45 protein-coding genes, 3 tRNA genes and 1 rRNA gene are annotated in these 50993 nt (G+C 43.4%); 23 read left to right on the top strand and 26 right to left on the bottom strand.

Going from position 1 to position 50993, the window contains the following annotated elements; all coding sequences use genetic code 11:
- The 4 genes from J7K41_00245 to J7K41_00230 all read right to left on the bottom strand — a co-directional run.
- Positions 1-286 (bottom strand): hypothetical protein (locus tag J7K41_00245; protein ID MCD6549131.1); only part of this gene is annotated, 286 nt, incomplete at its 3' end.
- 1 nt (position 287) lies between these two features.
- Positions 288-1943 (bottom strand): AIPR family protein, encoded by a 1656-nt coding sequence (locus tag J7K41_00240; protein ID MCD6549130.1) that lies wholly within the window; start codon positions 1941-1943, stop codon positions 288-290.
- A 99-nt stretch (positions 1944-2042) separates the two neighbouring features.
- Positions 2043-2990 (bottom strand): DUF4268 domain-containing protein, encoded by a 948-nt coding sequence (locus tag J7K41_00235; protein ID MCD6549129.1) that lies wholly within the window; start codon positions 2988-2990, stop codon positions 2043-2045.
- A gap of 21 nt (positions 2991-3011) precedes the next feature.
- Positions 3012-3138: transfer RNA gene (locus J7K41_00230), tRNA-Thr, on the bottom strand.
- A gap of 542 nt (positions 3139-3680) precedes the next feature.
- On the opposite strand from J7K41_00230, the gene J7K41_00225 reads away from it, so the two are divergent.
- From J7K41_00225 to J7K41_00190, 8 genes are all read left to right on the top strand, one after another.
- Entirely contained in the window at positions 3681-4673 is a 993-nt protein-coding gene (locus J7K41_00225; GenBank protein ID MCD6549128.1) for a threonylcarbamoyl-AMP synthase, read from the top strand.
- Between the two features lie 85 nt (positions 4674-4758).
- The gene (locus J7K41_00220) at positions 4759-5313 is read left to right on the top strand and encodes a LemA family protein (GenBank protein MCD6549127.1); all 555 of its coding nucleotides are present in this window, start codon (positions 4759-4761) and stop codon (positions 5311-5313) included.
- A 50-nt stretch (positions 5314-5363) separates the two neighbouring features.
- Positions 5364-6233 (top strand): M48 family metallopeptidase, encoded by an 870-nt coding sequence (locus J7K41_00215; GenBank protein ID MCD6549126.1) that lies wholly within the window; start codon positions 5364-5366, stop codon positions 6231-6233.
- 11 nt (positions 6234-6244) lie between these two features.
- On the top strand, positions 6245-8056 hold the full coding sequence (locus tag J7K41_00210) for an arginine--tRNA ligase (protein MCD6549125.1): 1812 nt from the start codon (positions 6245-6247) through the stop codon (positions 8054-8056).
- Positions 8057-8101: 45 nt separating this feature from the next.
- Positions 8102-8192, top strand: a tRNA-Arg gene (locus tag J7K41_00205).
- 28 nt (positions 8193-8220) lie between these two features.
- The gene (locus J7K41_00200) at positions 8221-8484 is read left to right on the top strand and encodes a UPF0147 family protein (protein MCD6549124.1); all 264 of its coding nucleotides are present in this window, start codon (positions 8221-8223) and stop codon (positions 8482-8484) included.
- Between the two features lie 18 nt (positions 8485-8502).
- A complete protein-coding gene (locus J7K41_00195; protein MCD6549123.1) occupies positions 8503-10005 on the top strand; it encodes a DNA-directed DNA polymerase II small subunit in 1503 nt (500 codons plus the stop codon).
- A 10-nt stretch (positions 10006-10015) separates the two neighbouring features.
- The gene (locus tag J7K41_00190) at positions 10016-13471 is read left to right on the top strand and encodes a DNA polymerase II large subunit (protein MCD6549122.1); all 3456 of its coding nucleotides are present in this window, start codon (positions 10016-10018) and stop codon (positions 13469-13471) included.
- A gap of 9 nt (positions 13472-13480) precedes the next feature.
- Here the strand turns inward: J7K41_00190 and J7K41_00185 are convergent, their stop codons facing one another.
- Genes J7K41_00185 through J7K41_00175 form a run of 3 tightly spaced genes read right to left on the bottom strand, consistent with a single transcriptional unit; the run spans position 13481 to position 15045 of the window.
- Positions 13481-14263: a serine protein kinase RIO gene (locus J7K41_00185; protein MCD6549121.1), complete on the bottom strand. Its 783-nt coding sequence runs from the start codon at positions 14261-14263 to the stop codon at positions 13481-13483.
- A gap of 47 nt (positions 14264-14310) precedes the next feature.
- Positions 14311-14613, bottom strand: a complete 303-nt coding sequence (eif1A, locus tag J7K41_00180; protein MCD6549120.1) for a translation initiation factor eIF-1A — start codon at positions 14611-14613, stop codon at positions 14311-14313.
- A 15-nt stretch (positions 14614-14628) separates the two neighbouring features.
- On the bottom strand, positions 14629-15045 hold the full coding sequence (locus tag J7K41_00175) for a translation initiation factor IF-2 subunit beta (protein ID MCD6549119.1): 417 nt from the start codon (positions 15043-15045) through the stop codon (positions 14629-14631).
- 160 nt (positions 15046-15205) lie between these two features.
- On the opposite strand from J7K41_00175, the gene J7K41_00170 reads away from it, so the two are divergent.
- Positions 15206-15376 carry a preprotein translocase subunit Sec61beta gene (locus J7K41_00170; protein ID MCD6549118.1) on the top strand — a complete coding sequence of 57 codons (171 nt, stop codon included), beginning with the start codon at positions 15206-15208 and terminating at the stop codon, positions 15374-15376.
- Positions 15377-15440: 64 nt separating this feature from the next.
- On the opposite strand, the gene trxB is transcribed toward J7K41_00170, so the two are convergent.
- The 5 genes from trxB to J7K41_00145 form a co-directional block, all read right to left on the bottom strand.
- On the bottom strand, positions 15441-16400 hold the full coding sequence (gene trxB, locus J7K41_00165; GenBank protein ID MCD6549117.1) for a thioredoxin-disulfide reductase: 960 nt from the start codon (positions 16398-16400) through the stop codon (positions 15441-15443).
- 15 nt (positions 16401-16415) lie between these two features.
- Positions 16416-17882, bottom strand: coding sequence for a site-2 protease family protein (locus J7K41_00160; GenBank protein MCD6549116.1), 1467 nt, complete (start codon positions 17880-17882; stop codon positions 16416-16418).
- 63 nt (positions 17883-17945) lie between these two features.
- Positions 17946-18263 carry a 50S ribosomal protein P1 gene (gene rpl12p, locus J7K41_00155; protein MCD6549115.1) on the bottom strand — a complete coding sequence of 106 codons (318 nt, stop codon included), beginning with the start codon at positions 18261-18263 and terminating at the stop codon, positions 17946-17948.
- 32 nt (positions 18264-18295) lie between these two features.
- Entirely contained in the window at positions 18296-19132 is an 837-nt protein-coding gene (rplJ, locus tag J7K41_00150; protein MCD6549114.1) for a 50S ribosomal protein L10, read from the bottom strand.
- A 10-nt stretch (positions 19133-19142) separates the two neighbouring features.
- Positions 19143-19781, bottom strand: a complete 639-nt coding sequence (locus J7K41_00145) for a 50S ribosomal protein L1 (GenBank protein MCD6549113.1) — start codon at positions 19779-19781, stop codon at positions 19143-19145.
- A gap of 192 nt (positions 19782-19973) precedes the next feature.
- Between J7K41_00145 and J7K41_00140 the strand changes: the two genes are divergently transcribed.
- Positions 19974-20249: an NUDIX hydrolase gene (locus J7K41_00140; GenBank protein ID MCD6549112.1), complete on the top strand. Its 276-nt coding sequence runs from the start codon at positions 19974-19976 to the stop codon at positions 20247-20249.
- Between the two features lie 4 nt (positions 20250-20253).
- Here J7K41_00140 and J7K41_00135 read toward each other — a convergent pair whose 3' ends face one another.
- The 4 genes from J7K41_00135 to J7K41_00120 are packed head-to-tail and all read right to left on the bottom strand — an operon-like array spanning position 20254 to position 23376.
- Complete coding sequence (locus J7K41_00135) at positions 20254-21231, bottom strand: hypothetical protein (GenBank protein ID MCD6549111.1); 978 nt, start codon at positions 21229-21231, stop codon at positions 20254-20256.
- A gap of 57 nt (positions 21232-21288) precedes the next feature.
- Complete coding sequence (tgt, locus tag J7K41_00130) at positions 21289-22527, bottom strand: tRNA guanosine(34) transglycosylase Tgt (protein ID MCD6549110.1); 1239 nt, start codon at positions 22525-22527, stop codon at positions 21289-21291.
- 49 nt (positions 22528-22576) lie between these two features.
- A complete protein-coding gene (locus tag J7K41_00125) occupies positions 22577-22987 on the bottom strand; it encodes an ACT domain-containing protein (protein MCD6549109.1) in 411 nt (136 codons plus the stop codon).
- Complete coding sequence (locus J7K41_00120; protein MCD6549108.1) at positions 22984-23376, bottom strand: ACT domain-containing protein; 393 nt, start codon at positions 23374-23376, stop codon at positions 22984-22986. The genes J7K41_00125 and J7K41_00120 overlap by 4 nt, the downstream gene beginning before the upstream one ends.
- 53 nt (positions 23377-23429) lie before the next feature.
- Between J7K41_00120 and J7K41_00115 the strand changes: the two genes are divergently transcribed.
- Entirely contained in the window at positions 23430-23873 is a 444-nt protein-coding gene (locus tag J7K41_00115) for a hypothetical protein (protein MCD6549107.1), read from the top strand.
- A gap of 3 nt (positions 23874-23876) precedes the next feature.
- On the opposite strand, the gene J7K41_00110 is transcribed toward J7K41_00115, so the two are convergent.
- Positions 23877-24503, bottom strand: a complete 627-nt coding sequence (locus J7K41_00110) for a hypothetical protein (GenBank protein ID MCD6549106.1) — start codon at positions 24501-24503, stop codon at positions 23877-23879.
- 129 nt (positions 24504-24632) lie between these two features.
- Between J7K41_00110 and J7K41_00105 the strand changes: the two genes are divergently transcribed.
- The 6 genes from J7K41_00105 (at position 24633) to J7K41_00080 (ending at position 32893) form a co-directional block, all read left to right on the top strand.
- Positions 24633-26654: a hypothetical protein gene (locus J7K41_00105; GenBank protein ID MCD6549105.1), complete on the top strand. Its 2022-nt coding sequence runs from the start codon at positions 24633-24635 to the stop codon at positions 26652-26654.
- Positions 26655-26732: 78 nt separating this feature from the next.
- Positions 26733-27545 carry a hypothetical protein gene (locus J7K41_00100; protein MCD6549104.1) on the top strand — a complete coding sequence of 271 codons (813 nt, stop codon included), beginning with the start codon at positions 26733-26735 and terminating at the stop codon, positions 27543-27545.
- 9 nt (positions 27546-27554) lie between these two features.
- Entirely contained in the window at positions 27555-29129 is a 1575-nt protein-coding gene (locus tag J7K41_00095) for an ATP-binding protein (GenBank protein MCD6549103.1), read from the top strand.
- A gap of 9 nt (positions 29130-29138) precedes the next feature.
- Positions 29139-29582, top strand: coding sequence for a hypothetical protein (locus tag J7K41_00090; protein MCD6549102.1), 444 nt, complete (start codon positions 29139-29141; stop codon positions 29580-29582).
- Positions 29583-29593: 11 nt separating this feature from the next.
- Positions 29594-30358: a hypothetical protein gene (locus J7K41_00085; protein MCD6549101.1), complete on the top strand. Its 765-nt coding sequence runs from the start codon at positions 29594-29596 to the stop codon at positions 30356-30358.
- A 27-nt stretch (positions 30359-30385) separates the two neighbouring features.
- Complete coding sequence (locus J7K41_00080) at positions 30386-32893, top strand: hypothetical protein (protein MCD6549100.1); 2508 nt, start codon at positions 30386-30388, stop codon at positions 32891-32893.
- Positions 32894-32905: 12 nt separating this feature from the next.
- Here the strand turns inward: J7K41_00080 and J7K41_00075 are convergent, their stop codons facing one another.
- Both J7K41_00075 and J7K41_00070 read right to left on the bottom strand, forming a co-directional pair.
- Positions 32906-34051: a glycosyltransferase gene (locus tag J7K41_00075; protein ID MCD6549099.1), complete on the bottom strand. Its 1146-nt coding sequence runs from the start codon at positions 34049-34051 to the stop codon at positions 32906-32908.
- A 15-nt stretch (positions 34052-34066) separates the two neighbouring features.
- Positions 34067-35914: a DUF2070 family protein gene (locus tag J7K41_00070; protein ID MCD6549098.1), complete on the bottom strand. Its 1848-nt coding sequence runs from the start codon at positions 35912-35914 to the stop codon at positions 34067-34069.
- 207 nt (positions 35915-36121) lie between these two features.
- On the opposite strand from J7K41_00070, the gene J7K41_00065 reads away from it, so the two are divergent.
- Together J7K41_00065 and J7K41_00060 are read left to right on the top strand one after the other, a co-directional pair.
- The gene (locus J7K41_00065) at positions 36122-37078 is read left to right on the top strand and encodes a replication factor C small subunit (protein MCD6549097.1); all 957 of its coding nucleotides are present in this window, start codon (positions 36122-36124) and stop codon (positions 37076-37078) included.
- A 6-nt stretch (positions 37079-37084) separates the two neighbouring features.
- Positions 37085-37522, top strand: a complete 438-nt coding sequence (locus tag J7K41_00060) for an NUDIX domain-containing protein (protein MCD6549096.1) — start codon at positions 37085-37087, stop codon at positions 37520-37522.
- A gap of 2 nt (positions 37523-37524) precedes the next feature.
- Here J7K41_00060 and J7K41_00055 read toward each other — a convergent pair.
- The 5 genes from J7K41_00055 to J7K41_00035 all read right to left on the bottom strand — a co-directional run bounded on the left by J7K41_00055 (position 37525) and on the right by J7K41_00035 (position 39997).
- Positions 37525-37636 (bottom strand) — tRNA-Pro (locus J7K41_00055).
- Positions 37637-37715: 79 nt separating this feature from the next.
- Complete coding sequence (locus tag J7K41_00050; GenBank protein ID MCD6549095.1) at positions 37716-38378, bottom strand: metallophosphoesterase; 663 nt, start codon at positions 38376-38378, stop codon at positions 37716-37718.
- Positions 38375-39076 (bottom strand): NOP58 family protein, encoded by a 702-nt coding sequence (locus J7K41_00045; GenBank protein MCD6549094.1) that lies wholly within the window; start codon positions 39074-39076, stop codon positions 38375-38377. Before J7K41_00045 ends, J7K41_00050 begins: the two co-directional genes overlap by 4 nt.
- An 85-nt stretch (positions 39077-39161) precedes the next feature.
- Positions 39162-39278: ribosomal RNA gene (gene rrf, locus J7K41_00040) — 5S ribosomal RNA — on the bottom strand.
- A gap of 44 nt (positions 39279-39322) precedes the next feature.
- A complete protein-coding gene (locus J7K41_00035) occupies positions 39323-39997 on the bottom strand; it encodes a fibrillarin-like rRNA/tRNA 2'-O-methyltransferase (GenBank protein MCD6549093.1) in 675 nt (224 codons plus the stop codon).
- A 164-nt stretch (positions 39998-40161) separates the two neighbouring features.
- Between J7K41_00035 and J7K41_00030 the strand changes: the two genes are divergently transcribed.
- On the top strand, positions 40162-40347 hold the full coding sequence (locus J7K41_00030; protein MCD6549092.1) for a hypothetical protein: 186 nt from the start codon (positions 40162-40164) through the stop codon (positions 40345-40347).
- Between the two features lie 34 nt (positions 40348-40381).
- Here the strand turns inward: J7K41_00030 and J7K41_00025 are convergent, their stop codons facing one another.
- Complete coding sequence (locus J7K41_00025; protein MCD6549091.1) at positions 40382-43408, bottom strand: isoleucine--tRNA ligase; 3027 nt, start codon at positions 43406-43408, stop codon at positions 40382-40384.
- A gap of 202 nt (positions 43409-43610) precedes the next feature.
- Between J7K41_00025 and leuS the strand changes: the two genes are divergently transcribed.
- From leuS to J7K41_00010, 3 genes are all read left to right on the top strand, one after another.
- Positions 43611-46466: a leucine--tRNA ligase gene (gene leuS / locus J7K41_00020; protein ID MCD6549090.1), complete on the top strand. Its 2856-nt coding sequence runs from the start codon at positions 43611-43613 to the stop codon at positions 46464-46466.
- A 36-nt stretch (positions 46467-46502) separates the two neighbouring features.
- Entirely contained in the window at positions 46503-47906 is a 1404-nt protein-coding gene (gene cysS / locus J7K41_00015) for a cysteine--tRNA ligase (GenBank protein MCD6549089.1), read from the top strand.
- A 130-nt stretch (positions 47907-48036) separates the two neighbouring features.
- On the top strand, positions 48037-49446 hold the full coding sequence (locus tag J7K41_00010; GenBank protein MCD6549088.1) for a hypothetical protein: 1410 nt from the start codon (positions 48037-48039) through the stop codon (positions 49444-49446).
- A 4-nt stretch (positions 49447-49450) separates the two neighbouring features.
- Here the strand turns inward: J7K41_00010 and J7K41_00005 are convergent.
- Positions 49451-50993 (bottom strand): hypothetical protein (locus tag J7K41_00005; GenBank protein ID MCD6549087.1); only part of this gene is annotated, 1543 nt, incomplete at its 5' end.

Raw genomic sequence — 50993 nt, 5'->3', positions numbered from 1 at the left:
TTACCTTGGTAAGTGTGGCTTTATTGGTGAGAGAGCCAACAAAATAAGTGGCTTTGAAATTTTTTCCATACTCTGCCAAAGGACATTTTCCTGTTTTTATTCCATAAGCTACAAATATACACCTATCATAGATTGGACACTTAGGAGAGCATTTTTTTCTCTTAGCCAAACTCTTAGCAATCCTACCCTTTTTTCCACCTTTTGCTTCATAATAGGCGGCATTTTCCTTTGTGAATTGGGTTGAAGGATTAGGAAAAACAACGCTTTTGCGGATTTTGATTACCATTTTAATCCCCAAATTCCCCTTCTATGAGATCTCGTATTTTTTCTGTGAGGGATGGCTTTTTTAGTAACTGAGAAACTTCCTCGTCTTCTTGGAGACTCTTAAGTGCTCTATTCACAATGTTCATGCATTTAATTACCATCTCTTTGTTTACGTTTTCAATCACGATTCTTCCGTCTGAAGATCTATCTTCTGGGAAATACTCTGCTCTTTCTATATCATAGCCCATTTCCTTCAAATACAACCCCAAAGCATATAAAATATGGAATCGGCTTGCCCAAAAAGACTCTTTTATAGGTGTGGGTATGATCTCTGGCTTATTCTTCTGTAGATCTCTCAATATATTAAAAATTTTCTCAGCTATTTTATGAACAAACAAAACTTTACCAGGAGTCAAATTTTCGTTGAATATTTTGTAATAAAACCCTTCTCTATCAAATAGTAATGATTTTTTGTTTCTTACTTCAGCAGGTATTCCAAAAATAAACGCTCCACATTCCTGGGCAAATTTTTCATTGTCAATAAGTTTCTTCCTTGGAACACCCACGAACTGTTTTCTTTTCCGTTGGTAATAATACCCCAACTGTTTAAGACCTTTTTCCAATAATATTTGAACTTCATCATTAGAACGTAGATCTCTTTTCTTTATAGGATTTTGCGTATTAGTGGCTTCCGCAATTTTTGACCCAAGGATTTCATTTTTCGTTTCTAAAATTTTTGCCAACACATGGACACCGCTTAAGTCAATTCCTTCTTTGTAGGCTTCATATATACTTCTTGTAGTTTGAGTTCCGTTCACTATTTGAAAGCCTTCAATCTTTACTTTGGGGTTAGTTTTCGCAGGTTCCCGTTGATATGATTTACACACTATGGTTAAGCCGTTATACAAAAACCAAAACAATTCGTTAGTTTCTTCATCTTCAAGAGTTTTTAGGATTTCTTTGTTGACATTTGTAGAGCCAAGAAAATATCTTACATTTTTGGAAAAGATAGTTTCACCATATTTCTCATACACAATGGCCAATTCTTTCGCATCAACATTTCCAATTATGGCGGTTGTCCCACTTTTATGATATTCAAAGGGCTTCCCACACAATGTGAGTTCTACCGTTGGCGATGGTTCTTCTTGTGCTATTATTCTTTTTCTTAATTCTTGGACTCCTATATGCTTATATACGACATTTTGATTTTCTCGAAGAAGAATTTCTACCTTTTCCCTACCTTCTGGAGAAACATCATCACTTAAACTGGCTGTATATAAATAAAAATTTACAGGAAGCATTCCACTATTAATTAACTCATGATACGTCTCTATTTGTGATTTTATGATAGGATTTGATGTTTTCGGTGTTTCTTTCGCTGTTAAGATATCATAAAAATTAATTAAATTTTGAACATCAGATGCCTTTATCACTTTTTCAGAATACTTACATTGAACCAGATACACATCAAACTTACCATCTCTTTCCAGGAAATATATTATATCAACTCCGTAATCGCCTGGTCCCTCGGTTATGCTTTCTTCATATTTTGATTCGTCTCCAAATAACAAATCATAAACTAATCTCACAAAAGCCTGCGAAACCGTCATCCCTTCTTCTTTTTTTATCCTATTTACCATTGCCCTTATTGTTTGAACCGCTAAGTTGGATTTATTCATTATTACCACCTCTACCAAACTCCCTCCTATACTTATCGCTACCAAAACTGGTTTTGTCTTCCCACTTTCCTATACTTCACATCTGTCTACAGAATCTTCTCATTTTACTAACTTGTTTATTAACTTTTTCGCCCTATAAATGTTTTCCAATTTCTTTTCGACCCACTCAAAATAAGAGGGCCACATGTCTTCCTTCTTTATGTCAAATCCTTTTAAGAGATAGTTGACTGCACCTCCTTTTTCATACTCTTCCCATTCCACATCTTTTCCCAGTACTTGATGGATTTTATCCCTTTCATGATATACATTCTCAAATTTCTTCCTTCCCCGTATGTAAATTCCTAATTTTAAACATTTCTTGTTATTATTAACAACAATTCTTGCCCATGCATCTGAGACACCAATAGAAAAATAATGATATGATGGTGTTCTTGGAGAAGGATCGTTTATTTTACCAAAATACGCTTTTTTAGATAAAAATTTCACTAAATTTTTCAAAAACTCGTAACTTTTCAAAGATGTCTCTCCTAATTGTCTCACTTTAGATTTCTTTATTAATTTGCTCCAATTGTTAGGAGAGGCTACAACAGTAAACTTAGGAGCAACTTCGGAGTTCCCAATTTTCCACACTTCAACTTTGACCAGGAAAAAATTTACATCAACATCACTACTTTCGGCAATCCTGTTCAACCAATCAACAACACTCCTGTGTTCATCTCTAACTTTCTCAGTAATCCAAATTATAATGTTTGCATCTTGCCCAGCCGCATATGTAAGAAGTTGTCCTAAATGTTTATGATCTGTGAATCCATACTGATTTTCAATTATTATTTTCCTAGATCCTCCAGGAGTTTCTTCAACAGCAAGTAGATCAACTTTGAAATCTCCAACATTTGCTTCGGTTTCCAATACTTCTATATCCCCTAAACCTAATTCTTCTTTTAGTAAATAAATACCTTCTTGAGATAACCATAGTGTAAAATCCTCATCTTCTTTAGGCCAAACTTCTTTAATATTAACTTTTTTCAGTTTCCCTATTTTTACCATAAGTTCACCCAAAAACTCAAAAGCCCCAGGAGGGATTTGAACCCTCAACCTCTCGCTCTCCCGCAATTTCTTAGTGCAGGTTCTTTGCTGCCGAAGGCAGTAAAGAAAGTGCTACGAGGCGAGCGCTCTACCGTTGAGCTACTGGGGCTTTCAGAGTACTGTCAGAACAACGGTATTGATTTTTATTTATGGATTATTAAAACTTTTCGTCCATTATCTTTCATCTGTATTTATGAATAAATACCCAAACTCTTCTTAAAAAACCCGAATTTTGTTTGTGAGGATGGAGAGAGGAGGACAGAGTACCCGGAACATACCTAACCACATTATCAAAACACCTATCTCTTACCATACATATACTTATCCCTCCAGTGATCATACCGCACTTATTTATCTCACAAATATACCTATCCCAGAATAATTAATTAATATTCATACCTCTTGACCATCTGACTTTATGGATTATTCCGAAATTACTTCCTATCGTTGAAAAATGAGAAACATCTCAAAGAAACTGACGGTATGATTTTTTAAAAACCAGGTAGAAAACCTAAGTTTATCAATGATCAAGAGAAACTTAATTCAGGATAATGCATTTATTATCTTTCGCGAGGACGCTTCACTAATACCATTCAAGGTTTGCGGTTTGGGTTGCAAATTTTATAAAAGAACTTTTCAAAAGTATGACGTATGAAGACAAAGATTTTGCACATTAATCCATATGCGATAGACACCAACAAAATAAAGGTTGCGGCACGAACGATTCGTAACGGCGGATTGGTAGCGTTTCCTACCGAGACAGTTTACGGTTTGGGTGCAAACGCATACTCTGAGAAAGCGGTTCGTAAGATTTTTGTTGCCAAAGGCAGACCTCCTGACAATCCGTTGATCGTTCACATATCAAGTCTCGATATGCTCAACACGGTCATCGCCGAACTACCGCCAACAGCCAAACCTCTGTTGAACCTTTGGCCTGGTCCTATCACCCTAGTCCTACCCCGTTCGGAGAGGATACCTGACGTTGTCACTGCTGGTTTAGATACCGTTGGAGTACGGATGCCGGACCATCAGATAGCTCTGGCACTAATAAGAGAATCTGGTGTTCCGATAGCAGCACCTTCAGCCAATCTTTCCGGCCGGCCCAGTCCCACATCTGCAGAACATGTAATAGATGACCTGTACGGAAAGGTAGACATAATAATAGACGGCGGACAGGTGCGCATCGGGTTAGAATCTACGGTTTTAGATGTTACGCATGACCCACCGACCGTGTTACGTCCGGGCGCGATTACACCCGAAGACCTGGAGACGATTCTCGGCAGGGTCCGGGTTGCGGGCGAAAGTAACGGAACACCGAGATCACCGGGCATGAAATACCGTCATTATTCCCCCAAGGCGCCGTTACACGTGTTATTCCGTAAAGAGATGCATAAGTTTATCGAACAGCACAGAGATTTGAAGATCGGTATTATACTGTTAAAAGATGGGTTGGAACATGCACAGGCATTCGATGGCACAACGTTTGTTGCTAAGGACATCTACGATTACGCATTAAACATGTTCGGATGGTTCAGGGAATTCGATAAGATGGGTACGGATGTCATTCTCGCGGAACCAGTTGAAGAGAAAGGGCTGGGACTGGCGATAATGAACCGATTACGGAAAGCAGAATCAAACCACTAAAAAAGATCCTTCTCATACAAAAATTTATAAAGAATATATCAACAAACAAAACAAAATAAGAAGGAGGTGAACAAGATTGGGCGCATTGACATTAGTTGCTCTGATTATTTTGGGAGTGATAGGTCTAGTAATATTGGCAGTGATACTGATTTACAACAGATTGATCGTGCTTAGGAACAGGGTTAAAAACGCATGGTCTCAGATCGATGTACAACTACGGAAGAGATACGATTTGGTACCGAACCTTGTTGAAACTGTTAAGGGATATGCGAAACACGAACGTGCAGTATTCAAAGAGGTGACCGAGGCAAGGGCCGCCCTTATGAAAGCAAAGACTGTGGCTGACAAGGCTAAGGCAAACAACCAGTTGACTGCAGCTCTTAAGACGTTGTTTGCCGTAGCGGAGAACTATCCGAACCTCAAGGCCAACGAAAACTTCAAACTCTTACAAGAACAGTTACAAGGAATAGAAGACAAGATCGCGTATGCCAGACAATTCTACAACGACAGTGTGCTCGAGTACAACAACGCTCTTCAGGTCTTTCCAAACAACATCATCGCAAACATCTTCGGATTTAAACAGGAGGACTACTTCGAAACTGAAGGGGAAGCTAGGGAACCCGTCCGAGTAAAATTTTAATTCCCTTTTTTCTTTATTCTTTTAATATTTAGCAGTTTTCAGGTGGTCTGATGCACCGCAGTTTTTTTGACGAAATCCAGAGGAATAAAAGGGACTCGTATCTGTTGGTGTTAACAGTATTCCTGATTCTGATCGGGATAGGGTATATAGTATCTGCAATATACCAAAACGCCGCATACATAATAGTATTCTCCATGATAGCGATAATACAGATCCTGGTGAGTTGGTACTACAGCGATAAGATCGTACTTTCGATATCTGGAGCACGCGAAGCAGACCCTCGCGAGTATCCGTATCTGCATAATGTGGTGGAAGGGTTGGCGATAGCCGCAGGTATACCGAAACCCAAAGTTTACGTGATAGACGACCCGGCAGCTAACGCGTTTGCGACCGGAAGAGACCCGGAACATTCGGCGGTAGTTGTTACGAGCGGTCTGCTCAAGATTATGGACCGGGAGGAACTGGAAGGTGTCATAGGTCACGAGATCGGACACATCAAAAACCAAGACATAAAATTTATGACTTTGGTAGCAGTGTTAATTGGTGTAGTTAACATGATAGCACACCTCGCATTGAGGTCGCTTATTTTCGGACACGACCGGAAACGGGTCAACCCGATTCTTTTCATAATAGGACTGGTTTTCATAATCCTTTCGCCCATCTTTGCCAACCTCATAAAGTTGGCGGTGTCGCGGAGAAGGGAATTCCTGGCCGATGCAACCAGCGCCCAACTTACCAGATATCCTGAAGGTTTGGCAAGAGCCTTAGAAAAACTTAGAGATATGAACACGCATGTCAGAACCGCTAACGACGCTACCGCACACCTGTTCATTGCAGAACCTTTAAAAAAGAAGTTCTATGTACTTTTTTCAACGCATCCTCCGATAGAAGAGCGGATAAGGAGATTGAGAGAGATGTAAAGTGATGAGTTATGTATTACGGTTGTGAAGAAATCGAAGAGTTTGTAAACGACAAGATCCAGGACAACGGATTGCCCGGTAACGTCTACAGGTATCTGGAGATACCGGGTAACGAAAAGTATGGAGACCTAAGTATGACGTTGGGGTTTCAGATCGCCAAGTTCAGGAGCACGAATCCTCTTTCAACCGCCAAGGATCTCGCCGAAGAACTTATCGAATTGTGTGACGACAGGTTCGATATCAGAGTGATCGGACCTTACGTAAACATCGTATTTACAGATAAATATTTCACGACCATTCTTAATGAATGGGAACGGGTTGCGCAGATCAGAAGGGAAGAAAACAGGAACATAAAGGTTTTGATCGAATATCCATCCGTCAACCCTAACAAACCCTGGCATGTGGGACATCTGAGAAACGCGTTACTCGGAGACGTAATAGCTAATGTGTATGAGGGATTGGGATACATTGTTGAACGTGTAGATTACATAGACGATTTAGGTCTGCAGGTTGCCGAGAGCATCTATTCCTATCTCTACTTGAACAATCGTGTTGAAGGGAAATTCGACCATTGGTTAGGTAAGGAGTATGTGAAGATCCATAGGAAAATGGAAGAAGATAAAGAAACCGAAAGGAAGATAAGAGAGGTTCTGAGGAAGATGGAGGGCCGTGACCAGGAAATCTGGAAGGATGTCTGTAACGTAGTAGACAGATGCGTTACTGCCCAATATGAGACGGCCTTCAAATACAACATATTTCACGATTATCTGGTTTATGAGAGCGATATTCTCGCTGAACTGTTCGATGAAGGAATGGAATTACTTAAACATTCTGGTACTGTTAGGTACGAGGAATCCGGAGAATACAAAGGTTGCTATGTTGCACCCACACCAGTTGGCGATAAGATACTCATACGTTCGGACGGTACCGTAACATACACTGGGAAGGATGTAATATTTCACCTATGGAAGTACGGACTGCTGAAGAAGGGTTTGAAGTTCAGAGAGATGTTCGTACAACCCAACGGTGAGATGTTGTTCAGATCATCGGTTGACGGAGTAGAAAAGGAGTTCGGACACGCAGACAAGGTTATCAACGTGATAAGTTCTGAGCAGACTTATCCGCAAGAAGTGGTAAGATACGTGTTGGAAACCATGGGTCATAAAAAGGCCGCTGAAGAGTTCCATCATTTGGCGTACGAAATCGTCCGTCTCAAAGAAGGTAAACTCTCAGGAAGAGAAGGAAGTTGGCAGAGTTATACTGCAGACGACCTCTACGAAGAGGCGGTAAAACGTGCCTATGAAAAGGTCTCAAAAACCTACAGTGAAGACGAGAGACTGAGGATAAGCAAGGCAGTGGGTTTGAACGCAATAAGGTATTCGTTCTTACGGGTATCTCCGGAAAAGGTAATTGTGTTCGATTGGAACAGGGCATTGAACATGGAAGGGGACAGCGGACCTTACCTGACGTACGCTTATGTACGAACAGTTAACATACTGAAACGGTTGAACGAACAGGGAGATGAGAAATCCTACAAGATAGAAGATGAATACAGGTTCAACGAATACGAAAGACGTCTGTTAAAACATCTTGCACTCTTCAGATATCACTGTTGGAAAACCGCTTCAGAACTAAGACCGAACGTGTTGATAGATTACCTACTCGACCTTGTGAAAGAATTTAACCGGTTCTACGAGAACTGTCCCGTTATAGGGAGTTCTGCCCAAACAAAACATGTCCGAACACTCATTGTCAAACTGACGGAATCCGTCCTTCGTAAAGGATTAACATTGTTGGGCATGATACCTTTGGACCGCATGTAAGATTTTTAAAGATAAAATGTATTAATTCTTTTGCTAGATTCTGACGGGCCCGTAGCTCAGCTTGGATAGAGCGGCAATCTGTTAGACCGCAAGCCTTCTAAGCTGACGGTCGAGGGTTCGAATCCCTCCGGGCCCGTTTTCCGGTGTTTTGCGGGGTGATGATTATGACGAAAGAGGTTTCAGATCAGATTCAAGAAATAGCTCGGCTTCTCGATATGTTGATCAACACGCCCGGTGTTCCCAGGAACGTTAAAAGGACGTTGTCTGACGTACGGAACGAGTTGTTGGACGAGTCAGAGGAGTTGAACGTACGTATAGGCAACGCCATATACCAGTTGGAAGAATCCGCTGAGGACATAAACATACCGATGCACGCCAGAACACAGATCTGGTCTATATTAAGCGCTTTAGAAAAGATGATAGAATAGAAAGTTACATGTGATATGATGGACATAGAAGAGTTTAGAGATAAACTTTATGATTCGGTACGTCTTACTCCAGATGCTGAAGAGTATATTACCTCGCTTTACAAAGAAAAAAAGATAGAACTAGAAACCGCTTACGAAAGATTAGTAGCACTGAACAAACCGTTCCTCACAAGGGAAGAGGTGGAAAAGGTATTCCTTGAAATGACAAAACTACCGCCACCCGTGGAGGTCAGACGTGCACCGTTGTTCAAACCTTTAGCAAAAGAGTATGAGGCGAACGTTCGTGTTCGGCAGGATTACGACGTAAGCGGCAAATCACGTTCGACAGGTAAGATCGAAGATTTTGTCAAACTGTTCAACGACAGGTTTAATCAGATCAAAACAATACTGAGAACCCGTGTTCAAAACGGACAGATAGCGGTCATCAATGTATCCGATATCAGAACAATATCCTCTAACAAAAAAATCAGTCACCGTGATCAGAGGTTCGCATTGATAGCCATGATCTCGGATAAACGAAGGTCTGCACGCGGTAACCTTGTGTTCGAAGTAGAGGATGAAACCGGGAAAGGGTTGGTTGTATTCATGAGTGATGAGAAGGAGCAGACAAAGAAGGCCGAGGCAGCGATGCTGGATGACATAGTAATGTTTGAAGGGCGCGTGGGCAACAACCTGTTCTTAGCATCATCGATAGAATACCCAGAGGTACCGTTTTCCAAAGAGGTCAAACTTATCGAAGAAGATTTAGCAGTCCTCTATCTTTCCGACCTGCACATAGGAAGTAAACTGTTTCTGAAGGATTCCTTTTCGAAACTTATAGAATGGTTGAACGGTAGGGGGAATGATAGAGAACTCGCTGGTAAGATCAAATACATCGTTATAGCGGGTGACATCGTAGACGGAATCGGAATCTATCCCACCCAAGAAGAAGAACTGGCTATAAGAGACATCTTCAAACAGTACGACGCATTCAATCAACTCATCGAATCCCTGCCAGACTATATCACAGTGATCGTTAGTCCCGGCAACCACGATGCCGTAAGACGTGCAGAACCGCAACCGAAACTCCCCGACGACCTACTACCTCGAAGGGATAACCTGATAAAGGTAGGTAATCCTTCATGGGTATCGATCGAAGGCATATCGCACCTGATATACCACGGTACATCGTTGGATTCTATAATCAGTGAGATACCCGGGTTGGGATACGATAACCCTGCTCTCCCGATGATCGAACTTTTACGGAGACGTCATCTGTCACCGTTGTACGGTCGAAACCCCATCGTACCCGAACTCAGGGATTATCTGGTAATCAAAGATGTACCGGATGTCGTTGTGATGGGGCACATACATAAGAATGCATATACAAGATACAGAAATATAGTACTGTTCAACGCAGGGACTTTTCAGGATAGGACCGAGTTTCAAATCAAACAGGGGCACATGCCGACGCCAGGTATTGTACCGATATACGAATTGAGAACCGGAGAAGTTAAGCACAGGTCTTTTGTGAAAGGATAACGTGATTCCTATGGTGGAGGCAAGTCCGAAACTGCAAAGGTATTTCAAATCGTTGCTTACACAACTGGACAATGCCATAAAGGTTGCTGAAAAAGCCAGGGCACAGGGGTTTGACCCGAAACCGACTGTTGAGGTTAAGATGGCGGAAGACATGGCCGGACGCGTTGAAGGTTTGGTCGGACCGGAAGGTATCGCGGATAAAATAAGAGAATATGTAAAACAGGGGTTATCGCGAGAACGTGTAGCTTACGAGATCGTGAAAGAGTTGGCAAGCAAAGGTAAAGGGTTATCCACCGAAAAGATGGAAAAGGTAATAGACCAAGCGTTGAGAACAGGAGTAGCGGTGCTGACAGAGGGCGTACTGGTAGCGCCTACCGAGGGGATAGCAAAAGTGAAGATCAAACAGAATCCTGACGGGTCGCACTATCTTGCAGTGTACTATGCAGGTCCTATAAGAAGTGCTGGGGGAACTGCGGCTGCATTGTCAGTTGTTCTGGCCGATGTCATACGTAGGGAATTAAACATATCCAACTTTAGACCTACCGAAACAGTGATAGAGAGATACGTTGAAGAGATACAACTCTATGATGCGCGCTGCGCACGACTTCAATACAATCCAACAGAGGACGAAATCAGAACAATCGTCAAAAACTGTCCTATCTGTATTACTGGCGAACCAACACATCAAATAGAGGTATCGGTGTACAAGAATCTTGAGGGCATCGAAACAGACAGAGTTAGAGGAGGTATGGCACTCGTCATAGGTGAAGGTATAGCACAGAAAGCGGCAAAGGTGCTGAAACTCACAAGAAAGATCGGGCTTGATTGGGAATGGTTGGAATCGATAGTTAAAGTGCCCAGCAGTTCAGGTGATGAAAAGGTCACGCTTAAACCTAACAAAAAGTTCTTAAGCGAAGTGTTGGCCGGGCGACCGATAATCAGTTATCCGATGGCGAAAGGAGGGTTCAGACTCAGGTATGGACGGTCGAGAGTTACCGGAATCATGGCTAAAGGTATGCATCCGGCAACCATGGTTCTCCTGGACGGGTTCATAGCGATAGGTACTCAGATGAAGGTTGAACGTCCCGGAAAAGGATGCATAATAACACCGTGCACAAGCATCCACGGACCGATAGTAAAACTTAAAGACGGTTCTGTGATGAAGGTCGCATCTACCGAAATGGCGATAAAAGTAAAAGACGAAGTTAAAGAGATACTTTTTCTCGGAGACCTAGCCACTCCGATCGGCGATTTCATCAAATCAGGTCATCCGTTAGTGCCTGGTGCATGGTGTGAGGAATGGTGGGCTCAAGAGTGCAAAGAGAAGGGGGTCGACCCCTCCACCTTACCTGTAGATTTAAATGCCCAAAAAAACGCGGAACTCCACGTCAGAACTTCCCGCGAGAAAGGAATACCCTTACATCCCGAATATACGTTCCACTGGCACGACGTTACACCTGAGGATTTGATCGCGTTGGCAAAATGGTTGACGAAAAGGGATTACGATGGAGAGGGTAACCTCGTATTACCGTATACAGATGAAGACGAACATGCCAAACGGGTGTTGGAAGAATTATGCGTGCCTCACAGCGTGTTCACCAGAGAAAACGAACGGTTGACAGTAATTAACAGAAACTACGGATACGCATTGATCGCATCTTTAGGTATGGATATTACAAAAGACGGTTCACTCATAGACAAGATGAACGAGATCAAAGATTCTGTGGTGGGCGAAGATAACCCCGCACTTAAGATGGTGAATAAACTTTCAAACATGCCCATAAAAGCCAAAGCACCTGTCTATGTCGGAGCACGGATGGGCAGACCAGAGAAGGCTAAAGATAGGAAGATGAACCCGCCGGTTCACGTATTGTTCCCCTTGGGTCATACCTCGAGAACGCGTGACATCGTCAAAACATACCAGACTCTTAAGAGGCGAAGTTCTACCGAAGGGAGAGGTATCAAAGTTGAGATAGCGCGAAACAGATGTCCAAGATGCGGTAATGTAACACCTTACAACATCTGCGAAAAATGCGGTAGTAAAACCGTACCGGAATGGGTATGTCCGAGATGCGGACGACGGTCAAGAGGTATGCCTGAATCGGGTAAGATGGTTTGCAGTTGCGGTGCAGAGATGGTAAGGTACGATGAAAGAACCATTAATCTAGTGCAACTGTTCGATGCTGCAAAAACCAATCTGCAGGTGAAGGTCCCGGACAGTATCAAAGGGGTAAAGGGGATGATAAGCGGTTCAAAGATGCCGGAACGATTAGAAAAAGGAATACTCAGGGCTAAACACAACATTACGGTGTTCAGAGACGGTACGTCACGGTTTGACGCTACCGATGCACCGATTACGCACTTCAAACCAAAGGAGATAGGCGTTTCGATAGAAAAGTTGAAAGAGTTGGGATACGAAACCGATTACAAAGGGAATCCGATCACTAACGAAGACCAGATCATAGAATTGTATCCTCAGGATATAATCATACCCTATTCCGCAGCAGATTTCCTTGTACGGGTAGCGAACTTCATCGATGATATGCTTGTCTATCTTTACGGTATCGAACCGTTCTACAACATAAAGAAGACCGAAGACCTTCTCGGGCACCTTGTAATAACACAATCTCCGCATACGTCTGCAGGGATATTATCGAGAATCGTAGGTTTTACAAAAGCTTACGTGTGTTATGCACATCCGTATCTGATCTGCGGACGCAGAAGAAACTGCGACGGGGACGAAGATTCGATAGCGTTACTGTTGGACTCCCTGATAAACTTCTCGCACGAATACCTGCCAAAGACCCGGGGCGGTACCATGGACACACCTATCCTTCTGACAACCGTGTTAGACCCGGCAGAAGTAGATGATGAAGTTCACGTAATGGATGTCGTAGATCAACTCCCCCTCGAGTTCTATAGAGGTGCTGAAGAGTTCAAAACCGTTGATATAAAACTCGTTAAAGACCTCCTCGGTAAACCGTGCCAATACGAAGGTCTCGGGTTCGTATTCGATACTGACGACATCAATGAAGGTGTGTTAAGAACCACATACGTAGCACAAAAATCTATGAAAGATAAGATAAACGCACAGTTCAGATTGCAAGAAAAGGTCAGGGCTGTAGATATCAGAGACGCCGCCGAAAGATTAGTGATCAGTCATTTCCTACCGGACCTGTACGGTAACATGCGCGCCTTCTCACGACAATCTGTCCGTTGCGTAGATTGTAATACTAAGTACAGGAGACCGCCGTTATCTGGGAGATGTTACAAATGCGGAGGTAAACTTACGTTAACAGTTCATCAGGGAGGGATAGAGAAATATCTTGACCTATCTTTTGAAATAGTGGATAGATACAAACTACCTGAATATCTGAGACAGAGGCTCCTGCTTCTTAGAAGAGACCTTAAATCCATGTTCGATGACGAACTCAAAGCACAGCTCGACCTGACACAGTTCATGTAACCGGTGTTTTTATCCCTGATTTACTATGTTATGGAATATCTCGTCAGGGTCTTTCTCCAGACCATAGATCTGCAGGAATTTGTTATAATAACTAACAACGTTGTTTATATCCCTGCGTAAGAAACGCAATGCGTTGGGATGGTCCACGGAGACCGCTTGCGAAAAATCTATGATGTATAACCCGTTCTCAGTAGCCAGGATGTTGTACGGGCTCAGGTCTGCATGAACCAACCCAGCCCGATACATCTTACGGACGTCGTCGAGCAGTTCTTCAACCTCCTCCTCGAGAGCTTTAGGGTCATCGGGAGACAAAGGTCCATTAACCTGAAGTGTTGGGTAGGGTTGCCCTTTCAACCCGAGGAATTCCATGACTACGATGTTACGACGGTATCCGATCGGGTAAGGACATCTCACACCTGCCTCATACGCAGTCTTAAGGTTCACGTACTCCTTACGGGTCCATGCCACAATGATATCAAACCGTTTCATCCGTACGTTACGGAATCTGGGGTCACCTCTCAGATACTCGTACATGTTGAGAAAGGATGTGGTTTCTATCCTGTATATCTTTACCGCAACATGTGTACCATCCTTTTTGGTCCCTCTGAAAACAACCGCTTCTTTACCCATCGAAACAGGAAAATCCAATGTTTCAAAATATCCTTTTTCTGTCAGTTTAGCTATGGCTATTAAAGTCCCTCGGTCAAAGACCCTGGATTCGATCTTGTCTTCGACATCGAGCTGTTTGATTTCACGTTTAGGTGCCTTTCTTTTCGAAACGCGGCGTGCCAAATTGACACCTTCTCAAAACAGTTTTAAAAGAATAACAAGGTCATCCTTCAAGATTCCAACTTCTTAAGATAACCTCTCTTACGGAGCCAGTCTGCCTGAATCTTTGTATACCTCCACACTATGTCGCACCTTCTCTCACCTTCAATCTCCCATGGTTTAACCAGCACTATGTCTCCTGCGCGTACCCAAATAAACCGTTTCATACTTCCCGGAATCCTGCCTATCCTCTCTCTGTCATCTTCGCACATGATAAGTGCGCGTCCTCCACCGAGCATATTGATCACTATACCGAAAAGTTCACCTTCCCTAGGTTTACGTACCCTGATCACAGGTTCTTCTTTTTTCGCCATACCAAACATCCCTCACTATTTTCGTATCGGTGTACGCGCACCGCAGGCTTCGCAGACAAGCATATGCACTCCTTTTTCAACCTCTACGATATGCGTATCCGGTTTTCCGCAAACACTACATATAACGTACATCTTCACAAAAAGTTCTATCTTATTTCTCAACAGACGGTCAGGTATGTTACCCTGAATGATCAGCATCCCACCCTCAACGTTAACCGGGACCGCCAGTTCTCTCGATAAAAATTTCATTACCATCTCTGCAGGTCTACGGACCGCTGTAAGAAAAGTGTTGAAGTTACGGATGATCGTTTTGCTCCCTTGATGCATGATCTCTATCTCTGGCAATCTGAACCTCTCATCACTAACCGCTTTCTCGGGCAGTTCTGAATAAACGTTGTTCAAAAGCTGGAGATATTCCTTACTGACGTTCATCGTCTTAATTGTGAAGATGATTATTTATAAATCTGTCGTTTCGAGAAGATGCCCAAAAAACAACCTGTTGCACCGGTTCGATGACCGGTCTCAAATTCTCATCGCATCTACAAAGCCGATCAGCAAAAGGTTTATAAACTTGAGAACCGAAGAATTACCCATGGCAATACGCAGGGTAGGATATCAGACACCTTCGGGCATGGCGGGCATATTCAGTCCCGGCAGAACCAACATCGGAGGTATAAGGATTTCTCCAAAGGCGGTTGTGTACGGCACTATCGCTTTGATAATAGTTATAATGATACTCAAACATACGATGCCTGCCGTTTAGCCCGTCGTTTAAAATGGCGAGTTTAAAATGGCGAATTTAAACCAACTATTTTACGTTATCTGTTTCATTTTTTCTTTGTACCGAGTTCTTTCACGTATTTATAAGCAGATATTGCGGCAATTGCTCCTTCTGCAGCTGCTACGATGATCTGGGCAAGAGTACCTGTTACATCCCCTGCCGCGTACAACCCGTCAACAGTTGTAGCCATCGTTTTTCTGTCTACCTTCACATAGTTACGCTCATCAACCTCTGCACCAAGGTCGGTAGCAATCTTATGGGAAGGCACTTCACCGATGTTTATAAACAGACCGTCAAGCTCAAGATAACTTTCCTCACCCGTCTTCGTATCCTTCAGTTTAACTTTTCTCATTACTTCATCGCCGATGATTTCAGTGACCACTTTATTAAGTTTAAATTCAACGTTGGGCATTCGTTTAACCCTTTCCACGAGCACATCTTCGGCCCTAAATCCCTCGCGTCTATGTATTAGATACACTTTACTGGCAATGCCGGACAGTAACTCTGCAGCACGGAACGCCGAGTCACCTCCGCCAACCACACCGACAGTTTTACCACGGTACAGAGGTGCATCGCACGTTGTACAATAGGATACTCCGCGACCGGTGAACTCGTCTTCGCCTGGCACGTTCAACGCCTTGTGCCTGCTTCCGGTAGCAAGAATGATCGTTTTAGATTTAAATACGCGATCGTCATGGGTCCGAACGATAAAGATGTCACCCTGTTTCTCTGCACGAAGAACACGCGATATGACATAAGGTACGTTCACACTGTTCAAATGTTCAACAAACCTGTTTACAAGTTCGGGTCCAGAGATGCTCGGAAATCCGAGATAGTTCTCAATTGTCGATGTAATGTTAACGGTGCCACCCATCATCTGAGATTCTATTATCAACGTCTTCAGATTACGTCGGACTGCATATATTCCCGCATTAATACCTGCCGGACCGCCTCCGATAATGATTACATCGTAAACTTTCTCTTTATCCGATTCTACTTCTACCATGGACTCACCTCTTCTTCATTTAAACAACCAAGGTAAGAAATTTAACAGAAAACACGCCAACACCAAATAGCTAATCATCTTGACAACCGATTTATTTTTGATGTTCAGTTCCAATATTCGGTATCCGTCAAACCCGGGTAAAGGTAGAAGATTTACTATGCCTACCATGAAGTTTAAAACTACTGAAAGTCCTAACACACGATAGATAAACTCCAACCATCCGTAGTCCTTAGTATACCTTGCCAATACACCTGTGCTGCTAACGATGTTCAGGTTTAACCCCAATCTTCCGGAGTCGTCGGAAGTAATACTGTAGACTCCTTTATCAGTAATAAGTTTAACGGTTTCGTTAGGGGGAACCAATCCCGAAAACGTTCCGTGCTCAATGTAATAATTGTAGAGATCGATTTTTTGCGACCCGTACTCCAGAGACATTATCCGTGTACCCGGAGGTATTCCTTGCCCGCTGATCACGAATACACCCTCTTCCCGATAAGGTTGCGTCAAAAATAAGAAAATGATCAACATAATGAACGAAATAAGCATCGTGAACAGGTTGGCTGTTGAACCGGCAATCATCACGCGTATCTGGTCTAACACAGGTTTCTTGAACAACATCTTTTCATCAGGATCAACAAACGCTCCCACAGGAATGAACCCGAACAGAGCTATGCCTGCAGAATCGATGCGTACCTTAGCAATACGGGAAAGGATACCGTGAGCGGATTCATGCACTATCAAAAGTATTACAAGCGCAATTAACCCTTCCCACAGAGGAAGATTTATCCCTGGTAGAAGGAGTGTACCGCTCGGTTCTATGGGTGTAGCACCGAAGATCAGCACATTAACAACGTTGGAGACGACCAAACCAGAATATACTATCAACCCAAGGAATAGAAGACCCGTATACCCGCCAGATATCAAGGCCGCCATACTGAGCATCCTGTACCAGGGAGTACGTAATCCTGCCATCGTTTGAGTTGCCTTACCAATGTTTATTCCGGTAACGATAGATACCGCCAACCCGTAGACAACAGGTGCGATCATAACCGCAGTCAATAAAAGCAATCCTAACCCTACAAAAACAGCAGTATAAAACCGTCTGTAAAGATGTTTATTTTTCTTTAACATTAACCGTTTATGCAACAGATAAGCACCCGAAAGACCGAAACCCCAAACCAGACCGATGTCGGCAAACATCGTCCAAACGTCCCTGTTCGAATTGGCAAGTTTATCTATCAGATCCAACCCTTTCCTGGTTTTTAGCAGTATCAATCCGTAACCACCGGACAGGTCGTACAACCTTTGCAATGTGTACCCTGTTAAACCCAGCACCACCACAGCGAAAAGGAATTTCAGTACTGCGTGTTCGATAGGGGCAAGATAGATGTAGACAAATAACAGGAAGGAAAGAATAACCAAACCTCCAGCAACCAAATGTTTATTCAATCTTATCATTTCAAGCCCTACCTGTTTCTGCAAACTGTTCCACACTAAAACAAACCATAAAAGAAAAAGAAAGATATGCTGTGTAAAGAGGCGGTTTTAACCGAACAATCCTGCCAAACCTGCAGCAGCCTCTTCCTCTGACTTTTCTTCCTTCTTTTCCTCCTCTTTCTTCTCCTCTTTAGGAGCCTCCTGTCCGCCTGCTGACGCTGCTACCGGAGCCGCTGCCACAGTAGGCATCTTGAGCGCTTCATCCCAATTCACGTCTTTCACTGCCTCTACTAACACCTTGACACGTGCAGTATCCGGTTCGATACCGGCAGCTTTAACTACTGCGGTCAAGTTCTCCTCGTTTATCTCTTTATCAGCCCCTTTCAAGAGAAGGACTGCATGCAGATACGGGTCTACATTCACCATTTTATCAACCTCCTTAAACATTATTAGCATGACTATTTAGTGATACGTTCTAACGACTGAGATTGCGCGTATGCTTCACTGATTAAACGTTCGATACTCAATGTAGAATAAACGTTTGCATTGTAGGCTAATGAAACCGCATCGGTGAAAGATTTGCTGATAAGATAATCTATGTTCGCAGGAGTAGGAATGTTAGCATTGATAGACAAGGCAAACGATTCATCGACCATTCTCTGGAACTCTTTCACTAGGTCTTCTGGTTCCACATCCAACACTTCTGGAAGATAAACAACTCCATCTTCCTGAGCAACGATCAATTCTGCACCTATCTCGAACGGGTATATCTTAAGTTTTTGTAAAGCACTCGCTACAGGACCAGTAATCCGTTCACCTGCTTTAGCAACCACAGAATCCTTGGCCACGACTATCTTACCCCCTCTGACCTGTGCATTGATCTTTGCCATCTTCAGCTCTGTAAGCGCAGGTCCGGGAGGAAGGTCTGTCTCACCGGCAGGCACAACGATGTCAAAAGGAGCGATCTGACCGGGTTTGGCTGCCGCCACACCTTTATTCCTCTTTAAAAACATAAATAACTGGTACGGCGTCATCTCGGAAGTCCAGAACAGACAAACCGGTTCGTCCAGATGTTCGAGTAATGCAGACCCGCGAGCGGCCTTTTCAAGGGCGCGTTGGATCACCGCTTTCTTCGCAACTCTGAACCCAACCTTACCACGAAGTTTGTTTCGGACATCTTGGAGGATGCGATCAGGAAGTTTTTTCAACCTGATCAAACCTACAACCTTTGCATCCTTAATCATTGAATATAACTGTTCAACCTCTCGGGCCTTCTTCTGTACAGCAGGTCTCATCATAAACACCTCATTCAACCTTTACAGCTTTGCCCATGGTAAGTTTTACGTATAAGGACTTTATATACTGATCACCTACTTTAGCACGGATTTTCTCGTACACTGCCTCCGCATTATCTGCAAGGTCGTTCGGTGACATGTCCTCGGTGCCTATCGCGCATTGGACAACAGGCAGATATTTACCTTTCGTCATGATCCTAACAGAACTGTTCACCTGTTTAGCAGTAGCCTCCAAACTTCCGACTATCGGACGCGGTAGTTTACCGCGAGGACCTAACACCTGACCCAAAGATTTACCGACCTGAACCATCAGTTTTGGTTCTGCAATGAATTCGTATTCCTTAGCCAAAGATTTAAGCCTTTTTTTATCTTTACTGAGTTCTTCAATATCCTGGGGTTCGAACACCGTGAACCCCGCCTTCTTAGCGTCAAACGCTGTCTGACCCTCTGCAAAGACGGCTATCTTTCTTTTTTTAGGCGGTTCGTGAGGCAGGACTATAGAAAGGTTTAATCGGTTCTCCGGTTTCTTAAAATCGATACCTCGGAAGTTTATGATAAACTCAACACTCTGTTTGAATTTGCGCTTACCCTTGTCTTCCAGCGCCTTCTCGATAGCTTTCCGTATACTTTCCTTAGTAAACACCGCCATTATCCATCCCTCCTGCTTTTTTGAGCAGTCCTCCCCGAAACCGGTCGGGACGGCGGTCGGGATAACCAGCTCAAGATGTTTGATGTACAGAAATGTTTATAAAACAATCGGAAAAACTCACAGATCACAAATTTAATCAAAAAAAAGGGTCGGTGACCCCTAACTCCAACCGTTACCTTTCAACCAGAAGCGATAAGAGAAACAAAAGAAGAGATCGGTTGTGATGTTAAACTGATCAAGTATCTCGGGTATAAAGATTTTCGCATAGAAGGTAAGGATTTCAGGAGTCATATGTTCTTAGCAAAGCTTGAAAGCGGACAAATGCCAAAGATAAAGGAACCAGAACGGTTTAGAGACATGTTTTGGTTACCGATAAAAAATTACAGGGAATATTCTGTAGCACCGAATGTTCGACAGTTCTGTGAAGATTACATAAAAAGAGGTCTGGATGTTCTTCACGATGTTTGAATCTTTATGATTTTACATGCTTCAGAGCGGAGCGTATTAAATGAACCATGTCCGACAACCTGGCAGTGTATTCGCGATACAGGTTCATCCTGGGAGAAGCAGAGCCGTGAAAATCACTACCCATAACGATTAACCTCTTCCTCTTCTTTGCGATACTTGCATAGTATATTACATCTTTAACCGAATAATCGGGATGCGCGATTTCAATGCCGTCAACACCCATATCGAACAATATGTTGGCAACACGTTTTGCATCGTACCCCGCAAAATTGTAAACACCGGGATGAGCAAACATTACCTTACCGCCGGAGAGATGGATAACATGAACAAAATCCTCAACCGGCCAAACCGCCCCGTAGAATTGATCCTCAAACCTACTCAGTATGCTGTTATGTACTCTTTCGATTGAAAACCGCTGAACCGATTCGGGTAAACCCTTCACGATGAACTCGGCGATCTTCCATATCCCCTGTGGTAGAGTCAATCTATTCAAACTCTTGAAATCCATTTCATCGATGTATATCTTGTACCTCAAATGGTCTATCACCTCATGGTAGAACTCGTTCCGTTTATGATCATAGAATTTTATGTAACCCTGGATATCCTTCTTCTGTATTCCGAGTCCTGTGAGATGGATGTAATACCTCCTTTTTCTATCAGCGAACCGTGCAACCACTTCGATACCGTTGATGATGTTTACATCATCGTAGTATGCGGCACATTCATGGTCGGTAACTGCAATGTAATCGAGATGGTTTCTCGGATAGTTGAGTATCTTAGGAATGTCCTTAGGTCTTAACAATCCGTCCGACACGGTCGTATGCACATGCGCATCAAACCTCAACAACTTCGGGTCCCTGATGTCTTCGACAAGAGGCACGCTGATTCTCCTGTAAGACCTCTGATACGGTCTCTTATTTCTCACTTTACCGTTTTGAACGGATTTTTGGAACTGATTTCTCTTCTGTCTGACCGTTTTCATCAGAAAACACCTGATTGTGGGTATATATGAAATCCTATGTTTAAAACCGTTTCCGTATCACCGCCCCTTTATCCATTTATCGTATAATCTTTCAAACCGTCCGTCGATTATCGATTTACGGATCGTCTCCATAAGACGAATGAAAAATGTGAGGTTATGGATTGTTGTAAGTCTCATACCTGCCAGAGGTTCAAATTTGAAAAGATGGTGAATGTACGCACGGGTGTAACGTCTGCATACAGGACAACTACAGGACGGGTCTAAAGGTCTCGGGTCATCGGAAAACTGTGCGTTAGTGATTCTCAACCTAAATTTGTTCTCGGGATTGCCGCCCGTCTCTGGCGAAACATAGAAATACCCTGCCCGAGCTATCCTTTGCGGACCTACGCAATCAAACAGATCAATACCGCGCTTAACCGATTCAAATATATCCACCACGGTACCGATGCCCAACAGATGTCGAGGCTTATCCTCTGGAAGGATGGGAACTATCCAATCCAACACGTCGTACATCTGCCCTTTACCGAAGGCGCCACCGATCCCGATACCGTCAAAAGACCGCCCGTCGATCTCGAGAGTAGAAATGAACCTGGCACTTTCTTCACGGAGGTCGCGGTAGAGCCCGCCCTGAACGATACCGAATATTGCAGGTCTATGTGTTCCCCTATGAATGCGTAATGAATGTCTCAAAGAGCGAACAGCCCATTCATGGGTACGTTTCATGCTTTCCTGCGTATAACCGTAATCTGCTGACGGATAAGTGCATTCGTCAAGTACGAACATCATATCAGAACCGAGAGCGGTTTGAATATCTAACGAACGTTCAGGGGTGAACTCATGCACCGTTCCGTCGTAAACGGATTTGAAGACCACTCCGGCATCAGTTATCTTTACTCTACATTTTCTCCCGTGCTTATTAAGATAACCTTCCATGGCAGATATCTGTTCAGGGTCGTCATACTCAAACTTACTTCTTCCTAAAACAGACCCGATACCCAGAGAAAATGCCTGAAACCCTCCGGAATCGGTCATTATCGGCCGGTCCCATGAGATAAATTTATGTAAACCACCGAATTTTCTGATCCTCTCAAATCCCGGCCTAAGACTCAGATGATAAGTATTTGCCATAAGGATCTGAGCACCCATCCCTGTCAAGTCGTCCATATCCAAAAGTTTTATTGCTCCGCGTGTGGCTACAGGGGCAAAAGCGGGTGTCTCTACAGTACCGTGCATAAAATGCAGTTGTCCGGCGCGGGCGTTTCCATCTTTTCGGAGTACTTCGAAAAAGGGTTTCATAAGGATTGCACTTCCGACACGGTCGATTCAGAACATGAAAAAGGACGCACTACAATTTGTTATCCAACAGATAATCCGCCAGTAACCGTCTTGCTTCAGAAGTACGGTCAACCTTCAAGGCATAGATGGCTTTATCATCGTATTTTGTAACCAGATGGATAGATTCGATGTTAATGTCATTGTTGAACAATGTTTGAGAGACCTCTGCCAACACACCGGGCTCGTCCCTAAGTTCGAGCATGAGAACGTCCGCAGTGATTACGTGATACCCAGCCTCTTTCAATATTCCCAAAGTTTTCTTATATTCTGACGCACGAACCGTAATGATTATTATTCCCTGACCGCCAACAACAGAAGCACTGACACTTTCTATATTGATACCTTCGTTTCCCAACCGTTTGGATATATCGGCAATGACGCCTTTCCTATCCTCAGGTATAAGGATTATCACATGCTTCATACGACCCACTCTTTCAGCAGTTTACGTGCTTTTTTCATCTTGTCAACTTCCAAACTCAATACCGCCTCGCCTTCACCCTTTTCAATAACATTTATCCTGGCTATCTTGACCTTGTTATCCGCTAACAGTTTTGCTATCTCTGCCAGAGCGCCCGGTTCATCCTTAAGTTTTATCAACAGACATTCGGAACGGATGAAATTGTAACCGTTGGCTTCCAACAACTTTCTTGCCTTAGCTTCGTTGGAAACCAACATATCTATAATGACCTTCTGACCCACCTTAACAACATTTATATCCTCTATGTTGATCTTGGCACTCCCCAAGATATAAGAGAGGTCCGCGATCAAACCCATCCTATCTCTCGCAGTCACTATCAAACGTTTTTTCATAATCGAGAGTTGTACAGAAAATTATTTAATACTTATTATACTTTCTTCATAACATGAAAAGGATATTGGCAATGCTTTTGATATCTACCTTAGTTATTTTGAGCGTATACGGGATAGATGTGGATGTAAAATTGACTGCTTCGCCTCCGAACACGATTGTCTACACCGTTCATTCAGAAGATGAGAAACTCAAAAACGTTGAAGTATACTTTTTCTACAACGGCACACAGTACGATTATCGTAAGGTCCTTATGGGTAAGGAATGGTCCTACCAACAAACTATAGATAAACCGGGAAATTACAGTATAAAGGTTGTTTACGGAACGGAGTTGAAAACGAAATACATAGTAGTAGATCGATTAATACAGAAACAGGAAGAATCCGAAAGAAAGTACAATCTTATCGACCCGAAAATAGCGTACTCTATAGGCGGACTCATTATGCTTATATTCATCTACTCAGCATATAAGGTGCTCCGTGTTAAGAAAAGGAAATAGAATCTACTTTAGACGGATCAGAAATGTGTCTCTAAACACTTTCTTACCGTCTCTCACAGAGTATAACTTTCGGGTGCGTAGCGGTTTAAATCCCATTTTAGAGAGAACGTCTACAACTACGCGTTTATCACCAACGTAGAGATCAACCCCTGTCTTCTGAACAACTTCTTTAACAATGAATGTTCTACGTTTTAACAATTTTGTCAGGGTCGATTTAACATTTCCAACCTCTGATTCGGGTCCGCGAATCTGTATAATCGCTTCGTAATAGCCGCCATGTATCCTAGAACACACGTCGCACAACGCCTTTTTGAACACGATCTTCACAGGAAAATCCAGTTCTATGTAGGAGGAACCCTCTCGAATCACGTAGCGAACGGTTTGACGGTCTATGTCGAGGCTTAAACGTTCAAAGTTGCCCTTGGTTTGCTTGGCTATGTAATCTTCGATGGCTTCGATAGAATAATCAATCCATTTCTTTTTCAATCGTATACGTCCGCAATCCGGACAAACGTATATCACTAACTTTGTCGGAGGTTTCAGGTTGGGTTTATAACAGTCCACGCAAAACGGGCCTATGAACGGTTTCTCTTTATCCGTGGCACCGCACTTCGGACATACCTTTACCATAGGACCTATCTATAACTACGGATGTTAAAAAAGGTTGGGTTCGAACACGGCCGGCCGGTGATGAAAGCACACATTGATTTAAATTTTTATTTGCATTTTTTATTTGTAAACTCTGAGATAGGTGTTCTTATGAAGTATCGTGAGCTTTATCATTCGGATATAAAGAAGTATTTTGACCTTGATGACGGTACTGTTCGATCAATACTGGATGATACGGAAAAAAGGTTTAATGAGGTTGGTGGGTTAACATCCTCACAACTGACCACTGCAAAGATGTTGTACGGGTTAACCATCGGTCTTTTAATCAAATCAGGTATTGATGTAGATATAAACCAAAGGGATAGGATAAGGGACGTTGTGTTAGATTATATTAAATCGGAAGGGTATAAGGATTCCTTCATAACCGATCAACTTGTCACCTTCTTCACAACTACCAATATCGAAAGACCTGGTTTCGGTCGTGTGATGGCAATCGTTGACAACTACCAGTTAACAAAGACGGATTGTTTCGAAGAGTTTATGAATAATCTGATCTCTAAACGTCCGGTATTATCCGAGATAATACCTAAGAAGGCGTATGAAGAACCGACACCGGAGAACATCGCGTTAGCCATCACTGATGTGTTAGGTGTTGATATCTATGAAGAATGTACCGACAAAGACAAAGCGGACAAACTGTTAAAACGACTGTCTGATCTGATGAAGTATGCCAGTATTTTGGAAGGATTGTCAGGTAGCCCTGTCGATAACCCGATGAAGAAGTTTACCGAAGACCTTCTCGACTTTAAGGAAAGGTTATCCAGTAAGAAACCTGTCCCTGCCGAAATATGGTACATTGAGCAGAAGGCTATCCGAGAGTTTGGAATCAGACAGCTCGGTGCATATGATACAAAGGATTCCAACAGATTAGTACAGTTTCTAACTTATGAGATAGATAAGTATTACGGTGAAATAATGACGTTACTGGAAGAGGACCTCGGACCCGACTTCAAAAGGATGATGGACAAATTATCCTTTGATAAACGGATTGAAATGGTGGGTAATTACCTGGAAATTCGCGATCATGTATTCGAAAACCGTGCGGTGAAGAAGGAGGATATGGAACGCATAAAACCTTTAGCATTTCTCCTATCCTATGTGAAAACTGTTCTGCCCGGCTCGATCATCGATGAAGGTCTGATAGAAGAGGTTATTGAATACGGTATCTCGAAGGACCATTTGGGTGGACCGAACCCTGAAGATTTGACAAACGTTCTGATAGCCATAGATAGCATAAGCGATACCTTCCCATCTTATTCGTTAAGCAAGAGAGACGGTTATGACCTGGGCTATAACAGAACCCTACAGAACGTCAACCGCACGGTCATACTCTTCATAATGAAAACAGGGTTAAACCCTGAGACGAGAGAACGCGCGATCAGGTATGCGAAGGTGTGGGCGAACATACAAGAGAAGTTCTTAAACAGGTACACGCCCGCTATGAACATAACTGCAAGGATGAACACTCTCGTAAAAGCGAACCGTGCTTTCTGGGCTTATGTGATATCCGACCTGGCCGACTGGAAAGAACCGTATAACTACGGCTGGAAATACGGTGTACATCATGTAGATTGCTATGACTTCGCTTCGGTGGTGACCAGGTTATCTGATTCTATCGTTTACGATTTTTATCAAGGTAAACAACCCGAACAGTTGAAATATGTGAGCGACCCGAACGAGTTGTTTAGATATATGACAGATGTACAAAGCCCGACACATGAAAGCGGCAGGTACATCAACGCACGGGAGATTCGGGAAGTACGGCTGAATCCAGAGGACGATAGCAAAGTATCCTACGAAGAAGTTGGGAGTTATATCTTCTGGCGAAAATCACCTCACTCAGAGAGCAACCATCATGGTATACTCACCATAGATGAAGACGGAAACGTATGTTTAGTGGATTTCGGATATATCGGTGATATAAGAAGAGACCCTTTGTACGTCAGGAAAAGAACAGTCAAAGACCAAAGGACTGGACGGGAACAGATCATATATTATTTAGCAGTGGCAGACCGACCCGGTGCCAAGGAAAGGATGATCAATGGTCCGGACCCTGAGGTCTACATAAGGGAGAACCGGGTGTCAGATAACCTATGGACACAAAAACAATAAACCCGTGCAGTCAAGAAGAAGTTTTAAAAACTTCACTCTCATTGTTAAAACGTTAATAAATAAGAACGGTGGTCATGGATGCCTATAGATCTAAGTCCAAGCAAGTTTGCGTATGTGTGCATCGGCATAGCGTTATTGGCCGCGTTGGGTACGTTCATAAAAGGTGGCGCTATCGCTGTCTTGGGTTTGATAGTAGGGGTAGGTGGTGCGATAATCGCCTACATCCTGTACAAATACGGATACTTTATAGTCCCGATGATAACAAAGATGACACGCACAGTAATCCTAACAGATACTGGGTACGAAATACCTCCCTCCCAGGATGTGATAGTTAGGAAGATCAACAATGTATATTATGCATCGATGTTTCTCGCGGTACGGATATATGAATCCGCATCCGAAAAGACGTTGGAAGAAAACATCGTTTATTCAGAATATTTTGAGAGAGCTATATCTTCGGTTAAATACGTTACAAAGTTTGCTATGCTGGTCTATGTGAAAGATATAAGCGATTACAGGATGAAGATCGAAACCAAACGTGCTGAAGCGCAACTCAAACTCCAACGCGAACGTGAGAAACCGGAACCGGATATCCTAAAACTTGACAGGTACGAGAGGGAGGTTGCTATGTGGGATGCAGAGATAGATAAACTCTCAAAGGGGTATAAACCGATGTCGATGGTGGGATACGTAATGACAACCGCTATTGGTGTAACAAAAGAAGCGGCCATCGCGGCTGCACGTGCGCAGGCCAAAGAGCTGAGGGCTACTATATCCAATGCGTTGAATTGCGAGGTGGAAATTCTGTCAGGAGAAGAGATGTTGAGATGTTTCGAATGGGAGTATACGATACCTCCATCAATAGAACTCCTCAAACAACAGGTTGAATGAGGTGGAGAGATGGGAAGGTTAAGGATATGTGAAGTGTCCAATGTCACATTGGCTAAACGGAACATCTTTGTCTACCCTCCCGAACCTCCACCCGAATTCCTTATGGATGACCCAGCCAATTCGATATTTATAGGATTCAGCAAGATATTCAACATTCCTTTCAATTGGACTTATGAAAAACTGACCAATCCGCATATCGCGGTCTGCGGTATTACGGGTGCTGGTAAAAGTTATTTTATAAAGACGTTCTTAACCAGGGCTGCTTTTATCTGGAACACTAACGCGCTTATTATAGATTGGGCAGGTGAATACAGGGACTGGGTTAAACAAGCAGGAGGCAAGGTAGTGGCGCTGGGTAAGGGAGCATCGATAAATCTGTTGGACCTTGGCGGGATGAAACCGTTGGACAGGATCAAACAAGTCATGCGAACACTTGCGATACTGACGGACATAGAGAATTATCCCGAACAGAAGAGGCTTACTGAGATGGCGATCGAAAAGGCGTATAAGGAAGCAAACTTTAAACTGGACAAACGTAACCAGGTGGACTCGTTGGGCAGACCGTTGGAACCGCCCACATTAAAAGATGTGCAACGTATTCTGGAGAGACAGTTAAAAAGCGGAACCTACGAATTCCCTGCAGAGTTGGAAAACGCAATATACAGAATCAAAAGGTTCACGCGTCCGGGTGAAGATTTTTTTGCCGCACCGAGCACGATAAACCTGGATGAAATAACATCGTCAGGGTTGGTAGACATAGACCTATCCGGGTTACCTGATGAAGTGTTCCGTGCGCTTGCCGCACTGTCCATCCTTCAATTCATAAAGGAAAAGATGCGTGCAACCGGATGGGCGGCTAAGAAAGGGCTCAGACTTCTGATCGTTCTTGACGAGGCATGGAAAGTGGCTAAGGACGATAACAGCGATGCAGTTATGATCGTGAGGGAAGGGAGGAAGTACAACTTCGGTTTGATCGTAGCGAGTCAGCACCCGGTCGATATTAACGAAGCAATATTCAGTAACGTCGGTTCAACGTTCATATTCAGAGTCAAATTCGAAAAGTATCTGGACTATCTGCAAAACTCTTTGAACTTCAGCGATTACATCCGGAATGAGATAATGAAGTTCGGTGTTGGACAGTGCGCGATTAACCTCGTACCTGCAAAGGCTACTACGTTCTCCAACACGTTCCTGTTAGATAGGGTAATCGGTGAGGAACCGTTGTATGAATATTTCCTGGATATGGAAAGTATATATTCTGAAGAGGAGTTGAGAGGGGGTAAGATGGCAAGGACCGCTTATTTCAATAAGGAAGATTTTCGTAAGAAGATGAGAAGTTACGGGTTGGATGATATGCATATAGAAGAGATATGTAAACTGTTCGAACAGAAGAACAGGCATATGGATATCGTATCGTTCGTACTGTTGCTTGAAAAGTACGGTGTTGTAAGAAGAAACATCACATCCTTCTTGAAAGACCTGGGACTCGATGACAGCACGATAGTTACTGTGTTCTCCAAAGCGGACGTGAAGAAGATGGGTATCCGCGACAAGGATATCGTCCAGGTAATTCTTGAGGAATAAGGTGATCGCATGGGTAAAAAGATATGTATAATCTGTGAAAAAGAAAGGGAAGGTGTCCCGATAAAGGAGGATCTGGTGATAAGAACTATCAGGAGGATAAAAGAAAAGTTGGGAATAGCTAAAGGGTATAAGCTTGTTGTATGTAGGGAATGTTGGGAGGAGTATGTTAAGAGGAGAAAAAGTTACGAAAGAAACATGATAACATGGGGATTGTTGGGGTTGGCAGCCGTCATTTTTATGGGAATCTTGTTCGCGATTACGGGCGCTGTGAATATCGTAAGGATGATGACCACACTGATAATGCTGATAGCAATCTTTGCACTTATGATAGGGATCGTGTTTATCACACGGTACATACCTAAGACTACTATGACGCTCGACGAATGGCTGAAGAGTCGTAGAAAACGGACCGGTGTCAAGAAAACGAGAAAAAGAAAGGTCAAAAAGAAATGAATAGATAGGTGATGGGTTTGAAGATAAGGATCAAAAAACAAGGAAAGACGGGCAAGAAACCGCAAATAGTTAACGAACCACGGGTCGACGGGTTCGAACTGGAAGGACACCTAAAAACATCTATCGAAAACCTGAAGAATAAGTTATCAACGGTTTCGCATCTGGATGTAATTCCGTACAGGGAAGGTGTTGCAGTCATCAACATCGAAACACGGGATATCAAAAAGAGACCGTACCTGTTCAGTATAATCTATTTCTTAAGAGACCGAGTCCGCGTAATATACAGTATCGTTCCCGGGATGAGTCCTAAGAGACGTAGACTTAGCATCGCCTCATATTTTCTGAACCTGTTGACCCTTGTCGGGGACGATTACGAAGTTCCGTTAAAACAACTGTACATGTTCCTGGAGGATATGATCAAAAGCATGACCGAATACGTGTCATCGGATTATGATAAACTCTTTGCACAACACGATATGTTAAAGGAAGAGTTGGAACAACTCAAAAAGGAGATCGCACGATTAAAAGAATCGAATGAAATGCTATCCCGCGAGAATTACAACCTCAAACGTAAGCTTGAGGATGTTACGGCCGCACTCAATGCATTGAAGAAGATATCCGACAAAACGTTGGCGGTTAAGATACAGGAATGGATCGCGGAACACGACGGTTCTATCGATGTAACGGAGTTTGCAAAGGTTTACGGTGTTTCCGAAGCGCGTGTCGAACAGGTGCTGAACTATCTTGTTACCAACGGTTATCTGGAACTCAAATAATCCTGAAAACACGTACTGGGTAATAAAATGGCTAAAGAAACCAAACCGAAGAAGAGAACTACAAGAAGGATATCTTTAGACAGTAGAATAAAAAAGAAAAAATTTTCGTTTTCCATTCGGAAGAAGTTCAAAAACGAATACAAATACAACATCAAAAGAAAGTACACTGTTGAGAGTGAGTCACCGAAAAAGATCATACCACGAATTCGTGTACCTTTAAAATTGGTAGCGATCCTGCTCGTTCTAGGTCTGTTAGGGGTATGGATAGGGATAGGATTACTCAGTATAAGCGGCGGCTCCGCCGCCGCTCCTAAGATTGCACCAAAATTCCAGTACACTGTATACTCTGGAGAGATACTTGCATACGATAGACTTAAAGAAGGGTCTGCGATACGGAGCGATGTTGTACACACATATTTATCTTACAACACAAACGGGACAGAAACAGGTTTCTTCATCTACCCGTACGATACCGTGGATAGTAATGAAGTGTATATCCTGAACTCTCAGGTTTATTCTCCTCAATCGACAAATCTCAGATCATTCAAGGATGAGTTGAAACGGATGTTAAGAGATGTTGGGTACCGTGTAACAGAGGTAAGCCTGAACAATGTTGATATCATCCCAGACGATTCGATACTGATAATACCTAGCGGTAGGATACCTGTAGAAATGTTGGACGGTGAAACCAATCTGATAGACATCATGAACAGGTCTATCGTAGTGATATACATCGGGTATCCTTTCTCCGAGGCGATAGATGCCAGTGGTAACATCGTTGTACCGAAAAATCTCCTCGGCTTCAGGTATACATTGAGCGAATCGCTACCGAGAGATAAACGTCTCACTGTTGATAAACCGATGCATATGCATGAACCAGTATACCGAATGGAATACAAGAACACTGATACGAATGTGGCTTACGGTTTCATATCAGTAATACGTATAGGCAACGGTTATCTGACAGTTTTTCCAGAGTATTTGGATTCGGGATGGGATAACGGCTCTGTGGCCGCGCAGGACGTTGCACGGTTCATCTATGAGAGCGGATGGCATGCACCGTTATCGCAGAAATCCTACACTTATACTAATCAGTCTGGGGCAGTGGACCTCTTTTCAGCACCGATTCCTACTACAGAACAGGTATACTTGAAACTTATCGGTCAATCTGTAAGCGAGTCTAAAGGTGTTAAATCGATAGTTAAAGTACTGAAGATTACAAAGGATGCTAAAGGCAGGATAGTGTTCCCGGAAACAGTTTATCCTTCCTACATAACCGGACTGCCGATCTTCGTAAGGATCTATTATCAGGAGAACGAATCTGTGGAGATATTCCCGTACATACAGATTATTTCCGCGGGACGGGTGTTGTTCGAATCACCGATACCAAAAGCCTATTCTTCATCTTTAACACCTCAAATCATAACCGTCAACACTGACCTCCCACCCGGAGAATACGAACTGGTTGTAAGGGATGAGAATAGGATTTATGCAAAAGGTATGCTGAAGATTGTTGATGTAGATGTTAAACCGATGACGCTTCAATGGGTTAAAGGAAGGTTAACGTTCGACATTCGCGACGAATATGGAGAACGCGTTAAAGTTAATGAAGTCGAGATTTACGTGGACGGTGAAAAAGTTGGCGAGTACAGAAATGTGCAGTACATCGAACTGAAAGACCTGTACCTTAGCGGAGGTGAGCACACCTTTGATTTCGTGTTCAACAAAAAATACCATATCAAGAAAACAATAACTTACAGAGAAACTAATCCGTTAGACCCTATACTGAGCAACCCGTTCTATACGTTCTTGGCAATCGTAACGATCATTTCGTTGGTGTTCGCGTTCGTAATCATAAAACCTAGAGAGGAAATCATATACGGTTTAGATATACCTGATTTTCCAGTAGTCAAATCTACGACGGTATCTGTCAAAATAGATGATGTGTTAAAAATATTTGACGAAGTGAACAAAGACTATTCATGGAAACATATGCCACTTAAACTTGAGGAGATCAAAAAGGGATTCCTGAAACTTTCGTACGACGGTAAACCCATCCATATCAGCGATTACAACCTGGAGATACTTCTGGACGAACTCGTCGCAAAGGGATTGGTATACGAGAGGTATTACTATTATCTTCCGACAAAATGGATCGAGGAATCCGGAAAATCCGGTTTATATCTAGTGTTATTCAGAATGCTTAGAGATATCTTCGTGGACAACGTCGTAAAATTTACACCGCTTAAGGAATCAAAACTCTGTGATACAGAGATCACAGTTTCCGGTAGAAAGATGTATGTCCATATCTTTGACGGTGATTATAATATAATCAAACGCGCATTAAAAACAGTGGATAAAGGAAAGACGCTCATCGTATTCGATTCCGAATCGACGATGAACAAGTTTATCGAGAGGATAACCGTGCCGGATACGTTGGCCGTTCTCTTCAAACTGGAGGTCGAACGCGGGACCATAGTACTCCTACCGATAACAAAGATGGGTGCGTTCATAGAATCGATAAAAGGTTCGTAGTGCGACCTATCGTTATCGTTTTGTGGATCTCTTTTTCTTCTCAATGAGTTGTCGGTATATGTAAAGAAAACTTTCAGTCATGCGTTCTCTGGAGTAAGCAAGCGCGGTGTAACGGATTTGTTCACTGGTGTGACGACGTTTCAACTCCGCAGCAGATACGATCGCTTTACGAACGGAAAGGGGGTCCTCATCGAATAGGTAACCGGTAAGCCCTGGTCGAACTATCTCCTCTATCGCTATACCTTTCAACCCGGCGATAGGTGTACCGCAAGCCAATGCCTCCAGAGCTACCAAACCTTGTGTATCGAACCTCGATGCAAACACGAAGACATCGGCCGATGAATAGTATGCAGGGAGTTCGTTGTTCGGGACGAATCCCAAAAACTTAACCCTGTCACTCACACGGTATTTCTCAGTCAGTTTTCGATAATAAGATTCGGCCGGTCCGTGACCTATGATTACCAGAGAGTATTCGGAGGGAATGAGAGGTAAAGATCTGATAATGATGTCGAGATTCTTCTCTTTAACAATGCGACCGACATGAAGAATGACCTTACTCTCATCATCCAAACCGAATATTCTCTTGTCGACAGTAGTAGGTCTGAAACGTGAGATGTCTATCCCGTTCGGTATCACGACCGATTCGATCCCGTGTGCTTTGAGTAATCTCTGGATGTATTTGCTGGGACATGTAACAAGGTCGTACTGTGAATACATGCGTTCAAGATATGCCCATATCGCTCTACGGAGGAACTGTTCTATGCACGGATCTCCGGTAACGTAATGTACAGCATCAGTAACCTTTGTATGATAGGTGGCTACTGTGGGAATATCGTACAACTTCCCTGCTAACAAGGCAGCCAAACTGGTTGTAGCAACTCCGTGAGAATGGATGACATCTATATTTAACTGTTTGACCATAGCCAAAGAGGAAAACGGCCAGAGAGCCAATTTGTACGAAGGATACGGCGGGAACTTGACCCCTTTGAAATAATAAACATGGTCATCGGTATTCTTTCTGATATCTTCACCGGTACCCGGGGCAAAGATGAACACTTCGTGGCCCAACCGTTCGATGGACGCGCGGAGCGCGTCCATCATCATAACCACGCCATCAACGTTCGGATGGTACGTATCTGTAAAGAATGCTATACGCATTTTCCAGTCACCCGATCATCTGAATGACGAAAACGCCCAGAATATCAACATAACTGTCCACAGGAGTATAAAAGGTAACGCTACCTTGGCCACTGCTACTATGGCATTTACAGTTGACACGATTTCTATGGCGTGTTTGGTTCCCAAGACCTTGACATCTACCCTCGCCTTGTCCATACCTACACTGGCCGGAAGCATGTCGCGCAAAGCATCGTTCAAAGACGTTTCGATAGCAGGGTATAAAATGTCTAATTGGGATTCTGTTATCGGGTTAACCACACCCCGGACAGCATTGACTTCATGGGTATCTGTAGAGATCAGTTCGACTAAATCGAACCCGAACCTCTCCTTCACTCTTTCTATCACGGTCCTTCTGAAACCGGGAGTGATCCCGTTTGCATCGATGACTATAAAAGCGACCTTTTTAAGTTTTCGTTTACTGCGTTTCGCTCCTTTCTTCCGACCTGCGCCGTCCATAAGTTCGAAAACCAGCGTTTTGATACCTGCACTACCTATGTTATGCCCCTTCACATTCGTATGCCCGAACCCCACCTTAAACCTGGTTTTGATCACCCGGTTCTCCTCTATTAAAGAAGCGTATCTTTCAAGAGCCGACCTACAATCCCAATAGTACCGATGACCGACGGTGTAGGAAAGGACTTTACCCGTATCGCAATTATGTTCATCAAACACTATGGCTTGATCTCTGAACCGTTCCATGAGATTCATCAACGATTCGCCAAACCCGAAATCCGCATCTTCCGTTGTGTCGGGTGCACGTGTTATACCGAATATTGCACTCCTACCGTCATCGATCACATGGAGCGTCGCACTACCGGACTTAACAACTTCGACGGACAGTCCCTCACTATCAGGTTCCATCTTGGATAACAGAGATTTTGTTGTTTCAGTAATAACTTTTAATTCATCCCGCGATACAGGGTTGAAATCGTGCGTGGTTGTGCTGTGCAACACGACAGTTCGGCCAAAACCTTCTTTTGTAAGCAGTTCTGCCAGTTCCGCAGAATACCTGCTACCGCCCAGAGATCCGAACGGTCCGAAATGGATATAAGGAACAACGATATTTATCGGTTCTCCGGAACTTCTGAAGAACCGTACCGCACCTACCCATGTTTTTACAGATTCACCTATCCTATCAAACAGTTCTTCCAGTCTGTCGGATTCGCCCATCCAATGCTCCATAAACAGGTTGAACGCTTCGGTGCTTTTTATTCCGAACATCTGTTTCATGGGGGCGTTGATGAACTGTAAGAACAGGTAACTGCTTACAAAGAATATACAAGATGCAAGGTAAAGTTTGAAGACCTGTGTAAAAAGAATGTCTGAAGAGGTGCCCATAAGGTCGATGTAATTGTTCCCTATCAAAAAGAGACTGAAGTAAGTCATCTGGATAAGAGAGAATACTAAGGCGGTATACGACCTACCGAAAACACTTAACAATGAGATAAACCACAATGCAAACACTGTTCCGTAAAGGAGGTACACAACAAGGTCTGCATACGGAAATGATAGTTCCATCAACGTAAAATAAACGATATAGCCCAGACCGTATATCAGCATTGTAACAAATGAGAGGAATAGTATCCTCCTGAACTTGAAATTCCTGTTGATCGCGTAACAGGTTACTGATGACAACATTGCCGGTATCCCTAACAAGAATATCCCGGTGGCGCTCCCTAACAACAGGCAGGAGAACAGGGATCTCTGAGAATGAATGAACGCTATGAATATGCCAAGGACCGTGCTGATGAGAAACAGCATAAGAAGGGTCTTTTTACTGCTGGGAACGGATATGAGAAACCTGGTAAGATTAACCGCCCGTGTTGTCGAATCTCCTCCCATAAGTGCAACCCCCTTCCGCATCCGGGAACAAGATGAACAATTCACTATTTAAGTATCATACTTTTAAAATACATCTGTTACGATTACGTTTATTATCCGTAGTTTGTCGTGTCCTGTCAAACGGTTGAATATCTTTATAAAGATTATGCGCAAAGGATTAATTGTCTCTTTCGTTCGAAGGTGATGATTATGGGCAGTAATGAAGATTTGCTTCTTCCATGGGTCGAAAAGTACAGACCGAAGACGCTGGATGAAATTATAGGGCAAGATGAGATTGTAGCCAGTCTTAAGGCGTTCGTTAAGAAGAAGAACATGCCGCACCTACTGTTTGCAGGTCCGCCCGGCGTTGGAAAGACAACCGCTACATTGGCACTCGCAAGGGAACTCTTCGGCGAGGATTTTAAGAGCAGTCTCCTTGAATTGAATGCAAGCGATGAGAGAGGGATAGATATTGTGAGAGGAAAGATTAAGGATTTTGCAAGGACTGTTGCATTGTCAGAAGTGCCGTTCAAAATAGTGTTCCTGGACGAAGCCGATTCATTAACCGCTGACGCGCAGCATGCATTAAGGCGTACGATGGAGTTGTATTCGAACATAACGCGGTTTATACTCTCATGCAACTACTCGTCAAAGATAATACAACCTATACAGAGCAGATGTGCCGTCTTCAGGTTTTCGTACCTGAGCGAAGACGATATCAAAAAGATGCTTAACAGAATAATAAAAAGCGAAAAATTAAAGGTGGACAAAAAGGCATTGGAAGCCATTATATACATCTCCGAAGGGGATATGAGAAAGGCGATTAATGCTTTGCAAGGAGCGGCAATGTTATCTTCTCACATCACCGCAGAAGCAATATTCAAACTCAGCAGCAGAGCGCATCCCACAGAGGTACGGAACCTCCTGGAAGAGGCCGTTAACGGAAGCTTTACCAAAGCAAAGGAGTACTTGAACAAACTCATGAGGGATTACTCTATGAGCGGAGAAGATATACTTCTACAGATGTACAGAGAGATAGAGAACGTGAATCTACCAGAAAAGACAAAGGTCGAACTCGTTGATAAGATAGGTGAATACGATTTCAGATTGGTCGAAGGCGCCAACGAAAGGATACAGTTGGAGGCGTTACTTGCCCAATTACGGTTGATAGGTATGAAGAAGTGATTCATCATGGTCAAAGAGAGGTCTGTGGGAGCGGTTATCTACCGGTTGGAAGCGTCACAACCTTATTACCTGCTCTTACATTACGGTGCCGGACATTGGGACTTTCCAAAAGGTCATCCGGAGAAGGGCGAGTCGGACATGGAGGCACTGAGAAGAGAGATCTGGGAAGAAACAGGTATCACAGACGTTGTTTTTGATCTGGAATTCCGAGAAAAGATCCACTATTTCTTCAGAAAGGAAGGTAAAACAGTGTACAAGGAAGTGGTCTTCTTCTTAGGTCAAACTAAAACCAAAGAGGTAAAGCTTTCGTTTGAACATATCGGATACGCATGGCTCACCTACGAAAAGGCGTTGAAACAGTTGACGTTTGATAGTTCAAAACAGGTCCTTGAGAAGGCACACGAACACCTGAAGAGAAATCCGCCTCTCACAGAATTCATGTGAGATGGGGGAGCCGAGATTTGAATTCCCGTCCGACAAACCGTGGACACGTAGGTTGCCGGATCTCGGATCACCAGCTCCCAAAGCTGGCAGCCTGCCAGGTTAGCCTACTCCCCCACCAACTGAAGTAATCCATAAAAATGTATTTAAATACTTCTGTTTCTACCGGGTCTGCGCAAAAGGTGAGTAAAGAAGGTCACTTTAGAGAAACAAATTTCACATCTTGGACATGATATCTTCCGTTGTTGTCGGATATGACTATCTCAGTAATGTTAAAGGCATTACCCGGAATCACATTGACAACGGTCGTACCGTTGACGGTCTTCCAACCGTACTGTTCGTGCACGTGACCGGACAGACTTAACAAAGGATGGTATTCTTTGATAATCTTCAGCAAAGATTTACTGCCAACATGCTTGCCCGAATAGGTAAGGTCAAAGAGACCGTAAGGCGGACCGTGTGTCAGTATTATCGTCCTCTCATCTATCCCTATATTTTTCAACGTTTCGTATATTTCGGACTCGGTAAGTTCATTGAACATAGTATAAGGCGTCTTCAATGTCCCGTCTAAACCGGTTATTCTCAACCCTCTGTACTCCGCCAACCGTTTATCTACCGATATACCTCTATCCTTAAGTATGTCTCTAACAGGTTTCGGGTCAACGTTTCCGACTATTCCGAAAACAGAGGTTCTTTCTACAAGAAGATCTATCAATTCCCGGACAAACGATAAACCGCCGCCGTTTACCAGGTCCCCCAGTAGAAAAACAGCGTCGACAGTATTGGTTGAAAGATAGTTTTGTAAAAGGTTCAAAAACAGTTCTTCACCGTGGACATCTCCGAACGCTACGAATTTCATCTTCTCACGTTCTTAAGGATACGGTCAATCTGTCTATCCATCTTCTCCTTGAGTTTGTCGGCTATGAAGTTTTTGGTTAAGGCATCCGCCTTTGCAGCAATAGCTAACTTCGTCGCGATAGCACGCGCAATCTTGCCTCTAAGACGTTTAGGTGCCCGGTTAACTGCAGGATACTGAAACAATAATCCGTGCTTAGGCGGTTTCGTGCCCTTCCGCAGGTGCTTGAAAAAAGCCTTCTCAGCACCCAAAACCTGGACAGTACTTGCAGGGGCATCTGCCAAACGCTCAAGGCTACCGGCAGCGCTCAGAAGTTTTGCAGTAAGTTCCTCACCGATAAGATAAGACATGTTGGGACACAGTTTACGGGTGCGTTTTCTGATGTCTTCGACGAGTTGTTTACGATGTTCGTACAGAGAAGATACAAGGTCAAGTATAGACTTAACAGGTAGCGGTTTATCTGTTTCTTTGGAAACTTTGTTAACCAGTTGTTCCATACTTTTGTACCGTATCTCGGGATAATAGATTTTAGTCCAATCTTCTAGACGTTCGTACAAAAGGTTTAACACTTTATCGATAGTTTCGACCGTAGACACCTCTTCGATGATTATGTTATCTTCTCTTCTCAAAGATTGCGTAACCCTGGTCTTTATCTTCTTCAAAAGAACATCTCTTTTTTTAGAGGATTTAGTAGAGTTCATGGTAATGGTTAAAGATAGAAAACTATTTAAAATCAATCGTAAAACGAGCAGCACAAAAAAAAGTCGGATTAAAAAGCGGTAAAGGTGTCAGCAGCAGGGCGCCTTCCCGCGGAGGGACCGCAGTACAAGCAACCCCGTGCGCAGGCTTAACTTCCGTGTTCGGGATGGGTACGGGTGTTTCCCTGCGCCTATGGCCGCTGACGTATATTTCATGATATGAAGGATTTAAAAAACTTTCTACACTCTCTAGAGTTTCTGACCGACCAAAAAGATATGATCCTTTTCAAACCTGTGTATATCTATCTGTTCTATAAGTTGGAAGTTCTTTGAAAACTCGTTGATCACCTCTTCAAAAACAACTTTCACAGGTTTGGACACGTCTATGCTCTGTGATTTGACCGCCAACATCACGTATCCGTTTCTTTTTAGAAACCTTTCAGAGTTACGCACAAGGATATCTATCTGATCAGGTTGGGCAACATCTTCATAGATGACGTCTACATTCACCAACTCTTCAGGGTCGACGTACTCAAAATATTCGTCCGGGTTTCGCGCATCTGCGAATATCGGCACCATATTATCTCTCCACCTGCACACTTCAACGAGTTTCTGCATGGATTCTGGTGAGAACTCAACGCAATAAACAGTACCCTCCCTGCCTACGATATCGGACACGTGAGAACATGTTGTCCCGGTAGCAGCACCGAGATAAAGCACGGTAGCACCCGGTTCTATTACCATATGAGTAAGACCTGAGAGTATGGCTGCAGCCAGTTTGCTACGATACGGATTCCACAACCTATATTCGCAACCGTTGAGTTTAACGATGCGTTCTCCGTAAACCGGATGGTCTGTAATAAGATTTTTTGTTGCGAGTTTACCTTTGACCTTGAACACATTGGGAAATATCTCCTCTATCATCGCATTCAAAAAGGTCAGCAAACAAATAAAAATTTTCTTGTAATAAACCCGAAATGCCGTATCCGCCGCATTCTCAAAAATCTCAAAGGGAATCCAAAACATTTATTAATATGTTTGCGTATCAAAATTTTAACACTCATTAAAAACTTTGTCAGGTGATAGCCATGGGTATACTGACCTGTGAACGGTGCGGAGAACAGGTTTACAAAGTGGAAAGATGCGATTACTGCGGTAGATTGATCTGTCACTCATGCGTAAAATCGAGCAGAAAAACTAAAGACGGACGAAGAGTGATATGTAAAGATTGCTGGACAGACACACAGAAAAGAAAGGCATATAAGAGAGATTGAAAAGAAAAACTAAAGACTTTTGTTGATTCAAGTCTCACTTTTTTCTTTTGATAGATACACTCAGTTGTTCTCCTTCGATTTTCCAGGATTTCTCCTGAGTTTTATCAGTCATTGTTATCGATGATGCGTTAACCGCCCTCTTGAATTCATCAGTATGCTTTTCGATGATGTTAGCCAATTTGTCCGATGCATTGATAACCACATCGATAGTGTCCGATTCGACCAACCTGTTTTCTTTTCTCATCATCTGTATCCTTCGTATTACCTCACGCAGCATACCCTCTTCGAACAACTCTTCAGATAACGTTGATTTGAGATAAACCTTTCCGTAATCGCACAACCCTACCTCGTATCCGGGATAACTCTCTTCGACAACCACCAACTCGGGTTTGAGTTCGTAACCGGTCCCCTTGAATAGTTTACCTAATCCCACGGTCTTCTGAAGTTCGATCGGATCCACGTTATACACTTCTTTGAATATATCGTCTGCAAGATCCTTGTACAACTCTTTTATTTTCTCCTCGTCCAAGGTTACCTTGACCTGCGAATCAACTTTCGATTCGATCCGAACATCCTTAATGTTAGCCATATCTCTGATCACATCTGAAAACTTCATGACCGCTTCTTCGGAGAAACTGTCAAAAGGCACAAAGATTATTTCTTCGACAGGCCATCTGAGTTTGATACCTGCCTTCTGTCTCAAGGTGTTGACCGTACTCACTACCTGATCCGCAACATCGAACATCCGTTCAACGCTTGGGTCTATCTTCAGTGTATCGTACTCCGGCCAATCGTACATAAATATAGATTCTTCACCGTTCAACCTCTTTTTATAGACTGTTTGGTAGATGTGTTCGCTCAAGAAAGGAGCAACTATACCGAAGGCTTTCAAGAAATCGAAGTATACGTCGAAGAGCACCGATAATGCAACCTCTTTCTTCTTATCCGCCTTTATCCTCGATTTGACAAGTTTTATGTACCTTCTGCTGAGCATTTCCTCTGCAAACTCTTTCAACACTCTCGTAGCAATGTGGAAGTTGTACTGGTCCATCGCTTCGGTAGCCTTCTTCAGTGTTGAATTGAACTTGGATATTATCCATCTGTCTTCGATCAACAGGTCTTCATCGGAATAGTCTATCCGTTCATCCACAAACCTGTCGATAAACGTACCTATATTAGCCAGTATATTAAGGGACGCTTTCGCCTCCTTGAGTTCGTTCCAACTGAATTTTACATCTTCCCAAGGAACGTTTTTCATAACCCACAACCTAAAGGCGTCTGCACCGTACTGTTCGATTATCTTCTCAACCGGTACAAAGTTGCCGAGGCTCTTACTCATCGTGTTACCATCTTCAGCAAGGAACATACCGTGCTGCATAACTGTCTTGTACGGAGCCCTGTCGTAATGGATCGTACCGAAAGCCAACAGAGAATAGAACCATCCACGCACCTGATCACGTCCCTCAACTATAAAATCTGCGACTTCATACCTCTTTCTTTCATCATCGGTCAAAGAAGCCCAAACCGCATTCCCGGAATCGACCCAAACATCCAACACATCCGGAACCCTACGCATCTCACCTCCGCATGAATCGCACTTCAATGTCACCTCATCGATGTACGGTCTATGGTAGTCATCAAGTTTTTTCGGAAGTTCTTTAAAGGAACCTACAACCTTTACAGCACCACAACGTTCACATCTCCATATCGGTAAGGGTATCCCCCAGTACCTCTGTCGCGAAATGCACCAATTAGAGGTCTCGCCTACAAAATCACTCATTCGTTTACGTAGGTAATCTGGCACCCATACAGTATTTGCTATGTTTTCCAACATCTTATCTTTGATATCTCCTACTTTTATGAACCACTGTTTCATGTTTATGTATATGAGAGGTGTCTTACAACGCCAACAACGCATATACCTATGCTTAATCGTCTCAGCAAAGAGAAGAGCGCCTTTCTTCTCAAGGTCCTCTATCACGATATCGTTGGTTTTCAAAACCTCCAAACCGGCGTATTTGCCCGCGGTTTCGTCAAACGTGCCCTCTTTAGTAACCGGAGAATAAATCTCGAGGTCGTACCGTTTTCCTATCTCATAATCCTCTGGACCGTGACCTGGCGCACAATGAACCAGACCTGAACCCTCCTCCATTGTAACGTATTCATCACTGAGAACTACGTGTCTATCGTAGGTTTTTCCTATAAACTCCTGAAGAGGATGCTCGTATCTCAACCCGTCGAGTCGTTTACCGCTCATCTCATCGATGATCACACCACTTTTTCCAGTCTTCTCCAACACGTAATCCAATCGGTCTTTCGCAACGATCCATACCTCATCGTCGACCTTAACTCTAACGTACGTAGCAGACGGATGAACCATCACGGCAAGGTTGGATATCAACGTCCATGGTGTAGTGGTCCATATGACCAAGTATTCGTTCGGTTTGTCCTTAAGTTTGAATTTGACAAAGATGCTCGGGTCCTCTTTTTCAAAATATTCGAGTTCATAGTTAGCCAAAGTTGTTTGACAACGGGGACAATAGGGAACTACGTAATTCCCCTCATACAGCAATCCCTTATCATCGGCCCGTTTTATATTCTGCCAAACCTGTTCCATATAGGAGTTTCTATAAGTTGCATAATGGTTTTCGAAATCCAGCCAAACACCGAACCGTTCAAACTTTTCACTCATACTTTTGATGTACCTGGTAGCGAACCGTTTACATTTATCGATGAACGTTTTAACACCTATTTTCTCTTCGATGTCACCTTTAGATGTTACTCCCTCCTCTTTTTCGACTTTAACTTCGATAGGTAAGCCGTGAGTATCAAAACCTGCTCTGTCATGTACGTAGTAGCCTTTCATCCTGATATACCTTAAATACATATCCTTGATAACATGATTCCACACTGTTCCGGGATGCGGGTCACCTGTTGCATAAGGAGGTCCCTCACAGAAGTAGAACGGTTTATCCTTGTGTTTCTCATTCAACTTCTCACGTATCCTTTTTTCACGCCAGAATTTCAATATATTTTCCTCGATCTCTTTGTGATTCAACACATCGAACACCTCCGCTGTTATAAGAATATGCGTTCTTTAATTACCAATGTTAAATTTTTATACATGACGGTAGTTTAGAAGGTCTGTAAAAACAAGTCAGAGTAATAAATATAAAGATTCGCGCACTATATCGTTTGATCTCTTAGAAGGAGTGGTTGTCGGCTTAAAGAGAACATCTTCGGAAATACAGGGGTGTATCCGAATGAGTATCGATTGGAACGAATTAGAGAGGAGATGGCAAACAGAATGGGACAAGGCTAAGGTTGCTGAAGCGGTAAGGGAAGAAGGAAAAAAGAAATTCTACATGGTTTTTGCGTATCCGTACCCGACTGGGTTCCTGCACACAGGACACATGAGAGGGTATACATATGCGGACATGATAACACGGTTCAAACGTCTTGCAGGATACAATGCAATGTTACCCATAGGGATACATGCCACCGGTAACGGAGTAATCGCAAAGGCGCAACTTATTGCAAGAGGTGATGAAAAGTATATCAACTATCTGAGAGAGAACAACGTGCCTGAAGAGGATATTAAAAAACTCACGGACCCCGAGACTTTCGTAAGATATTTCGGTAAGCTGTACGTAAGAGATATGAAAAGGTTTGGTATCCTGATCAATGAGAGAACGTATGTTACAACAATCGATAGGATATACAACAAATTCATAGAATGGCAGTTTCACAAACTGATGGACCTGGGACTGCTGATACAGAAAGAATACTATGCAACCTATTGTGAGAACTGCGGACCGGTTTCCGTAGACCCTGCTGAGACGGATGTCAGCAAAGGAGGAAATGCTGAAAAAATCGAATACACGCTACTAAAGTTCAGGACGGATATCGATAACTACGGGACTGTGTACTTGATCGCCGCTACACTAAGACCTGAGACGGTATTCGGCCAAACCAATCTATGGGTCGACCCTGATGAAGAGTATGTTGTGATGGATGTTGAAGGGGAAACATGGGTCGGTAGCAAACCGTTTGCTGAAAAGATAAAATACCAGAAAGACCGCGTTGAAATAAAAGGTACTGTAAAAGGAAGCGATTTGATAGGCAAATACGTCATGGCCCCCGGTATAATGAGAGAGATAATCGTACTCCCCTCAAAATTCTGCGACCCGAACGTAGGTTCTGGTATCGTGACCTCTGTACCTTCCGACGCGCCGCACGATTGGATGGGTCTGTACGACTTGCAAAACCATCCGGAAGAATGTAAAAAGTACGGACTGAACCGCGAAGAGGTACAGAAGATACAACCTATACCGATAATAGAAACACCCGGCTGGGGCGAATTTCCTGCAAAAGAGATATGTGAAAGAATGGGAATAAGAAGTTCCACAGACCCCAAACTTGAAGATGCTAAAAAAGAGATATACAAATCGGGTTATTACAAAGGTGTGATGAGAGAAACCGCGGGTAAATACGCTGGTATGCCTGTGGAAAAGGCAAAAGAACTCGTTAAACAAGAACTTATCAAAGAAGGGTTGGCAGATATCTTCTACGACCTTTCAGAAGAAGTGATATGTAGATGTGGCGGGCGCGTATTCATAAAAAAGGTGGATCACCAGTGGTTCATCGATTATAGCAAAGACTGGCTGAATGAAAGGGCGATCGAATGGGGTAAACAGATGAATGTTAAACCTCAAGAGTACTACGAATTCTTACCCGATGCATTACGTTGGTTTAAAGAAAGACCTTGTGCACGAATGGGAAGATGGCTAGGTACAAAGTTCCCGTTTGATGAAAGGTATACTATTGAAGCGATTTCGGATTCTACACTCTACCCAATATTCTATCTGGTATCCATGTACAAAGATAGGTTCACCCCTGAACAGTTAACACTCAAATTCTTTGATTATGTGTTCTTAGGTAAAGGTGATGCGAAATCCGTTGCTGAAGAGAACGGGATGGACGTATCGTTGGTAGAGGAAATAAAGAAAAACGTATGGTACTGGTATCCGTTGGACATAAACCTCGGAGGTAAAGAACATACCACGGTACATTTCCCTCCGTTCGTTAAGAACCATGTAGCAATCCTACCGAAAGAGTTATGGCCGAGAGGAATCTTTGTAAACTATTGGATAATCTCGCATACGAAAGAGAAATTATCGAAGAGTAAGGGCGGGGCGCAACCGGTTCCGGGCATGGCTGAGAGATACGGGGTAGACCCGATGCGGCTGTTCTATGCGAACATAGCAAAACCGTACGTAGATGTAGAGTTTGATGAGAAGCAGGTCTTCGAATACCGGGAAAGATTAGAATGGATGTACAACGAAGTGAAACGGTTGTGGGAACTGAGCGAACAACTTACCGATGCACGAACGCACATAGATGACTGGCTGGAACATAGAATAAAAGCATATCTATGGCAGATAGAGAAAGATATCGACAGTTTTGAACTTAAACATGCAACCGATATCGTATACTACCGAATACTGTCAGATATACAATGGTATCTGAAAAGAAAGGGTAGGAACAGAGAGGTGCTTAGAAATACCATAAAAACATTAGTTCAACTGATGTCGCCTTTCACACCGCACCTTGCGGAGGAGATATGGCACACCGTAATAGGTGAATCTACGTTGGTCTGTCAGACAAAACTTCCTCCTATAGAAAAGACAGAATTCATAGAAAAGGATTCTGAATGGTACATAAAGAAGGTCACGGAAGATGTAAACCATATACTCAAGGTGATAAAGAAGGAACCAAAGAAGATCACGTTCTTTGTTTCGGCACCTTGGAAGAGAGAGATGGTCAGAAAAGCGTTAACAGTCGAATACAACATGAAATCGATAATGGATGCATTGATGACCGATAGACGGTTCGAAGAACATAAGAGAGAGATCGCTACCTTGATCAAGAAAGTCTTCAAGATGTTACCTGAGTATAGGGACATGCCCGAACTGAACGAAGAAGAAATCCTGACAAACGCATCAGAATACTTTAAAGAGAGGTTTGATGCAGAAATCGTTGTAATGAAAGAGGGAGACGCTTCGGACCCGAAGGCAAAGAATGCGTTACCGCTCAAACCCGCCATAAAGATAGAATAGTTTTTACAGAAAACCGTTTTCGGGAAGGTGTTCAGGATGTTGAGGTTGTACAACACGATGTCGAGACGTGTGGAAGAGTTCAGACCTATTAAAGAAGGAGAGGTACGGATGTACACATGCGGACCGACCGTCTACAACTATCCGCACATCGGCAACTACCGAACGTACGTGTTCGAAGATCTGTTGAGGAGATATCTGGAATACAAGGGATACAAAGTAATCCATGTGATGAACATCACCGATGTTGATGATAAAACCATTAGGGATTCGCAGAAGGAAGGGATACCTCTAAAGATGTTCACCTCCAGGTACGAAACAGCGTTCTATGAAGATCTACATACTCTAAACATCGAGTTTGCCCATTACTACCCTCATGCTACAGAACATATACCCGAGATGGTCGCACTTATCAAAAAACTCATAGAAAAGGGTTATGCATACAAAGGAGAGGACGGGAGTTATTATTACTCTGTCAAAAAGTTCAAAGAGTACGGAAAACTTTCCCACATGGATGTATCACAACTCAAACCCGGTGCAAGGGTTAGTCATGACGAGTACGAGAAACAGGAACTGGCAGATTTTGCGTTATGGAAAGCATGGGATGAGAAAGACGGACCCGTGTATTGGGATACCGAACTCGGTAGGGGAAGGCCGGGTTGGCATATAGAATGCTCGGCTATGAGCATGAAGTATTTGGGTCCGCATTTCGATATCCATTGCGGAGGTGTGGATAACATATTCCCGCATCACGAGAATGAGATCGCGCAAAGCGAAGCGGCGACAGGCGAAACCTTTGTTAACTATTGGATCCATTCAGCACATCTGATAGTGGAAGGTAAGAAGATGAGCAAGTCGCTGGGCAACTTCTATACCCTCAGGGATCTGCTGAAGATGGGTTACCATCCGCGTGCGATCAGATACCTCCTCCTATCCACACATTACAGAGAACAACTGAACTTCACTTTCGATGCTCTCAGAGCAGCTACCGAAACCATCGAGAATATTGACATGTTTATACAACGTCTTCTCATACGTGCAAAGGAAACCGAGGACGGAAAGACGGGAATAATAGAGGATGCGATCGAAAAGGCAAGGAAAGGGTTTGAAGATGGGATGGATAACGACCTTCAGATTTCGTTGGCATTACCGCATCTGTTCAAATTCATTAACACGGTAAATGCGAAGTTCAATCAACTTAAAAAGGACGACATAGAAGATATACTCGGGTTTTTGAAAGAGATAGACAGAGTGTTGGGTGTAATGAAATTCGAGCTTCCGCGTATACCGAAAGATATTGAGGAACTTGTAGAGGAGAGACGTAGAGCACGTGAAAACAAAGATTGGGAAACAGCCGATAAGATAAGGGAAGAAATACGCAGCAAAGGGTTTGAAGTTCACGATGTAAAAGATAAAACGTACATCTTAAAACGGATCCTTTAAACATCTGTTTTAAAGCGGTTTAGACAAAGAAACAGAAATACGAGTCGGTCTGGTTCGATGCAAAGGTTTAAAAAGAGAAATAACAATATACCATAAAATAACACTCAAACTCATAGGGGGTGGGACACATATGGAAGACCCTGTTGATATGGATGAGAAGATGGATGAAAAAGAAGATGAGAGAATGGATGAAAAGGTAGAGGATGACAAAAACGAGGAAACGATCGAAATAGATGAAGGAAAGGTATTATTGATCGCTGCAGCTTTGGGAATCGTTGTACTTGTCGGTTTAGCATTTCTGTTCAATGTGCCGCAAACTATATACACCGCCATAGCTAACATGTTCACTACCGATCACCAGGATACCGAAGAAACCAATGTCTCTGCAACAACTACATCTGAACAGATAACACAACTCTCTAATGCTACTGAAAGTTCGAATGCTTCCGATGAGGAAGTAGAATTTCAACCCGAGCCAGATACCTCCGAAGAGCAGGACGAATCGGAGAATGCAACGGAGGATCAAACCAACCCTGTTGAGAAGAGTTGCGCGGTTGAAGACATGGAGATAGTGATAAACGATGGTGATGATGTCACATATGACAGAGATGTAGAACTAACCATCCGTGCCAAAAATGCGGTGGCGTGCAGGGTTAGAAACGAAGACGACGAATGGAAAGATAACGAGTCGGGTTGGTTCGAGTTCGAAGGGCCGGAGATGGAAATGGATTGGGAACTGAGTAGCGGACACGGCACAAAGGAAGTATATCTCCAGTGCAAGGATGAAAAAGGATTGATATCCGAGGAGGTATACGATAGGATAAGGTACAAAACAAGAAGCCATAGCGGAGGAGGTCACGGTCCGAGACCGTCGATAGAATACCTGTGGGTCAACGATTACAATGTTTCGGAACTGTACACGAACTATCCGAGGGTTGTGCTGTACTACAAAGTTTATAACGCATCCCGTTGCTACGCAAGCGAAGGCGGATCGAACTGGGTTGAAGTACATTGCTCAAACGGATTCCCGGACGCGGCATACTTCGATATCACCCCAACCGAAGGCATCAAAACGTTGTATCTCAAAGCCGAAAACCGTTACGGAATTGCGGACATGAAAACAGTAAGGGTAATATACGATATCACTCCGCCAACAGTAAACAATCTTAAAGCGAGAGAATCCTACGATCCGTTGGGAAGACCCGTTGTACATTTGAATTGGGATTGTGACGAACAGGGGGTAACATACAAGGTTTACAGGTACGAACACGGAAGCCTCGGCAGATTACGTCCCGGTGATAGACCGCATGTCCAGTTCGAACTCATAGGCACTACTGATCAACCCAGATGGAAGGACAGAAACGTAACCGAAGGAAAGAAGTATTCATACTATATCGTTGCGGAGGACAGAGCAGGCAACGTCGGTCCGGAATCAGAAATCGTTGAGATTACTGTGGAATCCTGGAGGAACCCGAGCCCGGGTAGGGATAGGACAGAAGATGCCACACCTGTCGCACCGGATGACATGGCATGCGTATGAACCCTCATTTGAAATAATCGGGCGGAAACAGGTATATCTTCAACCTCCCTTTTCTTTTTGCAATGTTAAACCGCATCTGAAGAGGTCTCCAGATGTCCGGCGAACCTATACCTGCATAAAAATCTATGTCAAATATTTCTCTGCCGGTCACGTATAACCTGTTACTCAATGAAGATTTTATAGCGGTACCTGTGTCAACACATCTATAGAATCCGTCTATCTTCGGATCACCTGCATCAACATAGATATAGTATCCTAAAAACCTGGGGTCTACGGCAACCGTATCAAACGCACGCACTTCGTACCCAGTAGCACTGCGCAGTACGGGGTACCATTTGAACCTCAGAGTATCGATATCGAATCCCACCACAGGATACTTCGGATTGGGCGGATTTTGGACAACTGCACTACCCTGCATTTTTATCACGCGTAACGTGTCTTTATCCGAATAATCAAACTTTGGAATGAGAGGAGTATAGTAAACGGTCGGATAAGGACGACGTATCCTTCTACCCAATGCCTCGGGTTTGTAATTATGTCTGAACGGTAACTCGACCGGCTCCGGATATTCGAAATCCCTAAATATCTGCGTACGGAGTTTCGTTCCAGTAAACCTTTGGTACACTGCATTCTGTCTGGACGTCTCGGTTTTACCCTCTACCTTTTCGTACAGTTGGAGATACCTTTTGAATACGTATATACCGAGCCCCTCACGGTCAACGCGTCTGGTTTTTCTTCTCCCGGTCAACTGCCTGTATCTTCTGCCGTTTACGCGTCGCCAATGGTCATGTGCCCATGCGTACATATCCCACACAGTCCTGAACATACCTGGAGTGATCACGCCGCCGTTCTCTCGATATTTTGCCAAACATCTCAGGATAGAAGATGTACCCTCTGGAGAAACAGCCATAGCCAAATAAGCGTACTCCTGATCCTCCCTGGGTAACTTTCCTATAAACTCCAATGCTTCAGGATACGTTTCCTCTATCCGTCTCCATCTATATTCTACAAATTCACGTATAACCTTCGCCTTCTCACCGAACATGTAGGAGGTGAGTGAACCTGTACCGCCGCGTTTCAGGTCCCATATTTTAAAGGCGTGGGAATCAATTTGTTCCGGATGGAGCACAAAGAACCTGTAAGCCGTCTTGTACCCTTCGGTGTACGCAAACCCGTGCTTCCGCACCAGTCCGTGTTCCAGTTCGAACATGCCCTTGCGTGCCATTCTCACAGCTGCATTCAACAGCATATCGCTTTCCCGATGTATATGGAACAACCGTTTACGGATGTTCGTACCTGTATACACCAGATATATTTGTTCGTGTCTTTCTTTGACAGGTACCTCTTTAGAGAAATTTAAAGAAGAGTAGAGGTCAAAGAACCTCCTGACCACGTACCTGGCGACCGTTTCGTTATCCAGGTGTTGAGGCTTTCTCTTGTGCATCAAACGGTAATACGATTTTGAATTGATTCGGTCCCTGTTCTCTAACGTCCACACAAACATGTCCGCTAAGACGTTCAAAGTCCCATTGTCAAAGGATCCTTTT

Source organism: Candidatus Micrarchaeota archaeon (assembly GCA_021163225.1).
GTDB lineage: Archaea > Micrarchaeota > Micrarchaeia > Anstonellales > JAGGXE01 > JAGGXE01.
This window is presented reverse-complemented; position numbering and strand designations above follow the sequence as displayed.

What these genes read in the sequence shown, in the direction of transcription:
- J7K41_00240 (MCD6549130.1), bottom strand. Translation starts at nt 1,943, where the DNA reads ATGAATAAATCCAACTTAGCGGTTCAAACAATAAGGGCAATGGTAAAT.
- J7K41_00235 (MCD6549129.1), bottom strand. Translation starts at nt 2,990, where the DNA reads ATGGTAAAAATAGGGAAACTGAAAAAAGTTAATATTAAAGAAGTTTGG.
- J7K41_00225 (MCD6549128.1), top strand. Translation starts at nt 3,681, where the DNA reads ATGAAGACAAAGATTTTGCACATTAATCCATATGCGATAGACACCAAC.
- J7K41_00215 (MCD6549126.1), top strand. Translation starts at nt 5,364, where the DNA reads ATGCACCGCAGTTTTTTTGACGAAATCCAGAGGAATAAAAGGGACTCG.
- J7K41_00210 (MCD6549125.1), top strand. Translation starts at nt 6,245, where the DNA reads ATGTATTACGGTTGTGAAGAAATCGAAGAGTTTGTAAACGACAAGATC.
- J7K41_00200 (MCD6549124.1), top strand. Translation starts at nt 8,221, where the DNA reads ATGACGAAAGAGGTTTCAGATCAGATTCAAGAAATAGCTCGGCTTCTC.
- J7K41_00195 (MCD6549123.1), top strand. Translation starts at nt 8,503, where the DNA reads ATGGACATAGAAGAGTTTAGAGATAAACTTTATGATTCGGTACGTCTT.
- J7K41_00190 (MCD6549122.1), top strand. Translation starts at nt 10,016, where the DNA reads ATGGTGGAGGCAAGTCCGAAACTGCAAAGGTATTTCAAATCGTTGCTT.
- eif1A (MCD6549120.1), bottom strand. Translation starts at nt 14,613, where the DNA reads ATGGCGAAAAAAGAAGAACCTGTGATCAGGGTACGTAAACCTAGGGAA.
- J7K41_00175 (MCD6549119.1), bottom strand. Translation starts at nt 15,045, where the DNA reads ATGAACGTCAGTAAGGAATATCTCCAGCTTTTGAACAACGTTTATTCA.
- J7K41_00170 (MCD6549118.1), top strand. Translation starts at nt 15,206, where the DNA reads ATGGCAATACGCAGGGTAGGATATCAGACACCTTCGGGCATGGCGGGC.
- trxB (MCD6549117.1), bottom strand. Translation starts at nt 16,400, where the DNA reads ATGGTAGAAGTAGAATCGGATAAAGAGAAAGTTTACGATGTAATCATT.
- rpl12p (MCD6549115.1), bottom strand. Translation starts at nt 18,263, where the DNA reads ATGGTGAATGTAGACCCGTATCTGCATGCAGTCCTTCTCTTGAAAGGG.
- rplJ (MCD6549114.1), bottom strand. Translation starts at nt 19,132, where the DNA reads ATGAGACCTGCTGTACAGAAGAAGGCCCGAGAGGTTGAACAGTTATAT.
- J7K41_00145 (MCD6549113.1), bottom strand. Translation starts at nt 19,781, where the DNA reads ATGGCGGTGTTTACTAAGGAAAGTATACGGAAAGCTATCGAGAAGGCG.
- J7K41_00135 (MCD6549111.1), bottom strand. Translation starts at nt 21,231, where the DNA reads ATGAAAACGGTCAGACAGAAGAGAAATCAGTTCCAAAAATCCGTTCAA.
- tgt (MCD6549110.1), bottom strand. Translation starts at nt 22,527, where the DNA reads ATGAAACCCTTTTTCGAAGTACTCCGAAAAGATGGAAACGCCCGCGCC.
- J7K41_00125 (MCD6549109.1), bottom strand. Translation starts at nt 22,987, where the DNA reads ATGAAGCATGTGATAATCCTTATACCTGAGGATAGGAAAGGCGTCATT.
- J7K41_00120 (MCD6549108.1), bottom strand. Translation starts at nt 23,376, where the DNA reads ATGAAAAAACGTTTGATAGTGACTGCGAGAGATAGGATGGGTTTGATC.
- J7K41_00115 (MCD6549107.1), top strand. Translation starts at nt 23,430, where the DNA reads ATGAAAAGGATATTGGCAATGCTTTTGATATCTACCTTAGTTATTTTG.
- J7K41_00110 (MCD6549106.1), bottom strand. Translation starts at nt 24,503, where the DNA reads ATGGTAAAGGTATGTCCGAAGTGCGGTGCCACGGATAAAGAGAAACCG.
- J7K41_00105 (MCD6549105.1), top strand. Translation starts at nt 24,633, where the DNA reads ATGAAGTATCGTGAGCTTTATCATTCGGATATAAAGAAGTATTTTGAC.
- J7K41_00100 (MCD6549104.1), top strand. Translation starts at nt 26,733, where the DNA reads ATGCCTATAGATCTAAGTCCAAGCAAGTTTGCGTATGTGTGCATCGGC.
- J7K41_00095 (MCD6549103.1), top strand. Translation starts at nt 27,555, where the DNA reads ATGGGAAGGTTAAGGATATGTGAAGTGTCCAATGTCACATTGGCTAAA.
- J7K41_00090 (MCD6549102.1), top strand. Translation starts at nt 29,139, where the DNA reads ATGGGTAAAAAGATATGTATAATCTGTGAAAAAGAAAGGGAAGGTGTC.
- J7K41_00085 (MCD6549101.1), top strand. Translation starts at nt 29,594, where the DNA reads ATGGGTTTGAAGATAAGGATCAAAAAACAAGGAAAGACGGGCAAGAAA.
- J7K41_00080 (MCD6549100.1), top strand. Translation starts at nt 30,386, where the DNA reads ATGGCTAAAGAAACCAAACCGAAGAAGAGAACTACAAGAAGGATATCT.
- J7K41_00075 (MCD6549099.1), bottom strand. Translation starts at nt 34,051, where the DNA reads ATGCGTATAGCATTCTTTACAGATACGTACCATCCGAACGTTGATGGC.
- J7K41_00070 (MCD6549098.1), bottom strand. Translation starts at nt 35,914, where the DNA reads ATGGGAGGAGATTCGACAACACGGGCGGTTAATCTTACCAGGTTTCTC.
- J7K41_00060 (MCD6549096.1), top strand. Translation starts at nt 37,085, where the DNA reads ATGGTCAAAGAGAGGTCTGTGGGAGCGGTTATCTACCGGTTGGAAGCG.
- J7K41_00050 (MCD6549095.1), bottom strand. Translation starts at nt 38,378, where the DNA reads ATGAAATTCGTAGCGTTCGGAGATGTCCACGGTGAAGAACTGTTTTTG.
- J7K41_00045 (MCD6549094.1), bottom strand. Translation starts at nt 39,076, where the DNA reads ATGAACTCTACTAAATCCTCTAAAAAAAGAGATGTTCTTTTGAAGAAG.
- J7K41_00035 (MCD6549093.1), bottom strand. Translation starts at nt 39,997, where the DNA reads ATGATAGAGGAGATATTTCCCAATGTGTTCAAGGTCAAAGGTAAACTC.
- J7K41_00030 (MCD6549092.1), top strand. Translation starts at nt 40,162, where the DNA reads ATGGGTATACTGACCTGTGAACGGTGCGGAGAACAGGTTTACAAAGTG.
- leuS (MCD6549090.1), top strand. Translation starts at nt 43,611, where the DNA reads ATGAGTATCGATTGGAACGAATTAGAGAGGAGATGGCAAACAGAATGG.
- cysS (MCD6549089.1), top strand. Translation starts at nt 46,503, where the DNA reads ATGTTGAGGTTGTACAACACGATGTCGAGACGTGTGGAAGAGTTCAGA.
- J7K41_00010 (MCD6549088.1), top strand. Translation starts at nt 48,037, where the DNA reads ATGGAAGACCCTGTTGATATGGATGAGAAGATGGATGAAAAAGAAGAT.